At 60.1% G+C, this 55,883-nt stretch carries 57 protein-coding genes (2 of these 57 running past the window's edge); 34 read left to right on the top strand and 23 right to left on the bottom strand.

What is annotated here, in order from left to right; genetic code table 11:
- On the top strand, window positions 1-596 hold the end of the coding sequence (locus tag GF108_RS11960; protein WP_153668100.1) for a sensor histidine kinase. The gene continues 790 nt to the left of window position 1, outside the view; 596 of the gene's 1,386 nt are visible here — the last part of the coding sequence; the start codon falls outside the window, past its left edge; the stop codon is at window positions 594-596.
- Complete coding sequence (locus tag GF108_RS11955; RefSeq protein ID WP_370462143.1) at window positions 593-1,690, top strand: ABC transporter substrate-binding protein; 1,098 nt, start codon at window positions 593-595, stop codon at window positions 1,688-1,690. The genes GF108_RS11960 and GF108_RS11955 overlap by 4 nt, the downstream gene beginning before the upstream one ends.
- On the opposite strand, the gene xseA is transcribed toward GF108_RS11955, so the two are convergent.
- Window positions 1,691-3,277: an exodeoxyribonuclease VII large subunit gene (gene xseA, locus GF108_RS11950; protein ID WP_153668099.1), complete on the bottom strand. Its 1,587-nt coding sequence runs from the start codon at window positions 3,275-3,277 to the stop codon at window positions 1,691-1,693.
- 109 nt (window positions 3,278-3,386) lie between these two features.
- Here xseA and GF108_RS11945 point away from each other — a divergent pair, with 109 nt between their 5' ends.
- Window positions 3,387-3,977 (top strand): DUF2585 domain-containing protein, encoded by a 591-nt coding sequence (locus GF108_RS11945; protein ID WP_153668098.1) that lies wholly within the window; start codon window positions 3,387-3,389, stop codon window positions 3,975-3,977.
- A gap of 8 nt (window positions 3,978-3,985) precedes the next feature.
- Here the strand turns inward: GF108_RS11945 and GF108_RS11940 are convergent, their stop codons facing one another.
- Window positions 3,986-4,942, bottom strand: coding sequence for a LysR substrate-binding domain-containing protein (locus GF108_RS11940; protein ID WP_027230241.1), 957 nt, complete (start codon window positions 4,940-4,942; stop codon window positions 3,986-3,988).
- Between the two features lie 79 nt (window positions 4,943-5,021).
- Here GF108_RS11940 and GF108_RS11935 point away from each other — a divergent pair, with 79 nt between their 5' ends.
- Window positions 5,022-5,429 carry a DUF1127 domain-containing protein gene (locus GF108_RS11935; RefSeq protein ID WP_153668097.1) on the top strand — a complete coding sequence of 136 codons (408 nt, stop codon included), beginning with the start codon at window positions 5,022-5,024 and terminating at the stop codon, window positions 5,427-5,429.
- A 109-nt stretch (window positions 5,430-5,538) separates the two neighbouring features.
- Here the strand turns inward: GF108_RS11935 and GF108_RS11930 are convergent, their stop codons facing one another.
- Window positions 5,539-6,570: a DUF937 domain-containing protein gene (locus GF108_RS11930; RefSeq protein ID WP_153668096.1), complete on the bottom strand. Its 1,032-nt coding sequence runs from the start codon at window positions 6,568-6,570 to the stop codon at window positions 5,539-5,541.
- 120 nt (window positions 6,571-6,690) lie between these two features.
- Window positions 6,691-8,712, bottom strand: coding sequence for a BTAD domain-containing putative transcriptional regulator (locus GF108_RS11925; protein ID WP_370462142.1), 2,022 nt, complete (start codon window positions 8,710-8,712; stop codon window positions 6,691-6,693).
- Between the two features lie 167 nt (window positions 8,713-8,879).
- Between GF108_RS11925 and GF108_RS11920 the strand changes: the two genes are divergently transcribed.
- Window positions 8,880-9,122, top strand: coding sequence for a DUF1127 domain-containing protein (locus GF108_RS11920; RefSeq protein WP_153668095.1), 243 nt, complete (start codon window positions 8,880-8,882; stop codon window positions 9,120-9,122).
- Window positions 9,123-9,709: 587 nt separating this feature from the next.
- On the opposite strand, the gene GF108_RS11915 is transcribed toward GF108_RS11920, so the two are convergent.
- The 5 genes from GF108_RS11915 to GF108_RS11895 all read right to left on the bottom strand — a co-directional run bounded on the left by GF108_RS11915 (window position 9,710) and on the right by GF108_RS11895 (window position 14,151).
- A complete protein-coding gene (locus tag GF108_RS11915) occupies window positions 9,710-10,648 on the bottom strand; it encodes a phosphoribosylaminoimidazolesuccinocarboxamide synthase (protein WP_153668094.1) in 939 nt (312 codons plus the stop codon).
- Between the two features lie 87 nt (window positions 10,649-10,735).
- Window positions 10,736-11,479: an SDR family oxidoreductase gene (locus tag GF108_RS11910; RefSeq protein WP_153668093.1), complete on the bottom strand. Its 744-nt coding sequence runs from the start codon at window positions 11,477-11,479 to the stop codon at window positions 10,736-10,738.
- A gap of 12 nt (window positions 11,480-11,491) precedes the next feature.
- Complete coding sequence (locus GF108_RS11905) at window positions 11,492-12,865, bottom strand: glutamate--cysteine ligase (RefSeq protein ID WP_091949669.1); 1,374 nt, start codon at window positions 12,863-12,865, stop codon at window positions 11,492-11,494.
- A 105-nt stretch (window positions 12,866-12,970) separates the two neighbouring features.
- Window positions 12,971-13,705 carry a 16S rRNA (uracil(1498)-N(3))-methyltransferase gene (locus tag GF108_RS11900; RefSeq protein WP_153668092.1) on the bottom strand — a complete coding sequence of 245 codons (735 nt, stop codon included), beginning with the start codon at window positions 13,703-13,705 and terminating at the stop codon, window positions 12,971-12,973.
- Window positions 13,706-13,716: 11 nt separating this feature from the next.
- Entirely contained in the window at window positions 13,717-14,151 is a 435-nt protein-coding gene (locus tag GF108_RS11895; protein ID WP_153668091.1) for an Lrp/AsnC family transcriptional regulator, read from the bottom strand.
- Window positions 14,152-14,286: 135 nt separating this feature from the next.
- On the opposite strand from GF108_RS11895, the gene GF108_RS11890 reads away from it, so the two are divergent.
- On the top strand, window positions 14,287-15,198 hold the full coding sequence (locus GF108_RS11890; protein ID WP_153668090.1) for a DMT family transporter: 912 nt from the start codon (window positions 14,287-14,289) through the stop codon (window positions 15,196-15,198).
- Here the strand turns inward: GF108_RS11890 and GF108_RS11885 are convergent.
- On the bottom strand, window positions 15,182-15,787 hold the full coding sequence (locus tag GF108_RS11885) for a hypothetical protein (protein WP_153668089.1): 606 nt from the start codon (window positions 15,785-15,787) through the stop codon (window positions 15,182-15,184). The genes GF108_RS11890 and GF108_RS11885 overlap by 17 nt on opposite strands.
- A gap of 66 nt (window positions 15,788-15,853) precedes the next feature.
- Between GF108_RS11885 and GF108_RS11880 the strand changes: the two genes are divergently transcribed.
- Window positions 15,854-16,558, top strand: coding sequence for a type 1 glutamine amidotransferase (locus GF108_RS11880; protein ID WP_153668274.1), 705 nt, complete (start codon window positions 15,854-15,856; stop codon window positions 16,556-16,558).
- 201 nt (window positions 16,559-16,759) lie between these two features.
- Entirely contained in the window at window positions 16,760-16,900 is a 141-nt protein-coding gene (locus GF108_RS22200) for a hypothetical protein (RefSeq protein ID WP_172982618.1), read from the top strand.
- On the opposite strand, the gene GF108_RS11875 is transcribed toward GF108_RS22200, so the two are convergent.
- The gene (locus GF108_RS11875; protein ID WP_153668088.1) at window positions 16,873-17,625 is read right to left on the bottom strand and encodes a metallophosphoesterase; all 753 of its coding nucleotides are present in this window, start codon (window positions 17,623-17,625) and stop codon (window positions 16,873-16,875) included. The genes GF108_RS22200 and GF108_RS11875 overlap by 28 nt on opposite strands.
- Window positions 17,622-18,404 carry an FCD domain-containing protein gene (locus GF108_RS11870; RefSeq protein ID WP_153668087.1) on the bottom strand — a complete coding sequence of 261 codons (783 nt, stop codon included), beginning with the start codon at window positions 18,402-18,404 and terminating at the stop codon, window positions 17,622-17,624. The genes GF108_RS11875 and GF108_RS11870 overlap by 4 nt, the downstream gene beginning before the upstream one ends.
- A 199-nt stretch (window positions 18,405-18,603) precedes the next feature.
- Here GF108_RS11870 and GF108_RS11865 point away from each other — a divergent pair, with 199 nt between their 5' ends.
- A complete protein-coding gene (locus GF108_RS11865) occupies window positions 18,604-19,911 on the top strand; it encodes a DUF3422 family protein (protein WP_153668086.1) in 1,308 nt (435 codons plus the stop codon).
- Here GF108_RS11865 and GF108_RS11860 read toward each other — a convergent pair whose 3' ends face one another.
- Window positions 19,912-20,811, bottom strand: coding sequence for a LysR family transcriptional regulator (locus GF108_RS11860; protein WP_246663917.1), 900 nt, complete (start codon window positions 20,809-20,811; stop codon window positions 19,912-19,914).
- Between the two features lie 184 nt (window positions 20,812-20,995).
- On the opposite strand from GF108_RS11860, the gene GF108_RS11855 reads away from it, so the two are divergent.
- The 3 genes from GF108_RS11855 to glcF are packed head-to-tail and all read left to right on the top strand — an operon-like array spanning window position 20,996 to window position 25,129.
- Window positions 20,996-22,492 carry an FAD-linked oxidase C-terminal domain-containing protein gene (locus tag GF108_RS11855; RefSeq protein ID WP_153668085.1) on the top strand — a complete coding sequence of 499 codons (1,497 nt, stop codon included), beginning with the start codon at window positions 20,996-20,998 and terminating at the stop codon, window positions 22,490-22,492.
- Between the two features lie 2 nt (window positions 22,493-22,494).
- The gene (locus GF108_RS11850; protein WP_370462141.1) at window positions 22,495-23,706 is read left to right on the top strand and encodes an FAD-binding protein; all 1,212 of its coding nucleotides are present in this window, start codon (window positions 22,495-22,497) and stop codon (window positions 23,704-23,706) included.
- Between the two features lies 1 nt (window position 23,707).
- A complete protein-coding gene (gene glcF, locus GF108_RS11845) occupies window positions 23,708-25,129 on the top strand; it encodes a glycolate oxidase subunit GlcF (RefSeq protein ID WP_370462140.1) in 1,422 nt (473 codons plus the stop codon).
- On the opposite strand, the gene GF108_RS11840 is transcribed toward glcF, so the two are convergent.
- Entirely contained in the window at window positions 25,116-25,910 is a 795-nt protein-coding gene (locus GF108_RS11840) for a L,D-transpeptidase (protein WP_153668082.1), read from the bottom strand. The genes glcF and GF108_RS11840 overlap by 14 nt on opposite strands.
- A 177-nt stretch (window positions 25,911-26,087) precedes the next feature.
- Here GF108_RS11840 and GF108_RS11835 point away from each other — a divergent pair, with 177 nt between their 5' ends.
- The 6 genes from GF108_RS11835 (at window position 26,088) to msrA (ending at window position 31,738) form a co-directional block, all read left to right on the top strand.
- Window positions 26,088-26,744, top strand: coding sequence for a DNA-3-methyladenine glycosylase I (locus GF108_RS11835; protein WP_153668081.1), 657 nt, complete (start codon window positions 26,088-26,090; stop codon window positions 26,742-26,744).
- Window positions 26,745-26,866: 122 nt separating this feature from the next.
- Window positions 26,867-28,375 (top strand): histidine--tRNA ligase, encoded by a 1,509-nt coding sequence (gene hisS, locus GF108_RS11830; RefSeq protein WP_153668080.1) that lies wholly within the window; start codon window positions 26,867-26,869, stop codon window positions 28,373-28,375.
- Window positions 28,376-28,595: 220 nt separating this feature from the next.
- Window positions 28,596-29,726, top strand: coding sequence for an ATP phosphoribosyltransferase regulatory subunit (locus tag GF108_RS11825; RefSeq protein WP_153668079.1), 1,131 nt, complete (start codon window positions 28,596-28,598; stop codon window positions 29,724-29,726).
- Window positions 29,723-30,421, top strand: coding sequence for an ATP phosphoribosyltransferase (gene hisG / locus GF108_RS11820; RefSeq protein WP_153668078.1), 699 nt, complete (start codon window positions 29,723-29,725; stop codon window positions 30,419-30,421). Before GF108_RS11825 ends, hisG begins: the two co-directional genes overlap by 4 nt.
- 112 nt (window positions 30,422-30,533) lie before the next feature.
- Window positions 30,534-31,028 carry a peptide-methionine (R)-S-oxide reductase MsrB gene (msrB, locus tag GF108_RS11815; RefSeq protein WP_153668077.1) on the top strand — a complete coding sequence of 165 codons (495 nt, stop codon included), beginning with the start codon at window positions 30,534-30,536 and terminating at the stop codon, window positions 31,026-31,028.
- 20 nt (window positions 31,029-31,048) lie between these two features.
- Window positions 31,049-31,738, top strand: coding sequence for a peptide-methionine (S)-S-oxide reductase MsrA (msrA, locus tag GF108_RS11810; protein WP_153668076.1), 690 nt, complete (start codon window positions 31,049-31,051; stop codon window positions 31,736-31,738).
- 57 nt (window positions 31,739-31,795) lie between these two features.
- Here msrA and GF108_RS11805 read toward each other — a convergent pair whose 3' ends face one another.
- Both GF108_RS11805 and fumC read right to left on the bottom strand, forming a co-directional pair.
- On the bottom strand, window positions 31,796-32,191 hold the full coding sequence (locus GF108_RS11805; RefSeq protein WP_153668075.1) for a DoxX family protein: 396 nt from the start codon (window positions 32,189-32,191) through the stop codon (window positions 31,796-31,798).
- A 106-nt stretch (window positions 32,192-32,297) separates the two neighbouring features.
- The gene (gene fumC, locus GF108_RS11800; RefSeq protein WP_153668074.1) at window positions 32,298-33,686 is read right to left on the bottom strand and encodes a class II fumarate hydratase; all 1,389 of its coding nucleotides are present in this window, start codon (window positions 33,684-33,686) and stop codon (window positions 32,298-32,300) included.
- Between the two features lie 154 nt (window positions 33,687-33,840).
- On the opposite strand from fumC, the gene GF108_RS22710 reads away from it, so the two are divergent.
- The 3 genes from GF108_RS22710 (at window position 33,841) to GF108_RS11785 (ending at window position 35,458) form a co-directional block, all read left to right on the top strand.
- Window positions 33,841-34,617 carry a helix-turn-helix domain-containing protein gene (locus GF108_RS22710; protein WP_172982617.1) on the top strand — a complete coding sequence of 259 codons (777 nt, stop codon included), beginning with the start codon at window positions 33,841-33,843 and terminating at the stop codon, window positions 34,615-34,617.
- Between the two features lie 71 nt (window positions 34,618-34,688).
- Window positions 34,689-35,099 carry an SRPBCC family protein gene (locus GF108_RS11790; protein ID WP_027230214.1) on the top strand — a complete coding sequence of 137 codons (411 nt, stop codon included), beginning with the start codon at window positions 34,689-34,691 and terminating at the stop codon, window positions 35,097-35,099.
- 5 nt (window positions 35,100-35,104) lie between these two features.
- The gene (locus GF108_RS11785; protein ID WP_153668072.1) at window positions 35,105-35,458 is read left to right on the top strand and encodes a VOC family protein; all 354 of its coding nucleotides are present in this window, start codon (window positions 35,105-35,107) and stop codon (window positions 35,456-35,458) included.
- Window positions 35,459-35,466: 8 nt separating this feature from the next.
- Here the strand turns inward: GF108_RS11785 and GF108_RS11780 are convergent, their stop codons facing one another.
- Together GF108_RS11780 and GF108_RS11775 are read right to left on the bottom strand one after the other, a co-directional pair.
- Window positions 35,467-36,144: a glutathione S-transferase family protein gene (locus tag GF108_RS11780; protein ID WP_153668071.1), complete on the bottom strand. Its 678-nt coding sequence runs from the start codon at window positions 36,142-36,144 to the stop codon at window positions 35,467-35,469.
- A gap of 60 nt (window positions 36,145-36,204) precedes the next feature.
- The gene (locus tag GF108_RS11775; RefSeq protein ID WP_027230211.1) at window positions 36,205-36,765 is read right to left on the bottom strand and encodes an NADPH-dependent FMN reductase; all 561 of its coding nucleotides are present in this window, start codon (window positions 36,763-36,765) and stop codon (window positions 36,205-36,207) included.
- 90 nt (window positions 36,766-36,855) lie between these two features.
- On the opposite strand from GF108_RS11775, the gene GF108_RS11770 reads away from it, so the two are divergent.
- Window positions 36,856-37,263: a winged helix-turn-helix transcriptional regulator gene (locus tag GF108_RS11770; RefSeq protein ID WP_370462139.1), complete on the top strand. Its 408-nt coding sequence runs from the start codon at window positions 36,856-36,858 to the stop codon at window positions 37,261-37,263.
- Between the two features lie 199 nt (window positions 37,264-37,462).
- Here GF108_RS11770 and groL read toward each other — a convergent pair whose 3' ends face one another.
- From groL to GF108_RS11750, 4 genes are all read right to left on the bottom strand, one after another.
- Window positions 37,463-39,106: a chaperonin GroEL gene (groL, locus tag GF108_RS11765; RefSeq protein WP_153668069.1), complete on the bottom strand. Its 1,644-nt coding sequence runs from the start codon at window positions 39,104-39,106 to the stop codon at window positions 37,463-37,465.
- Between the two features lie 63 nt (window positions 39,107-39,169).
- Window positions 39,170-39,466: a co-chaperone GroES gene (gene groES, locus GF108_RS11760; RefSeq protein WP_027230208.1), complete on the bottom strand. Its 297-nt coding sequence runs from the start codon at window positions 39,464-39,466 to the stop codon at window positions 39,170-39,172.
- Between the two features lie 296 nt (window positions 39,467-39,762).
- Entirely contained in the window at window positions 39,763-40,074 is a 312-nt protein-coding gene (locus tag GF108_RS11755; protein WP_153668068.1) for a metalloregulator ArsR/SmtB family transcription factor, read from the bottom strand.
- A complete protein-coding gene (locus tag GF108_RS11750; RefSeq protein ID WP_153668067.1) occupies window positions 40,071-41,108 on the bottom strand; it encodes a cation diffusion facilitator family transporter in 1,038 nt (345 codons plus the stop codon). Before GF108_RS11750 ends, GF108_RS11755 begins: the two co-directional genes overlap by 4 nt.
- 222 nt (window positions 41,109-41,330) lie before the next feature.
- Here GF108_RS11750 and GF108_RS11745 point away from each other — a divergent pair, with 222 nt between their 5' ends.
- The 7 genes from GF108_RS11745 (at window position 41,331) to GF108_RS11715 (ending at window position 49,951) form a co-directional block, all read left to right on the top strand.
- Complete coding sequence (locus GF108_RS11745; RefSeq protein WP_153668272.1) at window positions 41,331-42,179, top strand: TIGR01459 family HAD-type hydrolase; 849 nt, start codon at window positions 41,331-41,333, stop codon at window positions 42,177-42,179.
- A gap of 9 nt (window positions 42,180-42,188) precedes the next feature.
- Window positions 42,189-43,169 (top strand): bifunctional riboflavin kinase/FAD synthetase, encoded by a 981-nt coding sequence (locus GF108_RS11740; protein ID WP_153668066.1) that lies wholly within the window; start codon window positions 42,189-42,191, stop codon window positions 43,167-43,169.
- A gap of 48 nt (window positions 43,170-43,217) precedes the next feature.
- Entirely contained in the window at window positions 43,218-43,832 is a 615-nt protein-coding gene (locus tag GF108_RS11735; protein ID WP_153668065.1) for a glutathione S-transferase, read from the top strand.
- A gap of 110 nt (window positions 43,833-43,942) precedes the next feature.
- Window positions 43,943-44,782 (top strand): MipA/OmpV family protein, encoded by an 840-nt coding sequence (locus tag GF108_RS11730; protein WP_113281844.1) that lies wholly within the window; start codon window positions 43,943-43,945, stop codon window positions 44,780-44,782.
- Between the two features lie 272 nt (window positions 44,783-45,054).
- The gene (ileS, locus tag GF108_RS11725) at window positions 45,055-47,973 is read left to right on the top strand and encodes an isoleucine--tRNA ligase (RefSeq protein ID WP_153668064.1); all 2,919 of its coding nucleotides are present in this window, start codon (window positions 45,055-45,057) and stop codon (window positions 47,971-47,973) included.
- Window positions 47,974-48,162: 189 nt separating this feature from the next.
- Window positions 48,163-48,831 carry a hypothetical protein gene (locus tag GF108_RS11720; RefSeq protein WP_153668063.1) on the top strand — a complete coding sequence of 223 codons (669 nt, stop codon included), beginning with the start codon at window positions 48,163-48,165 and terminating at the stop codon, window positions 48,829-48,831.
- Between the two features lie 130 nt (window positions 48,832-48,961).
- Window positions 48,962-49,951, top strand: a complete 990-nt coding sequence (locus GF108_RS11715) for a DUF4105 domain-containing protein (RefSeq protein WP_246663916.1) — start codon at window positions 48,962-48,964, stop codon at window positions 49,949-49,951.
- Window position 49,952: 1 nt separating this feature from the next.
- Here the strand turns inward: GF108_RS11715 and GF108_RS11710 are convergent, their stop codons facing one another.
- A complete protein-coding gene (locus tag GF108_RS11710) occupies window positions 49,953-50,384 on the bottom strand; it encodes a nucleoside deaminase (RefSeq protein WP_153668270.1) in 432 nt (143 codons plus the stop codon).
- 97 nt (window positions 50,385-50,481) lie between these two features.
- Between GF108_RS11710 and GF108_RS11705 the strand changes: the two genes are divergently transcribed.
- The 5 genes in view from GF108_RS11705 to GF108_RS11685 are tightly spaced (at most 49 nt apart) and all read left to right on the top strand, a layout consistent with a single transcriptional unit that may run on beyond the window.
- Entirely contained in the window at window positions 50,482-52,242 is a 1,761-nt protein-coding gene (locus GF108_RS11705) for a pseudouridine synthase (RefSeq protein ID WP_153668062.1), read from the top strand.
- 2 nt (window positions 52,243-52,244) lie between these two features.
- Window positions 52,245-52,802 carry a 16S rRNA (guanine(966)-N(2))-methyltransferase RsmD gene (gene rsmD, locus GF108_RS11700; RefSeq protein WP_370462138.1) on the top strand — a complete coding sequence of 186 codons (558 nt, stop codon included), beginning with the start codon at window positions 52,245-52,247 and terminating at the stop codon, window positions 52,800-52,802.
- Between the two features lie 49 nt (window positions 52,803-52,851).
- Window positions 52,852-54,333: a pitrilysin family protein gene (locus GF108_RS11695; RefSeq protein WP_153668060.1), complete on the top strand. Its 1,482-nt coding sequence runs from the start codon at window positions 52,852-52,854 to the stop codon at window positions 54,331-54,333.
- Window positions 54,330-55,649: a pitrilysin family protein gene (locus tag GF108_RS11690; RefSeq protein ID WP_153668059.1), complete on the top strand. Its 1,320-nt coding sequence runs from the start codon at window positions 54,330-54,332 to the stop codon at window positions 55,647-55,649. The genes GF108_RS11695 and GF108_RS11690 overlap by 4 nt, the downstream gene beginning before the upstream one ends.
- 11 nt (window positions 55,650-55,660) lie before the next feature.
- On the top strand, window positions 55,661-55,883 hold the 5' end (the start) of the coding sequence (locus tag GF108_RS11685) for a patatin-like phospholipase family protein (protein ID WP_153668058.1). Its footprint extends 689 nt past the window's final position; only the first 223 of its 912 coding nucleotides appear in the window; it begins with the start codon at window positions 55,661-55,663; its stop codon lies beyond the right edge, outside the window.

The raw sequence follows: 55,883 nt of genomic DNA, 5'->3' as shown, positions 1-55,883 counted from the left end.
TCCTTGGCGGCCACAAACTCGACAAGGCCGGGCGTCAGCACTACGAACGCGTGCAGGAGCGCGCGGGGGAACTGGCACGCCTTACCAATCAGTTGCTGAGCCACGCCATGGTCATTCACCGGGCGGATTCTGTACAACTTGAGCCGATCAGCCTGGTTGATGTGGCGCGGCGCGCCTATCGCGCCGCCATTCCGATCACCGTCGATCCGGATATCGTCATCTCCTTCGAAGCCCCCGACGAGCGTCCATTCGTCCTTGGCGACGCGGTGAGCCTGCGCGAAGCGATCGTCAATGTCATCGACAACGCCTTGCGGCATGGCGCCAAACACCGCCTGGAAGTGCGCGTTCGCGCAAACGATGACGAGGCTTTCGTCGAGGTCGAGGATGACGGGCCGGGCATTCCCCCGGAAGGCTGGGAAAAGGCGACGCAGCGCTTTGCTACCTCCAAGTCACACGAAGGAAGTTCGGGGCTCGGCTTTGCCATTGCACTTGAAGTTGCCAAGGCCCACGGCGGTACATTGAGCTTCCGCGCGCGCGACGAAAGGGGATTTACGGTGATACTTGCGCTTCCGCTCCTGAAGTGTGGTACATCGTGATCCGGATAATCCTCGCAACCCTCGTCGTCGCCTTCAGCGTCTCGCTTGCGAAAGCTGCGGACGACGACAAGACTGTGTTTCCGGCAAGCGGCGTGGAGACAGGCCGTTTGACGATCTATTCGACCACCGATCTCGTGGCGATGAAACCATTGATCGAGGATTTCCAGAAATCGTCGCCGGGCATCACCATCAACTATATCGAATATCTGACCAATGAGCTGAATTCGCTTGCGAGCGAGGCCTGCCGCAAGGGCGAGCCGCTTGGCGATCTACTCCTGTCTTCCTCCGTGGATCAATTGGTCAAGCTTGCCAATGACGGCTGTGCGACGGCCCACCGGTCACCGGAAACGGCAAGGGTCGCCGAATGGGCGAATTGGCGCGACGAGGTTTTCGGCTTTACCTATGAACCGGCCGTTTTCGTCTACAACAACCGTTTGGTTCCAGCCAATGAAGTACCGCGCACCCACGTCGAACTCGCGGACCTTTTGCGTGAACGACTCGATTACTATCGCGGGCGTGTCGGCACCTATGATATTCGCTTGTCGGGTATCGGCTATCTTCTTGCTTTCAACGATGCGCGTCAGACGACCACCGTTTTTGGCCGGCTGCTCGAGAGCATGGCGCGTGCTGCGGCGGTGGCGCGTTGCTGCACCGGCGAAATCATCGAGGAAGTCGCCAAGGGCAATCTCTATATCGGCTACAACATGCTGGGGCCCTATGCCTATGAGGCGGCCCTGCGCCATCCGCAACTGCGCATCGTCGTGCCGCGCGATTATACGCTGGTTCTAAGCCGTGGCGCGCTCATCCCGAAAGCAGCCAAACAGGCCGAACTCGGCGCACAATTCCTTGATTTCTTGCTTTCCGAACGCGGGCAGGCAATCGCGCGCAGCAACGCCTTCTATTTTACCGAAACCGGTGGGCTGCCGCCCGATGTCGACGGGCCGCAAAATATGAAGGAGTCCGGCATCGCCCAGCCGATCCGCATCGGCCCGGCACTGCTTGCGGTGCAGGATCGCGCCCAGCGCCAGCAATTTATCGACGATTGGTCACGGTCACTGATCGAGCTCAATAGTCCTGACTGGACGCGGGAATAGTCAGAAAAGCGACCCTTGCGAGCCGCTTGGCACTGGCGGCTTCTTGGCCGGGGCAGGGGCAGGGCGTTCTGATTTCGACTTGGCCGGGCGCTCGCTTGCCTCCGTCGCTACGGCCTGAACGTCGCCATCCTGAAACCGTAGTGTGAGGTCATCGCCACCGGCAATGTCCAGTGCCCGCTTTATCGGAGCACCTGAGGGGTCGAGCACAATCGCGAAGCCGCGTTCCAGTACGCTTGCATGCGATAGCGTGCGCATCAGTCGTTCGAGTTCAAAGCTTTTCCGGTTGGCGCGGTCTAGCCGAAGATCGATCGATTGACCAAGCCGCCGGTCCAGTTGCTGCAGATGCTGGCGTCCGCGCTCCGTCCGGCGCCCGGTCGCTTCGATCGAAAGGCGGCCAGTCCGTCGGTGATAGAGCGCCCGAAGATCACGCACGAAGACATCGAGTGCACGCGGCAAACGAACAGCAAGTATGCCGGTCTCGCGCCGCTTTTCGCGCAATCTGTGTTGGAGCAGGCGCGGTGACAATTGCCGGGCCCGCCCGTCGAAATGAGCGCGTTTCCCTTGGGTGTTCGCCTGGAGCGCGCGGGAAAGACGCGCGGCGGTCTCGTCGAAATGCCGTCGCGGCAAAGCCAGCAATTGATCCGCCGACGGCAACGCCCGCGAAAGGGCGCGCTGCGTTTCGCGGCGGCGGTTCAAATAGCGCGACATGCTTGAGGCGAGCCGCGCACCCATCATGGCGATGTGCGCCGCAAGGTCTGCCTTTACCGGCACGGCCATCTCCGCCGCGCCTGTCGGCGTCGGCGCCCGCACATCCGCGGCAAGGTCGATCAACGTCCAGTCGGTTTCGTGCCCGACCGCCGAAATCACCGGAATGCGCGATGCCGCGACCGCACGCACCACGGCTTCATCGTTGAACCCCCAAAGGTCTTCAAGGCTGCCGCCGCCGCGCGCGACGATAAGCACATCAGGGCGGGGCAGGGCGCCGCCGTCCAACCCGTTGAAGCCGTTGATCGCATTGGCAACTTCCATGCCGGAGGTCTCGCCCTGCACGCGGACCGGCCAGACCAGGACGTGCAATGGGAAACGGTCGGTGATCCGGTGGATGATATCGCGAATGACCGCGCCCGTCGGTGAAGTAACGACGCCGATGATGCGCGGCATGAAGGGGAGGGCCCGCTTCGCCGAAGCATCGAAGAGGCCTTCTGCGCCGAGCCTGCGCTTGCGCTCTTCGAGAAGCGCCATCAGCGCGCCGGCACCCGCTGGCTCCATCTGCTCGATGACGATCTGGTATTTGGATGAACCCGGGTAGGTGGTCAACTTGCCGGTGGCGATGACTTCCATGCCCTCTTCCGGCTGGAAGCGAAGGCGGTTCATGGAACTGCGCCAGATCACCGCCTCGATTCGGGCCTTGTCATCCTTCAGCGAAAAATAGGCATGGCCGGACGAATGCGGTCCACGATAGCCGGAAATCTCCCCGCGCACGCGCACATGGCCGAAAGCATCTTCAACGGTGCGCTTGAGCGCGCCGGATATTTCCGAGACGGTATATTCGGCGGCATTGGTGGCAGATTCGGGCACTTCGCTCATGACGTATAACTATCGGGGCCAGAAACAAGGTCAAGTCTCGCCCAACCATCGATTGCGCCATTGTCAGCCGACGCGATATCGCCTTTAACTTGGGAAAAAAGGAATCGTCATGTCAGCAACAGCCTCCCTTACCGCCAAGCGCCTGAAATTGCGCCATTATCTGTTGATCGGAGCGCTGATGATCGCTGCAGCTGCCGCGATCCTTTTGTGGATGGGCCGCAATCCGATCTGTACCTGCGGTACAATAAAGCTGTGGGTGGGCGAGACGAACTCGTCTGACAATTCGCAGCACATCGCCGATTGGTACACACTGTCGCACATCATCCACGGCTTCCTGTTCTACGGTATGCTTTGGCTTGTCGCCCGCAGGACGCCGATTGGGGCGCGGCTCTTGATCGCAATTCTGATCGAAGCGTCCTGGGAGATATTCGAGAACACCGACATGGTGATCAATCGCTATCGCGAGGCCACGATTGCTCTCGGCTACGTCGGCGACAGTGTCCTGAATTCCGTGTCCGACATCCTGTTCATGGTCATCGGCTTCTTTTTTGCGGCCCGCGCGCCCATCTGGCTGACCGTGGTTTTGGCGATCTTCTTCGAGCTTCTGGCTGCCTGGGTGATCCGCGACAACCTTACGCTCAACGTCTTGATGCTGCTTTATCCCCTGGATGCGGTAAAAGCCTGGCAAGGCGCAATGTAAGCGTCTACTTACCAGCCCGGCGCGAGTTCCGTGGCGCGCACCTGGCGCAGTCGCTGGTTCGCAAGGATCGGAGCCGCTGCCTGCGTCAACGTGACCGGCGTCGGCATCGACAGGTTGTCGAGGCTCTCGACGATATGCTGTGCCAGCGCATCTACGATCGCCGAGGGCTTGGTATGCCCGCGCATGATGCCGATGCCGAACTCCGGCAACCGGCCGAAACCATCGGCCTCGGTCAGGACGCGCATGCCTGGACGCAAGGCGCATTCCGGCAGGATGGACACGGCAAGGCCCGCAAGTACGGCTGCCGCCAGCACGGTTGCCGACCAGCTGGTAAAGAGGATGCGGTAGTCGTGGTTCATCCGGTCGAGAACGTCGATGGCGGCAGCACGCCAGATGCAGGTCGGCCGGCCGACTGCGAGCGGCAAAACCAGCTCTTCATGGACATTGTGATGCGCGGACGTTACCCAAAGTAATTGCTCGCTGCGCACCACTTCCGATCGCCGCTGTTCGTCGCACTGGGTGACAAGTGCAATATCGAGCTGACCCTTGCGGATCATCTCGTCGAGATTGACGGTGGGCTCGCACACGACGGACAGTTCGACCCGCGGGTTGGAGCGCGAGAAACGCGCCATGATTTCGGGCAGGAAGCGATCGGCATAGTCGTCAGGCGTGCCAATGCGGATGTGACCCTGCAACTGCGTATCATCAAAAGCGGCGATGGTTTCATTGTTGAGCTGCAGCATGCGCCGCGCATAGGCGAGGAGGCGCTCGCCGTCCTCGGTCAGCCGGTTCGTGCGCCCATCCCGTTCGAACAGCGCCTTTGCGACCCGTTCTTCGAGGCGGCGCATCTGCATCGAGACCGCGGACTGTGTCTTGTTCACCTTGTCGGCGGCTTTGGTGAAGCTGCCAAGGTCGGCGATTGCTGTAAATGTCTGCAACTGGTCAAGATCGAGCGGTGCGTTCATGGTCGTGCTCCCAGGCGGCTCATCCATCATTATTATTGAACGTTTACATTAAAAACATTCGTTTGAATAATCAATTCTTATGGATCATTCTGAGGATGTTCAGGAAGCGCTGGCAACGATAGAGGCCAAGCGTGATGCGTGGGAATGGTTCCTGCGCGGTTCAACTTTCTTGATCAGCGCCACCAAAGGAGTAACGGCGATGACGACGACGACCAGATTGACTGAAGTAACCGGTTCCACCCGCCCGACCGCAGGATTTGCGTCGCAAGTGGCCAACTTTGTCACCCGTATGCTCGTCGCTCGCCGCAATCGTAAAACGATTTTGAGCCTTGGCGAATGGAGTGACGAGATGCTGCACGACATCGGTGTCACCCGAGCTGATCTGCATTCGGCTATTGGTACCTCATTGCTCGATGATCCAAGCGAACGCTTGGGTGCGCTGGCTGACATGCGCACACGCGTGCGCGCCGCCCGCAGCATCGTCTGAGGACCTGACTGGTTAGCAGGCGCCCATTCACGCCGGAATCCCCTCCCGGCGCCTCGCCTGCCTACTGCCCGGCCCACCTTGCATCTGCAACGTGGCCGGGCTTTTTCTTTTAGCGGCTACGATCCATGCCGCGCAGATATTGGTCGAATATCGACTCAAGCCCCTTCTGGTACTGGTCGTTCGCCTGGCGGCCGGTGTCGAACATCTGGCCGAGTATGTCTTTCAGCGGGTTGTCGGACGGCGCCGGCGCATCGGGATCCGGCTGCGCCTGCCGCTGCCTTGCCTGCGGTTGCGGCGGTGGCGTGCCGCGCGGGGCGCCGCCGCCCAGCATCTCCTCGAAAATCTTGCCGAGCGGATTGTCGCCAAAAGGATTTTGCCCCTGTGCGGTATCCTCGCTTCCATCGTCTTGCGGCGCGTGGCTGCGTGGTGTCGGTGCCTGCTGGGCGGCACCCGGGAGGCCACCCTTCATCATCTCTTCGAATATCTGGCCGAGCGGATTGTTTCCAAGCGGATTGGCCGATTGTCCTTGCCCCTGCTGACTGGCCGCACCGCCGCCGAACATGCCTTCCAGGATCTGGCCCCAGGGATTTGCCGAGGCGTCGGGGGCGCTCTGGCGATTGGGAGCCGGCTGACCTCCGCCCATGGCGGCCCCACCCTGCCGCATCATCTGCTCGATTAGATCGCCGATGACATTGCCGCCGCCAAGCCCTGAAGCTGCGAACTGGCCGGTTGATTTATTATAAAGTCCACCCATCATCATCGAAGCGATGACCGGCAGCATCTGCCTGAGCGTTTCCGCGCCAAGTCCTGTCATCTGCGCCGCATGGTCGGCGACAGCGCGCGACAAGTCTTTTGAGCCAAATAGCTGGCCAAGAATATTATTGCCATTGGCGACGCCGGACGAATTGAAGGCGGCCTGCGGATTGTCGAAATAATTAGTGTGCTGGCCGGCGGAAAGTGCCTGAATGAAAGCGCCGAAGCCCATCGGATCGGCGGCATTCCGCTGCAGGCCTTGCGAAAATGCCGGCATCAGCGCTTGGATGGCAGCGACGGTCTGCTGTTGGGACAGGTTGAACTGACGGGATAGCGCCTCGATATTCTGGCCCCCTTGTCCCTTTAGAAACATGTCTACGAGATTCATGGCGGCGATCCTCCTTCGCACTGGGCTGGGGCAGAGCTTAGCGCCGCCAAAGGACAGACTCCAATGCTTTATTCGTGTTCGACCGAGCGACCTTCGTCGTGGAGTAGCGCCTGCTGCGCCCTAGTCGGGCAACCCGCCAATGCGCAGTGCCTCTATATACCTGTCGCGATCATCTGGGCGCCGGAACGGCGGCAGTATCTCGGCGAGGTTTGAAATACGCAGTGTCGGATCGAATGCGCAAAGGCGAGCAACCATTTCCCGCGCTTCGGCAATCCGCCCCGCCTTGGCGAGGCCGGCAGCCGCGACGCGCATTGCACTCGGGTAATTGGGCTGGTGCCGCATCGACTTTCCCGCCCAGGCGGCGGCCTCGTCATAGCGGCCGGCACAAAAATGCGCGAGCCCGACATTGAACTGCCAGGCAAACAGGCGCGGATCGAACGGGCTAAGGCGCATGGCAAGCGAGGCGTGCTCGATCGCCGCTTCCGGCTCGCCCAAGCAAATCTTGACCCAGCTGCTGACGCCAACGGCGGCGGCCAGATTCGGGTTGAGAACGAGCGCCCGCTCGATGCATGCCGCACTGGCGTCAAGATCACCGCTGACATAGCCAAGAACATATCCGCCATAGGAAAGCGCAATCGCGTCATCCCAGCCAAGTTCGACCGCCCGCCGGGCAAGCCCGGTCGCCTCGGCGGTTTCCTCCGCGCGGTCGATCATCCAGCCATTGCTCTTTCGGGTCGCATAGCAGCGCGCCGCCCGCGCATAAGCTACGGCGAACTCCGGGTCGCGCTCGATTGCCTGCATGAAAAGGCGCAGGGCCTCCTCAAGGGACGCCCTGTTTGTGATCGTCCGGTCAAATGCCGCGAGCCCACGCAGGTAGTAGTCATAGGCGTCAAGACTTTCTGTCGGCTTGCGCTTGGAGCGCTCGATTTCGGCCTCCTCGACCTTGGGTGTAATGGCGCCCACGATGCTTGCGGCGACCTGGTCCTGCAGATCGAAAACGTCCGCCAAGGTCCCGTCAAAACGATCGGCCCAAAGGTGAGCGCCCGTCGCTGTATCGATCAACTGCCCGGCAATGCGCAACCGGTCGCCTGTCCGCCGCACGCTGCCTTCAACCACATAGCGCACGCCAAGCTCGCGTCCGACCTGCGTTATGTCGACGGCCTTCCCCTTGTACGTAAAGCTGGAATTGCGTGCGATAACATAGAGATGGCGGAACTGGGCGAGGGCGATCGTGATGTCTTCGACGATGCCGTCGGCAAAATATTCCTGCTCCGGGTCTCCGCTGAGATTCTGGAAGGGCAAGACAGCAACCGACGGGCGGTCGTGAAGCGGAGTCGCAACGACCGGCGCCGGCGGCTTAGGTCCAGTGGCAGCGTTAGCCTCGGGTGGGGTCAGTGGATGTTCGTTGGCGGCCTTGCCCGCGTGCAAGGAACCCGCAAGCGCGGTCGTTTGCGCCTCTGGTTCTGCACCGAGGTGCTTCTTCAACAGGGCCTTGCATAATTCAAACTGGCGTAAAGCCGCGTTTTCGTGGCCGCGCAGCGTATGTATCCGCATCAGTGCTCGATGCGCAGCCTCAGCGGTCGGGTCCGACGCGAGCAGTCTTTCCGCAAGCCCTTCGCAGGCGGTCTCTTCCGGGGAGCCAGGCTGAGACAACGCAAGACTGAGCCGTTCCACCAGCTGTTGCGCCTTCTGCTCGTATTTGTTTCTGTGGGGTCCGAACCATTCGTCCATGCCATCCGGAAGGGCTTGCCCCGCAAGCATCTCCCCGCGGTAAAGTTCCGCGGCAATCGCAAGTTCCGAAGGGCGGTCCGATTGCAATTTGAGGTCGAACATAGAGATGTCCGTTTGGTCGGGATCGACGATCAGGGCGACAGAATCCTGGTCTCCGTCGATATAGGTGGTGGCATGCTCTCCAGGCGGGAAAGACCGCCGGATGTCGACAAGCGCCTGCCGCAAGCTGTTGCGGGCTTGCCCGTCGGCTCGTCCCGGCCAGAAGAGTTCAGATAGCTGGTCGCGGCGATGGCCGCGGCGGCCAGCGAGGACGAGGGCGGCGAATAGAAGCGAAGTCTTGCGCGTTGTGAAGCGGACTTGCCGGTCATCCGGGGAAGTAACTTCGAGGCCGCCCAGCAACCTGATGCGCACAGATCATCTCCAGTTTATTGACCGCATTCGCAGAATAACATTCCGATGACAGGATTTAACAGCGATTTAGCGCGATTGCGCGCCTCTTTCACGCGCCGCCGAACAGCCGCAAAGCGCGCCGGTGACACACTCCCATCTGCAAACATGCAAAAAGGGAGATTGAAAAAATGGCTCACACGGAAACCCACATCGGCCGCGCCCCGACTGAAACGCAGGTATGGGGGACGAAGCTCAACATCGTTGCAACAGCGATTGCTGCTTTCAGGACGCGGAGGCAGGCCATCGTAGCCCGGAGAGTTCTCGCCGAACTGACGCCCGAACAATTAAACGACATGGGTCTGCCGCAGGCCAATCACCCGGCGCTCGATATCAAGGCGGGTCTGATCACCAATCTGATGTCTATGCGATAACTTGGATCTCGAAGTATTTGATGCGAGGGATTATTCTATGATATCCGATCCCGGTATGCTTCGGGTATCGAAGTTATCGGTGATTGCTTTTTTCTTTAAGTATACAAAAATTTATTGAAAACATTTTTAGGAACTTTGCCAATGGCTTATAAATTTCAAGTAATTGACCCTGCCAGCCATCGCACGGCGATGGCGTTTCAGGGATTTTCGTGGACTTGCTTGTTCTTCGGACCATTTCCTGCTTTGTTCATATTGTTGGCTTTATAATCATGTTCGTCGTCAATTTATTTACACTCGGAATTAGCTTGCTTATATTTCCGTTCATTTATAACAAAATGCACTACAATTGGCTTGTAGGACGAGGCTTTCGTCTCGCTGGTGCGATGGGAATGCACAATCAAAATGTAATCAACGTGTCGGTTGGCAACGTTGGCTCAGCGGACCATTCCAGAAACGCCGGCTTCGCGTTGGATCCGGCGCTTCAGACGCCCAACGATCAAAAAGCAATTTCTAACCATTAACGAACTAAACCCCGCATCAGGGACAAACTGATGCGGGGTTCGATAATGGGAAGCCTTTCGATTATATCAAAAGAACCGCGTCAGATTACCGCGAATACGCTCGAGCGGATCGACATCGGCGCTGCCGGGGTCGAAAGTCCTGTTGGTGATCGTTTCGTAAGCGTGGATGTAGACCTTGGTGGTCGCGTCGATCACGTCTTCCGGGATTTCCGGGATATCGTCCTTGTAGGGATCGCAGCGTTCGACCACCCAGTTGCGTACGAAATCCTTGTCGAAGCTTACGGGCCGCTTGCCTGGCGCATAGCTGTCGGCAAACCAGTAGCGGCTGGAATCGGGCGTGTGGATTTCATCGGCGAGCAGAATATTGCCCGCTTCATCCATGCCGAACTCGTATTTGGTGTCGGCGAGGATCAGGCCCCGGCCGGCAGCGATTTCCTGGCCGCGGGCGAACAGCTTGAGCGCGTGGCTGGAGACGGTCTCCCACTGGTCTTGCGTGAGAAGCCCTTCAGAGAGGATCGCCTCGGCTGTCAGAGGCTCGTCGTGCCCGCCGTCGAACGCCTTTGATGTCGGCGTAATGATCGGCGCTGGAAGCTTCTGATTGTCCTGCATGCCGTCTGGCAAAGTGAAGCCGTACATTTCGCGCTTTCCGGCTTTGTAAAGCGTCAGGATCGACGTGCCGGTGGTGCCGGCGAGATAACCGCGCACCACGATTTCGACCGGCAGGATCGTCAGCTTGCGGCAGACGAGCACATTCGGATCCGGATACTCGATTACATGATTGGGGCAGATATCGGCGGTCTGCTCGAACTGGTAGCGCGCAGTCTGCGTCAGCACCTGGCCCTTGAGAGGGATCGCCGCAAGAATGCGGTCAAAGGCGCTGATGCGGTCGGTGGCAATGATGATGCGCCGGCCATCGGCGAGGTCATAATTCTCGCGCACCTTGCCGCGGTAGTAGTTGGGCAATTCGGGAATATAGGCTTCCGCCAACGCTTTGAACTTTGCCATGGTGTCAGAATTCCGCTGAAAAACGATATCGTCCCGCATAACACATATGCGGGAGGTGGCGAGTCAAAATTGTCGGGTAAAGAAGATTTACCGGCCGCCGGTGACGTCGAGAAGCGACCCTGTCACATAGGATGACGCGTCGCTCAAAAGCCAGACGATCGCCTCGCCAACCTCATCCGCAGTGCCGGCGCGGCCGAGCGGCGCCGTCACGCCGAGGCGCTGGGCTCGGTCGGGCTGGCCGCCACTTGCGTGAATTTCTGTCTCGATCAATCCCGGCCGGATGGCGTTGACGCGTATGCCTTCGGGGCCGACCTCCTTGGAAAGTCCGATGGTCAACGTATCCATTGCACCTTTGGAACCGGCGTAATCGACATATTCATTAGGTCCGCCGATGCGGGCCGCGGCGGAGGAAAGCAGCACGATCGATCCGCCATTGCCGCCGCGCGAGCGGGCAAGATGGCGCACCGCCTCGCGTGCGCAGAGATAGGCGCCAAGCACGTTGACGTCGAAGATGCGGCGCATGCGTGCCGTGTCCATGTCCATCAGCTTCGAGGCCGGGGCAACGATTCCGGCATTGACGACCACTCCGTCGAGCGTGCCGAGTTCGCTTGCCTGTTCGAACATCGAAACAACGTCGGCCTCGACCGAGACATCGCCCCGGATGGCCCTGGCTTTGCCGCCAGCATCTGCAATTGCCGCGACGACCTCGTCGGCGGCCGCTTTGTTACCCGCATAGTTGACCGCGACCGACCAGCCCAGTCGCCCGGCAAGAATTGCGGTAGAGCGGCCGATGCCCCGGCTGCCGCCGGTGACGAGAATTGTCTTGGTCATGTCAAAGATCCCTCAGTAGGCATATTCCAGGAATGCGGGTTCGACCGAACTGCCCCAGACCGAGTGATACTGGGAGAGCATCTGTTCGGCCGAGGTCGTTCCGCGCGCAACGACCTCTTCCAACGAGGCGAGATAGTGTGTTTCGTCGAAACCTTCGCTGTTCAAACGGGCGCGATTCTTGAGGCCGAGGCGCGAAATGGCAAGTGCGTCTGTTGCAATCTCACGCACTGCCCGGTTGCGGAGGGTAGCATTAAGCCCCTTTGCCGGAACCTCATCGCGCAGCGCCTGGACTTCCGGATAGGTCCAGTCTTTCGTCATCGCCTCGGCTGCGTTCAATGCCTCCGCATCATAGAGCAGGCCGACCCAGAAGGCGGGAAGGGCGCAAATGCGCCGCCACGGACCACCATCTGCACCGCGCATTTCAAGAAAGCGCTTGAGGCGAACTTCCGGGAAAAGCGTCGAAAGGTGGTTCGCCCAATCCCCCATGTTGGGCGTGCCTTCCGGTATTTCGTGCTTGAGCGCGCCGTTCATGAACTGTCGGAACGTGACATGAGTGCAGTCGTGGTAGCGGCCATGGCGCATGACGAAATACATCGGAACGTCGAGCGCCCATTCGACATAGTCCGCAAAGCCGAAATTTTCATTGAAAATGAACGGCAAGACGCCCGATCGGTTGTTGTCCGTGTCGCGCCAGATATTGGAACGCCAGGAGAGAAGCCCATTGGGCTTTCCTTCGGTGAACGGAGACATGGCGAAGAGGGCTGTCGCGATTGATTGCAGTTTCACGGAAACCTGCATCTTGCGGCGCATATCGGTCTCGGAGGCGAAATCGAGGTTCACCTGGATCGTGCAGGTACGATACATCATATTGAGACCATCCTTGCCGACCTTCGGCATATAGTTGGTCATGATGTTGTAGCGCGACTTAGGCATGCGCGGCGTCTCGGCCAGCGTCCATTTCGGGCTGCCGCCAAGGCCAAGGAAGCGGATGCCGAGCGGTTCGGCGATTTCCCGAACCTGCGCGAGATGCGCATTGGACTCCCGGCATGTCTGGTGGATCGACAGCAGCGGTGCGCCGGAAAGCTCGAACTGCCCGCCGGGCTCGAGCGAAATCGCGCCCTGTCCGGTCGGCTCGACGAGCCCGATGATATTGCCTTCGTCGATGATCGGCTCCCAGCCGAGCTTCGATTGCATGCCTTCAAGAATCGCCCGAATACCGCGCGGGCCATCATAGGGGACCGGGCTGTTGTCTTCGGTGTAGAACGGAAACTTTTCGTGTTCCGTGCCGATGCGCCAGGCAGACTCCGGCTTTGATCCCGCGGCAAGATAGTCAGCCAGTTCTTCGGTGTTCGAGATCGGTGTTTCGTCTGTCGTGTCGCGCGCCATGGACGGTGCTTTCCGCTTGGATGGAGGTGGTTGCGCGTGATTGGCCGTTTTCAGGCAGGAGCGCAAGCGAATTTCTTTTATCGTCTTATCAAGAGAATTTGTATCTCACCAATCGCCGATTGTCGCCTGAATCAGGGCGAGAGCGGCCACCGCTGCGGTATCCGCCCTGAGGATGCGCGGGCCGAGCGGTATCGCGGTGACGAAGGGGAGTTTGTGCAGGGCAAGGCGCTCCTGTTCCGAGAAGCCGCCTTCCGGTCCGACGAGGACTCCAAGCGGTCCGCGGGGAAGGGATTGAAGCAGCGGCAAGGGATTATGCGTCTCGTGCCCTTCGTCGCAAAAGATCAGGCGGCGTCCAGGCTCCCAGCCATCAAGCAACTTGTCTAGCTTCAACGGCTCACGCGTCTTAGGGATGGCCAGCACGCCGCATTGTTCTGCCGCCTCGATGGCGTTCGCCTCGATACGGTCAATACCGATGCGGGCAACCTGCGTATGTTGGGTGATGACCGGTTGCAGGATACCCGCACCCATCTCCACGGCCTTTTGCACGAGATAGTCCAGCCGTCCCTGTTTCAGTGGCGCGAAGCAATAGACAAGATCAGGCGTGGCCGGCTGGTCGCGCGTCCTTTCGAGCGGTTCAAACGCGATTTTTTTCTTCGTTTCGAACCGAAGGGCGACCCGCCATTCGCCGTCCCGCCCGTTAAAGGCTAAAATCTCATCCCCATCCTTCATGCGAAGCACATTGGCAAGGTAGTTGACCGCATCGGGTGTCGCATCGACGCGTGCAGCATGGGCGAGATCACCGGTGACGTAGAGTCTCTGCATCTTGTAGTTGGCGCGCATGCGGAACCTGGTCAGGAAAGAGGTGGCAAGCGACGCTTCACCGGCGACGACTTGACGATCGAGGTGTTGGTTTCAGCTTTTTCCGCGATCCGGTCAAGAATGGAATCAAGCTGCTCCATACTGCGAAACTGCAGCTTGCCGATGAAGCAATCATCCCCGGTGACCTTGTCGCATTCTGTGATTTCGGGCGTTTCCTGGAGCAGGCGCTCGACGATATGCAGCATGCCGGGCAGGGGGCGAATGCGGACGATCGCCGTCAATCCATAGCCGAGCGCCACGGGATCGATGTCAACCGTGAACGAGCGAATGATCTTCTTTTCCTCGAGCCGGCGCAGCCGCTCGGAAACACTAGGCGAAGACAGGCCGACTTTCTGGCTGAGTTCCTTCAGGGAGATGCGTGCATCATCGATAAGGATTTCTAGGATTGTTCGGTCAAGTTCGTCCATGACGATGTACCTGTAAGGTGTTTACCGCGAATAACCTGCATTAAAAAGGAGAAGCTGGTCCTTGGCCTTTCTTCAAACATAGCAAACGTTGCCGCATCCGCCTAGTCTTTGTCTCGCAGCATAAGGAGCAACGACATGGAAAAGGATATCGTCAGAGGCAGCGTCGAAATGACCGCCGCCATGATCATTTCGGGAACGATTGGCTGGTTTGTCTTGATGTCCGGCCAGCCGGTATTTTCCATCGTGTTCTGGCGTTGCGCCATCGGTGCCCTGACGCTGTTCGCCGTTTGCGCGGGTCTTGGCCTGTTGCGGCGAGATATAATTTCTCCCAAGCTCTTCGGACTCGCCGTCATTGGCGGCATGGCGATCGTCGCCAACTGGGTGCTTCTGTTTGCAGCTTATCCGCGCGCCTCCATCGCCATCGCCACGACTGTCTATAATGTCCAGCCTTTCATGCTCGTTGGCCTCGGCGCCTTGATCTTCAAGGAAAAGCTCACCGCCACCAAGCTATTCTGGCTGCTTGTCGCTTTCGCTGGAATGCTCCTGATCGTCCAGGCCAAGCCCGGCGCCGCCTATAGCGGTTCGGACTATATGACCGGGATCGGTCTCGCGCTTGGTGCTGCGTTTCTTTATGCGATCGCGGCTATCGTCGCCAAGCGGCTGAAGGGGACGCCGCCACACCTAATCGCCCTGATTCAAGTGTGCGTCGGCATCGTTATGCTTGCCCCGCTCGCCGATTTCAGCGCCTTGCCGCAAAGCGCCGGGGAGTGGGCGAGTATCGTGACGATCGGCGTCGTTCACACCGGCCTCATGTACATCCTGCTCTATAGCGCGATCCAGAAATTGCCGACTCACATCACCGGGTCACTCTCGTTCATCTATCCGGTCGCTGCGATCCTCGTCGACTACATCGCATTCGGCCATGCGCTGCAGCCAAGTCAATTGGTGGGGTCCGCCGCCATCCTGATCGCCGCTGCCGGAACAAGCCTGGGCTGGAGTTTCGGCCGGCGTGCGCCCGGGGGCGTGAACCTCAGAAGCCGTGCATGAGCGGCCGGTAGCCTGCGCGCAGCGCCCGCACTGTGGAGGGAGGCGTCAGCAGCATGGCGCCGCCATCCGGCTCGGCAGGCTCATAGCCCTGCCATGACCAGCGATACGTATTCCCGTTTCGCATGAGATAGGCGTTGTCGCCGCTAGCGATCATCGCTCCATCCGGAAGATCGCGCACGGGGCCACTGATTGGATGCAGCGCCTTGACGTTCTTAAGATTAAGCCGCTCACCATGCAGGACGCGATCTATCTCCGGTGCCTTCAAGAGGTCCCCATTGCCTTCCGCCCAGGCAGCCTGAAAGGCGAGGGCACGTTGGCGCTGGCAATAGAAACATGGCCGGTGCCCTGCGGAAAGCGCCGTTGCCTCATCGAGAAAGAACAGCTCCGTCCAGCTTTGCCGCGCCATGACGGGACGGCGCACGTTCTTGAACTTGCAGACGCAAATGATCCAGGCGCGATTGGTCCAGCGCCGCTTCAACAACGTCCGCGTTGCGGGATCATGGATGATGCCGCGATTGCCCATCATCGTGCCGCGATAGGGTGCCGCGACAATCTCGCCAAAAGGTGTCACTCGGTTCTGCAGGGTCATTTGACGGCTTTCGACTCGTTCGGGGCCATGCTATCCGACAATCCACGTGGGTTTGGGGCAGGCATCATGCGCGTTCTCGTCGTTCAGAACTATCAGGATACAGGGCTTGGGCAAGTGGGACGGGCGCTGGCCGAAGCGGGGGCTGCTGTCGATATGCGCCAGGCCTATCTCGGCGAGGCTCTACCGGCCGACGCTTCGGGCCACGATGCGCTGGTGGTACTTGGAGGCGATCAGAACGCGCTTGCCGACGCCACGCATCCATACCTCCCGGAACTGGCGCAATTGACGAAGCGCTTCGGTGACGCTGACAAGGCTGTGCTCGGCATTTGCCTTGGCAGCCAGTTGGTCGCGCGCGGCTATGGTGCTGACAATATCCTCGGCCGCACGCCGGAATTCGGCTGGCACGAAGTCACTCGCAACGAGGCGAGCGAAGCCGATCCGGTGCTGGCATCAGTACCTGTGCGTTTTCCGATCTTCCACTGGCACAGCGACACGTTCACGCTCCCGGAAAATGCCATCCGCCTTGCATCGAGCGATGTGACCGCCAACCAGGCATTTCGAATCGGCCGCGCGGTCTACGGCATTCAGTTTCATTTCGAGGCGGATACAACTCTGGTCGAGGAGTGGCGGCGGGTCTTCCACGACCAGATCGCTTCCAATTATCCGGGATGGCTCGACAATTACGACAGCTATGTTGCCCGCGATGGCGCGGCGGCGGATGCCGCCGGGCTGGCGCTGGCCCGCGCCTGGGTCGCTCTGATCCAGCGATAATTAAGACCTCTTCTTCCCTCGCAAGTAGCAGGCGACACACGGATTCGTTGCAACTCTGCAACAGGTAAATCCAGAATCGGATAGTGACTGGCGATTCCTTTGGAACGTGTCTTCGATTCACTAGTTGGTAAGCAAACTTTCCTGTAGTGCCCCCACGGCTAATCGGCATCAAGCCGCGCCCTAACGATGGAAACGCCTAAAATGACCACCAAGAGTGCTGCACTTTTGACTGCCGTAATGCTCTCAGCCATTCTTTTCATGGGCGTAGGTCTTTTCTCGGTGGATGCCGGCGGGCGTGTCGTCTCCAGCGATGGTTACGGCATAAGCACGTCGTCGCGCTGAGTCACCTCCAGCAACAGCTTCCTGTCCTCTTCGATCATCAAGCCGCTGAGCCGGCTACTGGCAAAGGCGCCGGTATCGAGGTTCACGCGGTTTGACCGGATGTCGGCGTCATCGACCGGCGTGTGGCCGTGCACGATGACCTTTGGATGAAGCGTTGGATTGTTGAGGAATTCGCCGCGTATCCAGATAAGGTCATCGGCGTTCTGCAGATCGAGCGCGACGCCGGGGCGGATGCCGGCATGGCAGAAGTAAAAATCGCCGAAGGCAACCGAACGCTTGAGCCCGCGCAGGAATTGCTTATGCGCATCGGGTATGGCGCGAACCAGTTCTTTCCACCCCTCAAGCACCGAGACCGCATCGTCGAAATCGATATCGACACCGTAAGAAAGAGCGGTCTGCCGTCCGCCATTATGAGCGAAAACGCCGAACGCATCGCCGGTTGAAAGAAAGTCCAGCAGTCCGATATCGTGATTGCCGGCAAGTGCCAGCATATTGCGCGACTGCAACGTCTCACGCGCCAGCAGATCAAGCACCTCTCGCGATTGCGGCCCGCGATCGACATAGTCGCCCAGGTGGATGACGAGCCAGTCGTGCGGCGGCTGTTTGGCGTTTTCCCTGGCGATCAGGCGGTGCATCCCCTGCAGCAGATCGAAACGGCCATGGACGTCGCCAATGGCATAGATGCGCAGTCCTGCAGGCCCGCGCGCCTGGTCGAACCCGATCATCCGCGTTCCGACTCGCGCTGGTTGCGGCGCAGGCGCGATACGTTTTGCCAGGCGCTGCTGCGCGCTGCTTCGCTCTGTGCCTGCTCGATGAAGTCTATATGTTGCCCGACTGCCGCGCGCGCCGCCGTTGGATTTGAATTGATGATTGCCGCGAATATCGCCTTGTGCTGATCCAGCAGTTTCTCACGCGCCCCGGGGAAACCGTAGATCACCGTACGATTATAGAAGACATCGTCGGCGAGCAGCCGGTAACAGGAACGCAGCGTGTGCAGCAGGATAATATTGTGCGCGCATTCGCCGATGGCATTGTGCAATTCGACGTCGAGTTCGGCTTCCCGCTTGAAATCATTGGCCTTATAGGCTTCCTCCATCGCGGTCATGATGCGATGTAGCATGAGCCGGTCATCCTCCGTCGCGCGCCGTGCGGCGTATTCGGCAGCGACGCTCTCGATGTCGCGACGGTATTCGAGATAGTCGGCGGCGGCCTTGCGGTGGCTCGATATGAGATCCATCATCGGCTTGGAAAACACCTCGCCGATGACATCGGCGACGAAGGTTCCGCCGCCATGCCGCGTCACAAGCAAGCCCTTAGTCTCCAGGAGTTTCAATGCGTTGCGCAGGATCGGCCGCGAGACGTCAAACTGCACGGAAAGGTCGCGCTCGCCGGGAAGGCGATCCCCGACGCGCAAAACGCCTTCGAGGATAAGCGTTTCGATCTGGCCGACAATATCATCGGCCGTGCGAGAGGATTGGATGCGCGCGAAGATAGGGCTGCTCATGGATAGCGGGTCCGCAAGAAAGATATCGATCCGCAGCCTAGCGGCAAAAATCGAAACTGGTCAAATCAATGATCCAATTGCTGGCAGGGCCGGGTCTTATTTGCCGCAGCCACGACAAAATAGAATCTGTTGAAAGCCGGACCCAATCCGTTCACGATCCTGTGACAGCCGATCAAGCCTAAGACCGGTCAGGGGATACATGGCCAAGAGACTAAAATCAGTCGCGACAGCTGCCGAGCTTGCGTCCGTTGTCGGTGGCGTTCTCGGTTTTCCCGCGCATGCGGAACGCGCCGTCGCGCTCGGCGAAGTGCATGCGCGGCCCTATCCGCTAGTCGATACGCCCCGTCTCCTGATCCAGCTCGCCTTCATGACCGAAGGCGGCTCGACGGTCGATCATGCGGTTCTGGCCGAACTCAGCCGCAGCATCGGCATCGCGCCGCCTGCGCGCGATGCCCGCCACCACGTCATGCCGTGGGGCAATGGCACCTTGCGCTGGGAACGCCATACCGAGTTTTCGACCTATCTCTGGGAAGGCCCGATGCCGCGCAGCGGCGCGGGGGCACAGCATCCTTTCGGCCATGGTTTCAACCCGCCCGGCACCGTCATCGATGGCGTGCGGCTGGAAATCGTCAAGAAGGATGCGAACGCGCTGGCGATGATCAGCGAGTTCGATCCCGCAAGCCTTTGCTACAGCGATGTGGAAGGCGGTCTCGCCTCGATCGTCACGGATTTCCGCCAGGACCGCGACGGCCTGACCCGCATTCTCCTCCTCGACAATGGGCTGTCGCCAGCGCGTGCGGGCGCGCTGTCGCAGCGTGTCATCGAGATCGAGACTTACCGGACGCTGGCGATGCTAGGCCTTCCGCTGGCGCATTCGCTGTCGCCGCGCATCCGCCGGATCGAGGATCGTCTTGCCGGCCTCACCAATGAGATGCGCGATGCAACCTCAGACAGCCACAAATTGCTCGACGAATTGACCTCGCTTGCGGCCGAACTCGAAGCGGACGCGGCTTCGAGCCTCTACCGCTTCGGTGCCAGCCGCGCCTATAACGGCATCGTCCTTGAACGCCTTGCGGCGTTGCAGGAAGAACCAGTCACCGGCTATGAAACCTGGGGCGCTTTCATTCAGCGCCGCATGGCGCCGGCGATGCGCACGTGCCGCTCAGTCAGCGAACGGCAGGAGAGCCTCTCCGAGAAGCTTTCGCGCGCGGCGACATTGCTGCGAACTTCGGTCGACGTGGAGCTCGAACGCCAGAACCGCGATCTCCTGACCTCGATGAACCACCGGGCGCAACTGCAGTTGCGGTTGCAGCGAACGGTCGAGGGCCTGTCCGTCGCGGCGATCTCCTATTATGTCGTCGGCCTGTTCTATTACCTGGCCAAGGGTGCGGAGACCTACATTCCCGACCTGCATTCGACGGTCCTTACCGCCATATTCGTGCCGGTTGCGATCGTCGCCATGTGGTTTGTCGTAAAGTCGATCCGCAAGTCGCATGCCGACGATTGATCAGTGCCTGTCCCATGGCGGCACCGGTCCATAGAGCGCCGCAAGATAGTCGATAAACAGGCGCACTTTCGCCGGCAGGAATTGCCGCGACGGATACACCGCGTAGATGGCGACGTTGCGCGAGGCGGCATAGTCGCCGAGAACGCGCACAAGTTGCCCCGTCGCCAATTCAGGACCGATATCCCAGGTGGAACGCAAGGCAATGCCGAGTCCGCCGAGCACTGCCTCGCGCACCACTTCACTCGAATTTGTCAGGAGCGGCCCTGAGGGGCGCCAGACCACAGCGCCGTAAGGGCCGACCAGACGCCACGGGTCGCCATTGTGCGCCGCAAGGCAGATATGATTTTCGAGATCGGAGAAGGATTTCGGCGTCCCATGCTCGGCCACGTAGCGCGGTGAGGCGACGAGAAAGCGCTCGACCGGTGCAAGCTTGCGCGCAACGAGGCTCGAATCGGAGAGTTCGGCGATACGCACTGCAAGGTCGTAACCTTCGCCGACGATATCGACGAACTCATCGGCAAGGACAAGGTTGACGGCAAGGTCGGGATTGGCACGCATGAAGGGTTCGAGGTGCGGCGCGATATGCATGCGCCCGAACGTCGTCGGCACGGCAACTTTCAGCATCCCGTGCGCCTGTTCGGAACGGCGCGACACGAAGGCCTCGGCCTCCTCGACCCCGGCGAGGATCGCGAGCACGCGCTCGTAATAGCCTTGCCCGGTTTCGGTGAGCGCGATCTGGCGCGTCGTTCGCTGCAGAAGCCGCGTGCCGAGCCGCTCTTCCAGACGCCGCAGCCGCTTGGAGACGACCGCCGGCGAAAGGCCGAGCTCGCGGCCCGCTGCCGACATGCTGCCGGCGGCAACTACGCGGGCAAACACTTCCATATCGTTGAATTCACTCATGCGCGCACTCTCACTGGCGCAAATCAAACGTCAAGTCCCCAGGCCTTGAAATTCATCGTGGACTAGATCGTGGCACTGCCTGTTCTCTCCGATCGAGAAAGGTTCTAAACTATTTACATTCGTGCCGGGCAAGAGGTAAAGATAGTTTACCAGTTGCGCTTGCGGTGCTGGCAAGGGAGAGGCAATGACCGGACTGACAATGCCGAAAAGTGATGAAGCAACGCTTGGCCGCCGGGCCGAGATCGTTGCGGCATTGCGCGCGATCGTTCCCGGCGAGGGCGTTGTCGACGTCACCAACGAAATGCGCGCCTTCGAATCCGACGCATTGACGGCCTATCGGCAATTGCCGCTCGTGGTGGTTCTACCGCAAACCGTTGCCCAGGTTTCCCGCGTCCTCAAATATTGCCACGATAACAATGTGAAGGTCGTGCCGCGCGGCTCTGGAACCTCGCTTTCCGGCGGTGCGCTGCCGCTTGAGGACGCCGTGCTCCTCGTCATGTCGCGCTTCAATCGCATCCTCGAAATCGATTTTCCGAACCGCGTTGCCGTCGTCCAGCCCGGCGTGACGAACCTCGGCATAACCAAGGCGGTCGAGCACGAGGGCTTCTACTATGCCCCTGACCCATCGTCGCAGATTGCCTGCTCGATCGGCGGCAACGTCGCTGAAAACTCCGGCGGCGTGCACTGCCTGAAATACGGGCTGACGGCCAATAATGTCCTTGGCATCGAGATGGTCCTCATCAATGGCGACATCATTCGCCTCGGTGGCAAGCATCTCGATAGCGATGGCTATGATCTGCTTGGGCTGATGACCGGCTCGGAAGGGCTGCTGGGGGTCGTCACCGAAGTGACCGTCCGCATTCTCCAGAAGCCGACAATGGCACGTGCACTGATGGTTGGCTTTCCGACCAGCGAGGAAGCGGGTCAGTGCGTGGCCGATGTCATTGCCGCCGGTATCATCCCGGGCGGCATGGAGATGATGGACAGGCCGGCCATCCATGCCGCCGAGGACTTCGTCCATGCCGGCTATCCGCTCGATGTGGAGGCTCTGCTTATCGTGGAACTTGACGGTCCCGTGGTCGAGGTCGATCACCTCATCGCCATGGTCGAGGCGATTGCGCGCAAGAATGGCGCAACGACCTGCGTCGTCTCGCAGAGCGAAGAAGAACGAATGATATTCTGGGCGGGACGCAAGGCGGCATTTCCCGCCGTAGGCCGTATTTCGCCGGACTACCTTTGCATGGACGGTACCATACCGCGCAAGGAATTGCCGAAGGTGCTGGCCGGCATGCGCGAACTCTCGGAGAAGTATGGATTGCGCGTTGCGAATGTCTTTCACGCCGGCGACGGCAACCTGCATCCGCTGATCCTCTATGACGCCAACATCCCGGAGGAACTGCACAAAGCGGAAAGTTTCGGCGCCGACATATTGCGGCTCTGCGTCAAGGTGGGCGGGGTGCTGACCGGTGAACACGGCGTCGGCGTCGAGAAGCGCGATCTGATGCCGGAAATGTTCAACGACACCGATCTCAACCAGCAGATCCGCGTCAAGTGCGCCTTCGACGACAAGCATCTGCTCAACCCCGGCAAGGTCTTCCCGCAACTGCACCGCTGCGCCGAACTCGGGCGCATGCACGTGCACCAGGGTAAGATGCCGTTTCCCGACATTCCGAGATTCTGAGCGTGAGCATTTTCCAGCCTAAATCCGAAGATGAGATCGTCGAAGCGGTGCAATGGGCCCTTGGCGCCAACGCACCCGTGGAAGTCGTCGGCCAAGGCTCCAAGCGCGGGCTCGGCCGGCCATTGCAGACCGAGCATACGATCGCATTGTCCGACTATGCCGGAGTGACGCTCTACGAGCCGCATGAACTCGTCTTGAGCGCCAAGGCGGGCACGCCAGTTGCCGAACTCGAAGCACTGCTTGCGGCAAGCGGGCAGGCGTTTCAGTTCGAGCCGATGGATTACGGACCGCTTCTGGGACAGCCTGCAGGGCAGGGGACGCTTGGGGGTTTGCTTGCCACCAATCTTTGCGGATCGCGCCGTCTCAAGGCGGGATCGGCGCGCGACCACGTGCTCGGCGTGAGGGTCGTCTCCGGCCGGGGTGAACTGTTCAAATCCGGCGGACGCGTCGTCAAGAACGTGACCGGTTACGACCTGTCGAAAGGCATGGCGAATTCCTGGGGAACGCTCGGCATCGCCACCGAGATCACCTTCAAGGTGCTTCCGGCACCGGAGACCGAATCGACGCTCGTCATACGCGGTCTTGCCGATGACGAGGCGGCGCGCGCCATGGCGATCGCCATGGGGTCGAGCGGCGAGGTGGCATCTGCCGCCCATCTTCCGGGCAATGTTGCGGCAAGGGTTATCGATGGCGCGCTCGGGGGCGAGGCCTCGACCCTGCTGCGGCTGGAAGGATTTGCGCCTTCGGTTGCCGACCGCATGACCATGCTAAAGAACCTCCTGGCCTCGGCAGGCGAGATGGCGGACGTCTCCGGCGACCAGTCCCGCCGGCTCTGGCAGGAAATCCGCGACGTCATCCCTTTCGCCGACGGTACGGAGCAGCCGGTTTGGCGTGTTTCCATGGTGCCGATGGAGGCCTACAAGCTCGTCGCCTCGCTGCGCATGGGGGCGGCAGTCGATGCCTATTACGACTGGCAGGGCGGCCTCGTCTGGCTGCGCATGGAGGGCGAGCCGGAAGCGGACGCCGTAAGGGCGCTCTTGCGCAAATATGGCGGCGGGCATGCGACCTTGGTACGGGGGCCCGCAAGTGTTCGCGCGGCCGTCCCCGTGTTCGAGCCGCAGGCCGCCCCGCTGGCGGCGCTTTCGAAGCGCCTCAAACAGCAATTCGATCCAAGCGGCATTCTGAATCCCGGCCGCATGGTTGCAGGAGTATAACGTGCAGACAAATTTCAGCCCCGAGCAGCTTCTCGATCCGGGTGTCGCCGAGTCTGAAAAGATCCTGCGCAAATGCGTGCATTGCGGCTTCTGCACGGCCACCTGTCCGACCTATGTGACGCTCGGAAACGAACTCGATAGCCCGCGCGGGCGCATCTATCTCATCAAGGATATGCTGGAAAACGGCCGTCCGGCCGACGAGCAGATCGTCAAACATATTGACCGCTGCCTGTCGTGCCTTTCGTGCATGACGACCTGCCCATCGGGGGTCAACTACATGCATCTCGTCGACAACGCGCGCGCCCACATAGAGAAGACTTACAAGCGTCCGCTTATGAACCGGTTGACCCGCGGCGTGCTTGCACTCGTCCTGCCCTATCCCGGGCGGTTTCGCCTGGCGCTCAACCTCGCAAGGTTTGGGCGGCCGTTAGCTGGACTGTTCGGCTCGCTGACGGCAACAAAGCCACTGGCGGCGATGCTCGAACTTGCGCCGAGTTCCGTACCGGCAACATCGCCGTCAGCCGTGCCGGGGGTGCACAAGCCAAAAGGCGAAAGAACCGGCAGGGTAGCGCTTCTCAGCGGCTGTGCGCAGCCTGTCCTTAAGCCGAGTATCAATGAAGCGACGATCCGGCTTCTCAATCGCCTCGGCGTCGAGGTGGTCCTGCCAAAAGGCGAGGGCTGCTGCGGCTCGCTGGTTCACCATATGGGCCGCGAGGAAGAAGCGCTCCAGGATGCGCGCCGCAACGTCGATGTGTGGACGCGCGAACTTGAGAAAGGCGGTCTCGATGCGATCATTATCACCGCCTCGGGTTGCGGCACGACGATCAAGGATTATGACTACATGCTGCGGCTCGACCCGGCCTACAAGGACAAGGCGGCGCGCATCTCGTCGCTTGCAAAGGACGTCACCGAATATCTCGCCACGCTCGACATGCCGGCGTCGAAACAGGCCTCCGGCCTGACTGTCGCCTATCATTCCGCCTGCTCGATGCAGCACGGCCAGAAGATTACGCGCCAGCCCAAAGACCTGCTGAAGGCGGCAGGTTTCATCGTCAAGGACCCGGCCGAGGGCCATTTGTGTTGCGGTTCGGCTGGCACCTACAACATCATGCAGCCGGAAATCGCCCGCACGCTGCGGGATCGCAAGGTCAAGAATATCGAGGCGACTGGCGCCAGCATCATTGCCACCGGCAATATAGGCTGCATCACCCAGATCGCCGGTGGATCAAGATTGCCGATCGTCCACACGGTCGAACTGCTCGACTGGGCCTATGGCGGCCCGAAGCCAGAAAGGGCTTCCCGCGCCGAAAAACATCCTGCAGGCGGCCGAATGAAAAAGGGCAGCGGCTTTCTCGAGAAAGCCGCTGCCCGTTCCCGGCACCGCCCCCGGTGCCGGCCCCCACTAACCCTTATCGGACGATGACTTTCGTGCCGACATTGACCCGTGCATAGAGCTCGGTGACATCTTCGTTGCGCATGCGTATGCAGCCGCTCGACACCGCGTGGCCGATGGTCCACGGCGCGTTGGTGCCATGGATACGGTAGAGCGTGGAACCGAGATAGAGCGCACGGGCGCCAAGCGGATTGGCTATGCCGCCCTCCATGTGCGCCGGAATATAGTGGCCCTTTTCGGCCTCCCGATCGATCATGTCCTGCGGCGGGTACCAATCAGGCCACATGGCTTTGCGCGTTATATTGTTCGTTCCCGACCACGCGAAGCCTTCCTTGCCGACGCCCACGCCGTAGCGTCGCGCCTTGCCGCCGGCTTCAACGAGATAAAGAAAACGCTCGGACGTATCGATAACGATCGTGCCCGGCTGTTCAGCCCCATCATAAGCGACGCTCTGTGGCAGGAACTGCGGATCCATGGCTTGCTTCTTGGGCTGGTCTTCGCCAAGCGGGACGTCCGGGCGCTGGAACGAGACCTCGCGCGCGGCAGGATTGGAAAGGTCGCGATTGCGGCGCGGCCTGGTGACGCGCTCCGGGCGTTCGCTAAAGACGACATAGCCGCGCGGGTTCACCGGCCGCCCGACCTGGTTTACCGCCTCGCCGACTGGCCGCTTGCGCAGTTGCGTCACCCATGGCGCGGAAAGATCGGGGCTCATGACGACAGGAGGCTTGGTCGCATAGCGTTCGCTCGCCATTGCGGACGAGATCGTCGCTGAGAGAACCGCTGAGGCCAAAACCAATAATGCCGACTTCATTGAAATTACTCTGGAACTCTCCTGACAGGATTTGTCAGGTTTCGGATTGAGTTTGCCGATTGGCAGGTAGAAAAAAGTGAATCAGAATCAATAAAACATAAAATGCCGCGAAAACCGTGGGTTATAGTTACCGGCGGGTTTGCGAGCACGGTTAACAATAGGAAAGGGACAGGCGCGATGCAAGACGAAACTCCCCCGAAAACCGGACTTATCACGGATGATGCGGGTGAGACGCGCTGTTTTTGGCCGGGAACGCTGCCTGAATATGTCCACTACCACGACCACGAATGGGGCCGTCCGGTGACAGACGACACCCGGCTCTTCGAAAAGATTTGCCTCGAAGGCTTTCAGTCCGGGCTTTCCTGGCTGACGATCCTGCGCAAGCGCGAGAACTTCCGCAAGGCGTTTGACGGTTTTGACTATCACAAGATTGCAGGCTACGGCGAGAAAGAGGTGGACCGCCTGCTCGCCGATGCCGGCATCATCCGCCATCGCGGCAAGATCAACTCCGCTATCAACAATGCCGGGCGCGCTATCGAGGTCGTCAAGGAAACCGGCTCGCTCGCGGCCTATTTCTGGCAGTTTGAACCGCCGGCGGACGAGCGGCCGAAGGTGGTCGACTACCCGACGTTGATCGCCAATCCGACATCGCCGACGTCGGTCCGTCTTTCCAAGGATTTGAAAAAGCGCGGCTGGAGCTTTGTCGGCCCAACGACCATGTATGCGCATATGCAAGCCATGGGTCTCGTCAACGACCACATCGAGGGCTGCAAGTGCCGCCAGGAGATCGAGAAGCTGCGTTCGAACTTCAAGCGGCCGGCTCTGGCTTCATAGCGCCGAGAACGGCGCCATCAATCCTTGCCCTGAACACCTCTATGCGTTAGAGCAAACCGGCTTGGGCTCAGGACCGTCCTGAACTCGCGAAAAGCTTCATTTCAGGGTATCGGAACAGCATCATGACGACGAAGGCAGACAGGGTAAAAGCGCGGCTGCCGCGCGGTTTTGTGGACCGCGCGCCTGACGATTTGCGCGCTGCCGACAAGATGATGGCCGAGATCCGCAAGGTATACGAGCTTTATGGTTTCGAGCCTGTCGAGACCCCGCTTGTCGAATATACGGATGCGCTCGGAAAGTTCCTGCCCGACCAGGACCGCCCCAATGAGGGCGTGTTCTCGTTCCAGGACGATGATGAACAATGGCTGTCGCTGCGCTACGATCTCACCGCGCCGCTTGCGCGTTTCGTTGCCGAGAATTTTGAAAGCATCCCCAAGCCCTACCGCAGCTACCGCGCCGGCTGGGTGTTTCGCAATGAGAAGCCCGGCCCCGGCCGCTTCCGCCAGTTCATGCAGTTCGATGCCGATACTGTCGGCGCGCCATCGGTCTCGGCCGATGCCGAAATGTGCATGATGATGGCCGATGTCATGGAGGCGCTCGGCGTTCCGCGCGGCGATTACATGATCCGCGTCAATAACCGCAAGGTGCTCGACGGCGTACTCGACGCCATAGGCCTTGCTGGCGATGACAATGCGGGCCGGCGCCTGAACGTGCTGCGCGCCATCGACAAGCTCGACAAGTTCGGGCCGGAAGGCGTGCGTGAATTGCTCGGCAAGGGCCGCCTCGATGAAAGCGGCGATTTCACCAAGGGCGCCGGCCTCGACGAGGCGGCGATCACCAAGGTGCTCGATTTCACCTCTGCGGGCGGCACAACTGGCGGCGAAACCATCGCCAATCTCGAACGCGTCATCAGCGGCAACGACAAGGGCGTCGAGGGCGTCGCCGAACTTGCCACGATCGAGGCGCTGTGCTCGGCGGCCGGCTACGAGGGCCGGGTCAAGATCGACCCCTCCGTCGTTCGTGGCCTCGAATATTATACGGGTCCCGTTTTCGAAGCAGAACTGACCTTCGACGTCACCAATGAAAAGGGCGAGAAAGTCGTCTTCGGTTCGGTCGGAGGCGGTGGCCGTTATGATGGTCTGGTTTCACGCTTCCGCGGCGAGCCCGTGCCGGCGACCGGCATTTCCATTGGCGTTTCTCGCCTGATGACGGCATTGAAGAACCTCGGCAAGCTCGACGTCTCCGACAATATCGGGCCGGTCGTCGTCCTCGTCATGGACCGCGATACAGCAAGCCTCGGTCGTTACCAGAAGATGGTGTCGGACCTTCGGCAGGCCGGCATCCGGGCGGAGATGTATCTCGGCGGATCGGGCATGAAGCCGCAGATGAAATATGCCGACCGCCGCGGTGCGCCCTGCGTCATCATCCAGGGCTCGCAGGAGCGCGACAATGGTGAAGTACAGATCAAGGATCTCATCGAAGGCGCACGGCTGTCGGCCGAGATCGAAGACAATGTGACCTGGCGCGAAAGCCGCCCGGCGCAGATCACCGCGAATGAAGGCGATCTCGTGATCGAGGTCCGCAAGATTCTCGAGGCGCAGGCCGAAGATCGCGCCAAGGGTCTGAAGTAAAGCTGACGCATATGCTGCCATTTGTCATTTCACCCCCCTCTGGGCTGCCGCCCATCTCCCCCACAAGGGGGGAGACCAGCATTCCTGTACGTCTCGACAAAACGCAAGTCGTTGGCGCTGAATGTTACGTTGATGTCGTTTCGATCTCCCCCCTTGGGGGGGAGATGTCCGGCAAGACAGAGGGGGGGGAGTGCCGCCATTCGAGAGGAATGCGCCAAGAATGACCGCATCCCGCGCCCCTGCCTTTTCTGCCGAGCTCGCGGCGCTGATTGCCGGTCGCGATGCCGAGCTTGTGGATATTCCGGTCATCCAGCCCGCTGACCAGTTTCTCGACATGGCGGGCGAAGATCTGCGCCGGCGTATTTTTCTCACCGAGAACGAAAACGGCCAAAGTCTCTGCCTGCGCCCCGAATTCACCATTCCGGTCTGCCGCAACCATATCGAACGGAATGCCGCGACGCCGAAGCGCTACGCTTATCTCGGCGAAGTCTTCCGTCAGCGCCGCGAAGGCGGCAATGAGTTTTTCCAGGCCGGCATCGAGGATCTCGGCGACGCGAACCGCGCCCGTGCAGACGCGCGCTCACTTGCCGATGCGATTGCATCGATCAGGCTGGTCGCGCCCCAGGCCCAACTTGAGACGCTGCTGGGTGACCAGGCCATTTTCGAAGCTGTGCTCGCCTCCCTCGGCCTGCCGCGCGGCTGGCAGAAGAAACTGGCGCGCGCTTTCGGCAATCATGCTCAGTTGAACGGCCTGCTTGCCGATCTCGGCTCGGACCGCCAAAAGGGAACGCTGCCGGATCGGCTGGCCGCACTTGTCGAGAAAGGTGATGAAACAGCGCTTGCCGCCGAACTCGAAAAGGACATGCAGGCCGCCGGCATCTCACCGGCATCCGGGCGTGCGCCGGTGGAAATCGCCCGGCGTCTCATCGAAAAGGCGAGCCTTGCCTCGGTTCGCCTGCCGGTGCGCACCATTGCGGCGCTTGAGGAATTTCTGGCCATCCGCGTGCCTCTCGCTGAAGCCGCCGGCTATCTTCTCAGCTTTGCCCGCGCCAATGAATTCGATCTCGGCCTCGCCCTGGAACAGTTCGAGGCACGCGCCGTATCGGTTAAAGAGGCAGGGATCGGCAACGAAACCATCGTCTACGATGCGGCCTTCGGGCGCCCGATCGATTATTACACCGGGCTTGTCTATGAAACGCACGCGATCGATCGGCCTGACCTTGGCGCAATTGTCGGCGGCGGCCGCTATGACCGGCTGCTGACGATGCTCGGCGCGGTCGGTTCTATTCCCGGTGTCGGCTTTTCCGTTTGGCTGGACCGGCTTGAAGAGATCGCGGGAGATGCACAATGACCGTCACTCTCGCACTCCCCTCGAAAGGCAGACTCAAGGAACAGGCGCTGGAGGTGCTGGAAAATGCCGGCCTCAGCGTCATCCTGCCCAAGGATCAGCGCAGCTATCGGGCGAAGGTCAAGGGCAACAGCGACATCGATATTCTGTTTCTTTCGGCGTCCGAGATCGCACGCGAACTCGGCTATGGCAGCGTCGATCTTGGTGTAACGGGTGAAGACCTGATTCGCGAAACGCTTGCCTCCGCCGACGAACGCGTTCGCGTCGAAGCGCGGCTCGGCTTTGGCCATGCGGACGTCGTCGTTGCCGTCCCGGAGGTTTGGTATGACGTATCGACGATGGCCGACCTCGATGATGTCGCTGCGGAATTCCGCCAGAGGCATGGCCGACGCCTGCGCATCGCCACGAAATATTGGCGGCTGACCCAGCAGTTCTTTTCGCAGATGCACGGCATCCAGGTCTATCGGATCGTGGAGAGCCTCGGCGCCACCGAGGGCGCGCCTGCTTCCGGCGCCGCCGACATCATCGTCGATATTAGCTCGACTGGATCGACCCTACGCGCCAACCATCTGAAAATCCTAGATGACGGGGTTATTCTGAAGTCGGAGGCCTGCCTGGTGTCGTCCCGGCAAACGGCCGAAACCGGCGCCGTTGCAGAGCTTTCGCAGCGTATCGCGGCGGCACGCGCAAAGCACTGATCCATCAACTCTGCGTGATGGACGGGTTGTACTGTAACCTTTCGGTCGACCCTTACGTATTTCCCTGCAGAATACCGGGCATCCTCGGTATCTTTATGCTGGGAGTTTTCTCATGATGACACGTCGAACGCTTTTTGGCGGTGCGATTGCAGGGCTCGGCGCCCTCGTCGCGGCAAGGTTCGCAAATGCGCCCAAGGCTGTGGCGGCAGGCACATTCGAAGTCGAGCACAGCGACGCCGAATGGAAGAAGTTGCTGACGCCCGAGCAATATTACGTCTTGCGCCAGGAAGGCACGGAACGTCCCTTCACAAGCCCGCTCAATCACGAAAAGCGCAAGGGCACCTTCACCTGCGCCGGCTGCGACCTTGCTCTTTTCGACTCCGATACCAAATTCGACAGCGGCACGGGCTGGCCAAGCTTCTGGACAGCGATGAAGGGCGCGGTCAACGAGACCAAGGACAGGTCGTTCGGCATGACGCGTACGGCGGTCGAATGTCACCGCTGCGGCAGCCACCTCGGCCATGTGTTCGATGATGGCCCAAAGCCGACAGGGCTGCGCTATTGCATGAATGGGGTCGCACTCAACTTCAAACCGGTTGCAGCCTAAACGCGCAAAGGGATAAGACCATGAAACCATATCATTTTATGCTTGCTGCGGGCCTTTTACTGTCACCCGGCTGCGCGCTTGCCGGTGAAGACGTCACCATGGTGCCGCCACCGGCTCTCGACCAGACGGCATCGGCGAAGTCCGAATCCATTGTGCTTGCCGGTGGTTGCTTCTGGGGCGTGCAGGGGGTCTACCAGCACTTGAAAGGCGTAACGAGCGCCGTTTCCGGCTATGCCGGCGGCAAGAAGGAAACCGCCAGCTATGAAATCGTGAGCGGCGGCGATACCGGTCATGCCGAGTCGGTGGAGGTCACGTTCGACCCGAAGGTGGTCAGTCTCGGCAAGGTTCTGCAGGTCTATTTCTCCGTCGCGCATGACCCGACGCAATTGAACCGGCAAGGCCCGGATTCAGGCACACAGTACCGCTCGGCGATCTTCACGACCAGCCCCGATCAGGAGAAGATAGCGAAGGCCTATGTCAGCCAGCTCGATAAGGCGAAGGCCTATCCGAAGCCGATCGTTACCAAGATTTCTGCGTTGGAGAAGTTCTACCCGGCCGAAGCCTATCACCAGGACTACGCGACGCTGCACCCTTCTCAGCCTTATATCGCCTATAACGACCTGCCGAAGATCGCGAACCTCGGCAAATACTTCCCCGGCGACTACCGGGAAAAACCGGTGCTCGTCGGCGAGGCGAAGCCGTCGAACTGATCGTCAAACAAGAAAAAGGCCGCTCGAAGCGGCCTTTTTGATCAATGCTGTATTCGATCAGCCGCGTTTCGCGTCGAGCGACAGCGCGCCAGCGCCGCATGCAGCAAGCACGAAGAAGCCACCGGCCACACCGAGGTTCTTCTGGAAGAACATCCACTGCACCATGCCGGCGTCGCCCGTCCAGTTCAGGTGGGCCGCAGCAGTTGCCGCAAGCGTGAAAATGCCAAGCGCCAGAGCGGCGATCCGCGTCTGGAAGCCAACGAGTACGGCAAGGCCGCCTAAAAGTTCAAGCAGGCCGACGAGCACCGCGACGATAGTCGGCGCCGGAAGTCCGAGGCTGCCGAAATATCCGGCGGTGCCACCGATGGCAGTGAGCTTTCCATAGCCAGCCAGGATGAACATGAATGATAGCAGTATGCGACCTATAAGAATGAGTGCGCTGTTGTTCGCCATAGAAAGTCTCCAGGGTTTGTCGTGACAGCCCAATAGCTAGATTCGATTGTCAAACAAAGCCACTATTTTCTCTACAGATTGTTCACAATAGAATGATTTTCCGACGTTACTCCGGAGAAATCATTCGCTCGGGACGCACGAGGCGATCATAGTCCTCGGCCGAGACGCCGCTGGCGAGTGCTTCTTCGCGCAAGGTCGTGCCGTTCCTGTGGGCTGTCTTTGCGATCTTGGCTGCATTGTCATAACCAATGGCAGGGGCAAGCGCCGTAACCAGCATGAGCGAACGATCGAGCAGGTCCTTGATCCGGACCTCATCGGCCTCGATGCCGTCCACGCAATTATCTGCGAAGGATATCATGGCGTCGGAGAGGATGCGGATCGACTGGAGCACGTTGAGCGCCACCACGGGCTTGTAGACGTTGAGCTCAAAATGGCCCTGGCTGGCTGCGATGGTAACCGAGGTATTATTGCCGAACACTTGCGTGGCAACCATGGTCAGGGCTTCGGCCTGGGTCGGGTTGACCTTGCCCGGCATGATCGATGAACCCGGTTCATTTTCGGGAAGCTTCAGTTCGCCGAGGCCGGAACGTGGGCCTGAGCCGAGAAAGCGAATGTCGTTGGCCATCTTGAAGAGATCGGTCGCGAGGGAATTAAGGCTGCCGTGGAAGTTCGTAAGAGCGCCATGGCTCGCCAGTGCTTCGAACTTGTTTGGTGCCGTCTTGAACGGCAGGCCGGTAATGTCCGATACGGCCTCCGCGAAAGCTGTATCAAATCCCACCGGGGCGTTCAGTCCCGTTCCGACTGCGGTACCACCCTGGGCAAGAAGGAAAATATCGGCAAGGCTCTGCTCGATGCGCTTGCGCGCATACTCGAGTGCGGCGCGATAACCGGAGAATTCCTGCCCAAGGGTGACAGGTGTCGCATCCTGCGTGTGGGTGCGTCCGATCTTGATGATGTCGGCGAAGGCCTTTTCCTTCTTGAGTACCGCCTCCGTCAGGTGGGTAAGCGCCGGAAACAGCCGATGCGTGGCTTCAATTGCGGTTGCGATATGAATTGCCGTCGGGAATGTATCGTTCGACGACTGGCTCATATTGACGTGGTCGTTCGGGTGGACCGGCTTCTTCGATCCCATTGTGCCGCCGAGCATTTCGATGGCGCGGTTGGAAATGACCTCGTTGGCATTCATGTTCGACTGCGTGCCCGAGCCGGTTTGCCAAACGACGAGCGGGAAATGATCGTCGAGCTTGCCTTCGATGACTTCCTCGGCGGCAACGGTGATCGCGCGGCCGATGACTTCATCGATCTTTCCGAGGGAGAGATTCGTTTCGGCTGCTGCGCGCTTGACGATACCTAGCGCCCGCACCAGCGGAATGGGCATTCTTTCGCCACCGATCTTGAAATTGTGCAGCGAACGTTCCGTCTGCGCGCCCCAATACCTGTCGGCTGCAACGTCGATTGGGCCAAAAGTATCTGTTTCCGTACGGGTAGAACTCATCGTGTCATTTTCCTGGTGGGAGTTGGCAAGAGCACTACTGCGAAGCTCCCCGAGAGGCAAGGTTTGGCGATGGAATGTTGGTCTGGATTTCGCCCGGCTTTCGGATAAAATCGATTAAGCGCTTATGATCAATCAACATTGGCGATGCGGCGGCGTGAGACAGTCAGGCAACGAATCCATCCCAGCGCATTCAGCCGGGCGCTACCGCGAGTTCTCGCCGACGGCCGAGTTGCGGCCGCATTTCCTCTGCGCGTGGAACCACGAGGGTATCGACGAATTGGCGGCGCCCGTGGCGGTCTTTCCCGATGGTTGTGTCGACATATTGTGGTCGGAAGGCAAACTGACGATTGCGGGTCCCGACACGGCCCCACATATCGTCGATCGTTCCCTGGCCAATATCGTCGGCATCCGCTTTGCTCCAGGAGCTGCGAGCAAATGGCTTGGCATTCCAATGTCCGAACTCGTCAATCAGCGTGTTGACTTGTCCGAGCTTTGGGGCGCGCGCGCCGAGGCCATCGCCGAAAGACTTGTCGAGGCAAAAACCATCGGAGACGCGACGGCAGGGCTGCAGGCTGCCTTGTCGGACATCGCTCCATGCATTGCATCGCCCGACAGGGCCATGGTTGCCGCCTTCGACACGCTCAAGCGCTCGAAAGATATTGTGGCGATTGCCGAACTGACGACAATGCTCAACGTGAGCGAGCGCACCTTGCGCCGGCAGTTCCTGCACAATTTCGGATATGGGCCAAAGACGCTGGAGCGCATCCTGCGTTTCCAGAAATTCCTGAAGCTCGGCCGGCGCGATCCCGGAAGCGGCATCGGTGCTCTGGCGTTCGACGCGAACTATGCCGACCAGGCGCATTTGAGCCGCGAGGCAAAATCCCTGTCAGGCCTTTCGCCCTCGGCGCTCCTGCAGCATCTCGCGGCATAAGTGGCCGTTTTGTTCAAGACAGAAAGTCGTTAGGCGCATAAGCTTGCCGTACGCGATGTGGGAGGACAACCATGGCTACACATGAAGCAAGGACCCTTCAGATTTCAATCGGACGCAATTGGCAGGATGTTTATGACTACGTCAGCGTTGCGGAAAATCTTCCGCAATGGGCCTCCGGCCTGACATCGGCCTTGCAGAAATCCGGTGATGAATGGCTGGCTGATGGGCCGGCGGGCAAACTTCGATTGCGCTTTGCGCCGAAGAACGAAGTCGGGGTTCTCGATCATTGGGTGGTTATGGAGACCGGGGACGAGGTCTATATCCCCATGCGGGTGGTGCCCAACGGCGACGAGAGCGAACTCATATTTACGCTTTTTCGCGTGCCGGGCATGGATGACGAAAAATTCAACGCAGATGCGGCCTGGGTCAAGCGTGATCTTCAGGCGCTCAAGGACCTGCTCGAAGCGCAACTTATAGGATGAGGACGATGGCCAGTTCAGGCAAAGACAAATGTATCGACTATGTCGAATTCAATGTCAGCGATATTGGCGCGGCACGCAGCTTCTATGGCGACGCGTTCGGATGGACATTCACGGACTATGGTCCGAGCTATTGCGAGTTTTCCGACGGCCATCTCAAGGGCGGCTTCACCACCGAAGGCAAGCCGCGTCCCGGCGGCGTGCTGATCATTCTATTCGCCGATGATCTTCAAGGCACGCTCAAACAGGTCGAACAGGCTGGTGGCAAGATCACCAAGCCGGTATTTACCTTTCCCGGAGGCCGGCGCTTTCACTTCGCCGACCCGGACGGATACGAGCTTGCCGTCTGGTCGGATAAATAGCCGACCGTTCAGCGCGCCAGCATCAGCATGTACGCTTCATATTTTTGCAGAAAGGCGTGCAGCAGCTGCGAATATTCCGGCGTGACCGCCTCGCGAACGCTTGGACGCGCTGCGAGGGCTGCGCGCCATGCCCGCACCTTCGGGTAGTCGGTAAAAATGCCGAGTTCCACGATCTCGTCGAATGTATCGAAGTAGCGGAAAATCGGGGCGAAAACCGCATCGACGAGGCTGAAGCTAGCACCCGCAAAGAAGGGACCGTCGCCAAAAACCTCTTCGACGCGGCCGAACTTTTCAGTGATCGCCTTGCGCTTCTCTTCGAAAACCGCAGCATCCTTCGTTGTCTCCAGCGCCCAGAGGTCGGAAAGGATCGATGAACCAAATTCCATCCAGCCGCGATGGCGTGCCCGCGTCAGCGCGTCGGCGGGATGAAGTTTCGGCCCCGGCTGCGATTCGTCGATATATTCGGCAATGACGGAACTCTCGAAGAGGATCGCCTCGCCGCCATCCGCTTGGGGGACGCGCAGCAGCGGCACCTTGCCGAGCGGCGATATCTTCAGGAACCAATCGGGTTTCGCTGCAAGGTCGATATAGATCTTTTCAAAGGGCACGCCCTTTTCAGCGAGCGCGATTGCAGCACGCTGGACATACGGGCACAGCAGATGGCTGATCAGAACGAGTGACGGCATGACGATGATCCTCCGGATTGGCCGGCTGGGCGATCGCGTTGCGACCGCCCAGCTCAGCGATCAGGCCGCGCGAGCGGTCTTCAAGGCGTTGGCCCACCAGACGAGCTGGTCGAGCTGGCTGGTGGCTGCTTCATTGAGATGCGGGTAGTCGCCGAGCTTCTTCTCGCCCTTGACGGCGCTGAGATACTCGGAATAGGCGATGTGAACGCCGGTCTTTACCGAAGCCGATCCCATTTCCACGAAGATGAGGCGCAGATGCTCGATGGCGCGCGCGCCGCCGACGCCGCCATAACCGACAAAGGCGACCGGCTTCTGGATGAAATCGCCAAGGTCGATGGCGTTCTTAAGGACGGCCGTCGGGCCGTGGTTGTATTCGGCGACCGTGAAAACATAGCCATCGAATTCGCGCAGCTTCTTCTTCCAGCGTTCGGCGGTCTCGTTCTGGGCGTCGCTGGTGCGTTCTTCGCCGAAGAAATTCATGGGATAGTCAAGGAGATCGATAATTTCGACCTCGACATCTCCCCGCTGTGCAGCGACGTCGGCAATCCATTTGGCGGGAAATTCGGCGAAACGGCCGATACGGGTGCTGCCGACAATAACGGCGATCTTGGCTTTTGACATAAAAAATTCCTTCGTCTTGGGGGGATGGTAACTAATAGTGCCCGGCGCTATATAAGTGACTGTTCGAAACCCCCGCAAGGAGGCACTTTTGTGAAACCAGATCACTTTCAGGTAACCTCGGCATGCACTGCGGTTAATCACATTCTGGCGCGCGTCGGCGACAAATGGACGGTTCTCGTCGTCAATTATCTCGGCAATAAATCGATGCGCTTCAATGAGTTAAAGCGGACCATCAATGGTATCTCGCAAAAGATGCTGACGAGCACGCTGCGCGGACTCGAGCGCGATGGTTTCGTGACCCGTACCGTTTACCCGACGATCCCGCCACGCGTCGACTACGAACTTACCGATCTCGGCCGCGACCTTCTGGTGCCCGTCCGCGCGCTTGGCGACTGGGCGATCCGCAACGAACAGCGCGTCGCCGAAGCACGCGCGCGGTTCGACGCCGTTCATGAAGGTTCGGAGCAAAAGCAGATCTTCTCCCATGCGGCTGAGTGAAGAAAGTTCGACGCGAATTGCGCCGGCACTCCCTTGATAGAAGGATTCTATCGGCGTCTTGAAACTTGGGTAGAAAGCGGTCTGCCACGAGGGCGGCGGATGGACGAGCCGCGCGAGCGGAAATTGAAGAACATGCAAATCAAAACAAAAAAGGCGGGTCGAAACCCGCCTTTTCCGTATGTCGCTGGATGAGGACTTCTTAGAAGTCCATGCCGCCCATGCCGCCCATGCCGCCGCCCGGCATTGCCGGAGCAGCCGAGTCTTTCTTCGGCGCTTCAGCAATCATGGCTTCGGTGGTGACGAGAAGGCCGGCAACCGAAGCTGCGTCCTGGAGAGCCGTACGAACGACCTTGACCGGATCGACGATACCGAGCGTGATCAGATCGCCATACTCGCCATTGGCCGCGTTGTAGCCGTAGGTGTCCTTCTTGTTCTCAAGGATCTTGCCGACAACGATCGAAGCTTCATCGCCTGCGTTCGTTGCGATCTGGCGGGCAGGAGCCTGCAGAGCACGGCGAACGATGTTGATGCCAGCGTCCTGATCGGCATTGGCGCCCTTGATCGTAAGAGCAGCCGAAGCGCGAAGCAGGGCGACGCCGCCGCCAGGAACGATGCCTTCTTCAACAGCCGCGCGGGTTGCATTGAGGGCGTCGTCGACGCGGTCCTTCTTTTCCTTCACTTCGACTTCCGTCGCACCGCCGACGCGGATGACGGCAACGCCGCCAGCGAGCTTGGCAAGGCGTTCCTGCAGCTTCTCGCGGTCATAGTCGGAAGTGGTCTCTTCGATCTGCTGCTTGATCTGGCCGACGCGAGCGTTGATTTCGCCCTTCTTGCCATTGCCGTCGACGATCGTGGTGTTTTCCTTGGTGATCGACACCTTCTTGGCGCGGCCGAGCATGTCGAGCGTAACGCTTTCGAGCTTGATGCCGAGGTCTTCGGAAATGACCTGACCACCGGTGAGGATCGCGATGTCTTCGAGCATGGCCTTGCGGCGATCGCCGAAGCCAGGAGCCTTGACAGCAGCAATCTTCAGGCCGCCGCGCAGCTTGTTGACGACCAGCGTTGCAAGCGCTTCGCCTTCGACGTCTTCGGAGATGATGACGAGGGGCTTCGAGGTCTGGACGACAGCTTCGAGAACCGGCAGGAGAGCCTGGAGGTTCGAGAGCTTCTTCTCGTGGAGAAGGATGTATGCGTCTTCGAGGTCAGCAACCATCTTTTCCGGGTTGGTGACGAAGTACGGCGAAAGGTAGCCGCGGTCGAACTGCATGCCTTCGACGACTTCGAGTTCGGTCTCGGCGGTCTTGGCTTCCTCGACGGTGATGACACCTTCGTTGCCGACCTTCTGCATCGCCTTGGCGATCATTTCACCGATCTCGGATTCGCCATTGGCAGAGATCGTGCCGACCTGGGCAACTTCTTCCGAGGTCTTGATCTTCTTGGCCTTCTTGACGAGGTCCCTGACGACTTCGGCAACAGCAAGGTCGATGCCGCGCTTCAGGTCCATCGGGTTCATACCGGCTGCAACGGCCTTGCCGCCTTCCTGAACGATGGCCTGGGCGAGAACGGTAGCGGTCGTGGTGCCGTCGCCGGCAATGTCGTTCGTCTTCGAAGCGACTTCACGAACCATCTGCGCGCCCATGTTTTCGAACTTGTCTTCGAGTTCGATTTCCTTGGCAACGGTGACGCCGTCCTTGGTGATGCGCGGAGCGCCGAAGGACTTGTCGATGACAACGTTACGACCCTTCGGGCCGAGCGTTACCTTTACTGCATCGGCAAGGATGTTGACGCCGCGCAGCATGCGCTCGCGCGCATCACGGCTGAATTTTACTTCTTTGGCTGCCATTTTATCTCTCCTGGGATTAAACCCGGTTTGATCTAAATTCGTTGATTGCGGGATGCGCGGCGATTAGCCGAGAATGCCCAGAATGTCGGATTCCTTCATGATCAGCAGGTCTTCGCCGCCGATCTTGACTTCCGTACCCGACCACTTGCCGAACAGGATCAGATCGCCTGCCTTGACATCGAGCGGTACGAGCTTGCCGGCTTCGTCACGAGCGCCGGTGCCTACGGCGATGACTTCGCCTTCCTGCGGCTTTTCCTTGGCAGTATCCGGAATGATGATGCCGCCAGCGGTCTTTGCTTCGGATTCGACGCGGCGTACGACGACGCGGTCATGAAGCGGGCGGAACTTGGTCTTGGCCATGGTTAGAACCCTTGATGTTGGTGTCAAAACGATGACGCGAATGGCAGCGCCATTCGCGGTATTAGCACTCGCTTGGGGTGAGTGCTAACTGCGGCCGGAGATAGTGGGATCGGTTTGAAGAGTCAAGGGAAAGCATCATTTAAAATGGCCTGGAGAGGCGATGCTTGGATGCCGGGCCCATCTACAAACCGCTTTATGGCATATTCATGTGAAATGCGAATGACGTGACGGCAGATTCACACAATGCTTCAAATCAGCGTGCGCGGGATCGGGCGGAAACACGCGCCCAAACCGCGTCAATCCTCGGCGCTTTCTTCGCCCACGTGATGCGTCATGTCGACAAGCATGTCGCTGACGTGCTTGTCGGCCAGTTCGTAGAAGATCTGTTTTGCCTGCCGGTTGCCGCGCACAAGCCGGGCGCCGCGCAAGAGCCGCAGATGATGGCTGACAAGCGATTGCGACAGGTCGAGGCTCGCGGCGATATCGCCGACGGAGCGCGGCGCTTCGAGGCAGAACAGAAGAATGCGCAGCCGCGTCGGATCGCCGAGGAGGCGAAAGGTTTCGGCGAGAACCGTGAGTTCAGGGGGGAGAGGAGGGGCTGAGCTCAATGTTTGTGCCCCTCATGTCCGTGCTCGTGAGCGGCATGATCATGACCGCCGTGATCATGATCCGCATCGTCGTGTTCATGGCCGGAATGGTCGTGCTCGTGCCCTTGCTGGAGATTGTCGCCAAGGCAGCAATCGTCCGTCGCTGTATCCTCCGGCCAGTCGATGGCAATCGTTGCGTGCGATATCTCGAACTTCTTCATGAGTTCGGCTTCAACCTGTTTGACCAGAAGCCGCGGATTGGTATCCGGAGCGGGGCGCACATGCAGCGTTGCCAGCGGCTTGCCCGAGGTGATCATCCAGACGTGGACATGGCGGACGGAGGCAAGTCCCGGAACCGTCTGCTTCAGATACTGCTCAATGGCTTCAGGTGCGGCATTGTCGGGCGCGCCTTCGAGCAGGATATGCAGCGAGTTGCGCAGGAGCGCCCAGGCGCTGCGCAGGATCAGCAGGCAGACGAAGACGGAGAGGATCGGGTCGATTGGCGTCCAGTCTGTATAATAGATGACGATGGCGGCGACGATCGTGCCGACGGAACCGAGGAGATCGCCCAGTACGTGCAGCACCGCGCCCTTGATGTTGACATGCTCGGTATCGCCGCCGCGTGTCAGGATCCAGAAAACGAGCATGTTCACGATGAGGCCGATGGTGGCGACAATCAGCATGGGGCCGGCCAGGACTTCGCCGGGATTGCGGAAGCGATCGATGGCCTCATACGCGATCCAGAAGAGAATGGCGAACAAGGCAACGGCGTTGATCAACCCGGCAATGACCTCGAAGCGCAAATAGCCGAAAGTGCGCTTCTCATCGGCAGCACGCCGGCCGAAACGGAAGGCAAAATAGGCAAGCGCCAGAGCGCCGGCATCGGTCAGCATATGGCCGGCATCGGCAATCAAGGCGAGCGAGCCCGACATGAAGCCGCCTATCACCTCGACGATCATGAACGCGAACGTGATCGCGAATGCAATCAGCGTCTTCATTTCATTGTCCGCAGTGACTTTGGGCGTGTGATCGTGGCCGGCGTGATCGTGTGACATCATTGTACCCTAAGCAAACATATCAATACGTATTCATGTGTTTGATAGGCGAAGGCAATGGTCGTGTCAATCGCAGATAGTGCCCAGCCGAAACCCCGAACGACACAACGTGAGTTTTTTCAAACATAACCGGCGTGACAGGTCAGGCACGATCCGCTAATCGAGACAGTCTCAAGACTCTCGTCGCATAGTATTTTGCCTGAAGGGACCGGCATGACCGACATGATACATTTGCAGCGTCTCGACGCATTGATGGATCGCTACGACGTGCTGCTGTGTGATGTCTGGGGCGTCCTGCACAATGGCGTCGATTCCTTTGCGCCCGCCTCGGCCGCCTTGCAAAGGGCCCGGCAGGCCGGCCTGACGGTGGTTCTCATCACCAATGCACCGCGACCCTTTGCCGGTGTTGCCGAGCAGATCCATACGCTTGGCGTGCCGGAATCGGCCTATGACCGGATCGTCACATCGGGCGATGTCACCCGCGAGTTGATCCGCAACGCGCCGCGCCGCGTATTTCATCTCGGGCCGGAGCGCGACGAAACCCTTTATGACGGCCTCGATGTGGAACTGGTCGAGGAGCGCGAAGCCGACGTCGTCGTCTGCACTGGTTTCTTCGATGACGATACGGAAACGCCGGAAGACTATGCCGACATGCTGGTGCGCTTCCGCTCGCGCAACCTGCCGTTTATCTGCGCCAATCCGGATATCGTCGTCGAGCGCGGCGATCGCCTCATCTGGTGCGCCGGGGCGCTTGCCCGCGATTACGGGCAGCTTGGCGGCCGCACGCTCATCGCAGGAAAGCCGCATCGCCCGATCTACGCAGCAGCGGTTGCCGCGGCGGAAGATGTGCGCGGCACGCCTGTTGAACTTTCGCGGGTTCTTGCCATCGGCGACGGCATGCTGACGGATATCAAGGGCGCCGATCTTTTCGGCATAGATGCCCTCTATATCTCCGGCGGTATTCATGCCGGCGATTATGTGATGGGCGGTGTCCACGACCTTGAGAAGCTTCTGGCGTTCCTCGCAAAGCACGGAAGCAATCCCGTTGCGACGATGCCCGCCCTGGCGTGAGACAAAGATATGCCGATCCTGCGTCTGAACGATCCGTCCCATCTGCCCGATGAACTAAAGGGCGCCATTGTCGCCATCGGCAATTTCGACGGCGTGCACCGTGGGCACCAGGCCGTTCTGGGCCGGGCGCTGGAGACCGCACGCGCCGAGGGCAAGCCATCGCTGGTATTGACCTTCGAGCCGCACCCGCGCAGCGTTTTCGTGCCGGACCAGCCGGTCGACCGGCTGACACCCGCCGCCGAGAAGGCATCGATCCTCGAAGCGCTGGGATTCGATGCGGTGGTCGAATGCAATTTTACCCGCGAATTCTCGCAATTGACGGCGGACGTCTTTGTGGACCGAATTCTCGTTGATGGCCTTGGCGCAACCCGTATCGTCGCCGGCTTCGATTTTCATTTCGGCAAGGGCCGTCAGGGTGGCCCCGCATTCCTGATGGCAGCGGGCGAAGAACGTGGCTTCCACGTCACGCTCGTAGATGCCTTCCGTGACGAGGGGGGGCATGCGATCTCCTCAAGTCGTATTCGCGATCTGTTTGGCGCAGGTGAAGTGGTCGAGGCGGCCGGGCTCCTTGGCTACCGGCACCGCATTCGCGCCACGGTCGTCGGCGGCAAGCAGCTTGGGCGCACAATCGGTTTTCCAACCGCCAACATGGTGCTTCCGCCCGAGACCCATTTGAAGCACGGAATTTATGCGGTGCGCTTCCGCCGCGCCGACGGCACACTTCTTGACGGCGTCGCCAGCTTGGGCCGCAGGCCGACCGTCGATACGGATGGCGAGCCGCTGCTTGAGACCTATGTGTTCGATTTCAGCGACGATCTTTACGGCGAAACCTGCGCCGTCTCTTTCTTCGGCTATCTGCGCGGCGAGGAAAAATTTGACGGTCTCGAGCCGATGATGCAGCAGATCCGGCGCGACGAAGAGGAGGCGCGGGCGCTGCTTCAAGGTGTCAAGCCGCTGTCGCCGCTGGACCAGAGGATCAATTTCGACTGAGGAAGATGGGCGCTTTACCCATGATTTCACAAGAACGGGAGTGGTGAAATGAGACTGATCGGCATGCTGGATTCGCCCTATATGCGGCGGGTCGCAATATCACTGAGAATGCTGAACCTGCCATTTTCCCATGAGTCCCTGTCGGTTTTCCGAACCTTCGAGGCCTTTTCGAAGATCAATCCGGTCGTGAAAGCACCGTCGCTCGTAACGGAAGAAGGCGTCGTCCTGATGGATTCGTGCCTGATCCTCGAATATGCCGAGCGCATTGCAGAACCCGCGCTGGGGCTGACACCTGCGGAAATCACGCATTTTACCCGCTCGCAGCGGATCATCGGCCTCGCGCTCGCCGCCTGCGAAAAGAGCGTCCAGATCGTCTACGAGCACGATCTGCGGCCTTCGGAAAAGCGGCATCAGCCCTGGCTTGATCGCGTGCATGGCCAGCTTGCCGATGCGTATCGTTTGCTCGAAGCCGAAGTGCAGCAGGCGGACCCATGGATCTTCGCAGATCGGCCGCTCCAGGCGGATATTACGAGCGCCGTTGCCTATCGGTTTACCCGTGAGATGCTGCCGGACGTGATCGCGGCCGGCGACTATCCGGCACTTGCTGCCCTCTCGGAGAAATCCGAGGCGTCGGAGGCATTTCTTGCTTATCCATTCAGTTGACGCCAGTGTGGTAAATTGTTTACCACGTTGCTCAATGCAATTTTATCTATCACTCGATTAGTTTTGACGCGTACGCTTGCCACCCCCCAGACAGGCCCCGGAGTTATTTCATGTCTATTCGCCTTGTTAGCGCCCTCGCGAGCGCGATAGTCCTTTCCGTTGCAGCACCAGCTTTTGCCGATGAATATTATTCCGACAACCAGACCCAGAGCTCGCGCGGCGACCATTGGTGGTCCGGCGATTGGTACATCACGCTCGGTGCCAAGGGTTTCGTCGCTCCGGATTATGAAGGCGCGAAAAATTACAAGCTCCGTGCCGCGCCGGTCATTTCGATAGGCCGTCCCGGCAGTTCGCTCAAGTTTTCTTCGCTCAACGACAACCCGTCCCTTGGCTTTATCGACACGGGTGTGTTCCGCGCCGGCATTACCGGCAAGCTCATTACCGGTCGCGATTCCAGCGACTATGATGAACTCAAGGGTCTCAACGATGTCGACTGGGGCGTCGAACTCGGCGGTTTCGCGGAATTCTATCCGACCGAGAATGTTCGTGGCCGCGTCGAGGTCCGTCGCGGTATCGGCGCGCATGACGGTGTCGTGGCCGATTTCGCCATCGACGCCTTCAAGAACCTGACCGACACGGTCCGCGTTTCAGCCGGTCCCCGTGCAACGGTGGCGACCAAGGACTATTTCAGGGAATATTACGGCGTAAACGCCAGCGAATCCGCTGCATCCGGCCTTCGCCAGTATTCACCGGGCGGCGGTTTGAATTCGCTCGGCTTCGGCGGCCAGATCACCTGGCAGACGACCGACAAGATCACCACCAGTGCCTATGCCGAATATAACCGCTTGATGGGCCCGGCGGCCGATTCCAGCATCGTCAAGCAACGCGGCTCGGAGAATCAGGCGACCTTCGGCCTGCAGGCGACCTATCGCTTCGACTTCAAGCTTTAGCATTGCGCGAGGCATCCGCGAAGATAATCGCGCATGCCTCTTTATTCTGCGGGCGGTGATTGCTAAAAGCGCGGTCATGAAAAGCGATCGCCGGTCCTGCGCAAGGTCCATACCTGTTCAGACGATACGAATTACTGGCCCGGCCTTCCCGCGGACCTGAAGCGTGAGCTTCGTGGTGCGGAAGGTCCGGGATAGCGCCGTTGCGCTTCAATGTTTTTCATGAAATCCCTGCCTGCGGCGATCACGCGCGGGCCCTTGTACAAGCTGGAAAAATGACCGACACCGCCACGACACTCGATTATTCGAAGACACTTTATCTGCCGCAAACGGATTTCCCGATGCGCGCGGGCCTGCCCGCCAAGGAACCGGAATTCGTCAAGCGCTGGCAGGATCTCGATCTTTACCGGAAGCTGCGCGAAGACGCGAAGGATCGCCCGCGCTATGTCCTGCACGATGGCCCGCCCTACGCCAACGGCAATATCCATATCGGCCACGCGCTCAACAAGATCCTGAAGGATGTCATCACCCGCTCGTTCCAGATGCGCGGTTTCGATTCCAACTACGTTCCAGGATGGGACTGCCACGGCCTGCCGATCGAATGGAAGATCGAGGAACAGTATCGCGCCAAGGGCAAGAACAAGGACGATGTGCCGATCAACGAATTCCGCCAGGAGTGCCGCGAGTTCGCAACGCACTGGATCAAGGTTCAGTCCGGCGAATTCAAGCGGCTCGGCATCGAAGGCGATTTCGACCATCCCTATACGACGATGGCCTTCCATGCGGAAAGTCGCATCGCCGGCGAGTTGTTGAAGTTCGCCATGTCGGGCCAGCTCTACCGTGGTTCCAAGCCGGTCATGTGGTCGGTGGTCGAGCGCACCGCGCTGGCGGAGGCCGAGGTCGAATACCAGGATATCGAGAGCGATATGATCTGGGCGAAATTCCCGGTCGCAGGCGGTCGCGATGACCTTGCTTCGGCGCATGTCGTCATCTGGACGACGACGCCTTGGACGATCCCCGGCAACCGCGCCGTCGCCTATTCGCCGCGTGTCGCCTACGGTCTTTTCGAGGTCGAAACGGCGGAAAATGATTTTGGCCCGCGTCCCGGCGAAAAGCTGATCTTTGCCGATGCTCTCGCCGAAGAATCGGCCGCGAAAGCAAAACTGACCTTCAAGCGGCTGCGCACGGTTACGGCGGATGAACTTGCCGAGATGACCCTTGCCCATCCGCTCCATGGTTTTGGCGGTGGTTATGATTTCACCGTGCCCTTGTTGCCGGGCGACCACGTCACCGATGATGCTGGTACAGGCTTCGTGCACACGGCGCCGAGCCATGGCCGCGAGGACTTTGATGCCTGGATGGACGCCGGTCGCAATCTCGAAGCGCGTGGCATCTCGGCGGCGATCCCGTTCACCGTCGACGACGCGGGCTACTATACCAAGGACGCGCCGGGTTTCGGTCCGGACCGCGAAGGCGGCGCTGCCCGCGTCATCGACGACAACGGCAAGAAGGGCGACGCCAACAAGGCAGTTATTGAAGAACTCATCGCGCGCAACGCACTGTTCGCGCGGGGTCGGCTCAAGCATAGCTATCCGCACTCCTGGCGCTCGAAGAAGCCGGTGATCTTCCGCAACACGCCGCAATGGTTCGTCTACATGGACAAGGACCTCGGCGACCACACGACCTTGCGCTCGCGCGCGCTTGCGGCAATCGACGAGACGCGCTTCGTTCCGGCAGGCGGTCAGAACCGCCTGCGCGCCATGATCGAGGATCGTCCCGATTGGGTCCTGTCGCGCCAGCGCGCCTGGGGCGTGCCGATCTGCGTCTTTGCCGACGATAATGGCAATGTCCTCAAGGACGACGCGGTCAATGCCCGTATTCTTGCCGCGTTCGAGGAAGAGGGCGCCGATGCCTGGTTTGCCAAAGGCGCGCGCGAGCGGTTCCTGGGCGAAAAGGCCAACGAGCCTTGGACGCAGGTGACCGACATTCTCGATGTCTGGTTCGACTCGGGTTCCACCCATGTCTTCACGCTTGAAGATCGCCCCGATTTGAAGTGGCCTGCCGACGTCTATCTCGAAGGTTCGGATCAGCACCGCGGCTGGTTCCACTCATCGCTGCTCGAAAGCTGCGGCACGCGCGGCCGTGCGCCTTATAATACGCTCGTCACCCATGGCTTCACCATGGACGAGGAAGGCCGCAAGATGTCGAAGTCCCTCGGCAATACGGTCACGCCGCAGGAAGTGATCAAGGATTCGGGCGCCGACATCCTGCGCCTCTGGGTCATGACGACCGACTACTGGGAAGATCAGCGTCTCGGCAAGAACATCATCCAGACCAACATCGATGCCTATCGCAAGTTGCGCAACACGATCCGCTGGATGCTGGGTACCCTGGCTCATGATGAAGGCGACGAGGTTCCCTACACCGATATGCCGGAACTCGAGAAGCTGATGTTGCACCGTCTTGCCGAACTCGATGAGGTCGTGCGTGCCGGCTATGACGGTTTCGAGTTCAAGCGCATCACCCGCGCGCTGATCGATTTCATGAATGTGGAACTGTCGGCCTTCTATTTCGATATCCGCAAGGACGCGCTCTATTGCGACGCGCCCTCGAGCGTCCGCCGCAAGGCAGCGCTGCAGGTCGTGAGGCACCTTTTCGACCGCATCGTCACCTGGCTCGCGCCAATGCTGCCTTTCACCATGGAGGAGGCCTGGCTCGACCTGCACAAGGATGCCGTTTCGGTGCATCTGGAACAGTTCCGCCCGACGCCGGCCGAATGGAGAAATGACGAGCTTGCCGCCAAATGGCGAAAGGTCAAGGATGTGCGCCGCGTCGTCACGGGTGCGCTCGAACTCGAACGCGCCGACAAGCGGATCGGCTCGTCGCTCGAAGCCGCTCCCGTCGTCTATATCGCCGACGCGGAACTGCTGGCGGCTGTCAAGGATATCGACATGGCCGAGATCTGCATCACCAGCGCGATCACGATCAAGGGTGAAGCCGGACCTGCCGATGCGTTTGTCACGGATGACGTCAAGGGCGTCGCGGTTGTCCCTGAGCGCGCGACGGGCACCAAATGCGCGCGGTCGTGGCGTTATACGCATGATGTCGGTGCCGATTCGGCCTATCCCGACGTTTCCGCCCGCGACGCGGCGGCGCTGCACGAATTGGCCCGGCTCGGAAAGCTCGTTGCCTGATGTATAGAATGGCGGGGAGACAAGTTCTCCCCGCTGTTGATTTGTTTGAGATTCCTGTTGGCTTGCTAAATACAACCGGTCTCATATAAAAGGCTGCCATTGAACTGCCTGATTTCTAAGGCAGGGCATTGATCAAGCAAAATTGATTGGCAGATATGCTGCCCGGCTTATCTCTGGAAAGTTGCAAGGATGAATTTGAACGGACGCATAACGGTTCTTGGTGCAATGGTCAGCGCGCTTGCGCTTGGCGGCTGCGTCTCGTCACCCACCTATGGTACGGACAAGTCCGCCGGCACTCAGCTGCTTGATGACGTCGCCAACATGGCCGCATTGGGTCCCAAGAAGAGCAACCAGATTGCCTATAATCCGCGTCCGGAACTCGTTCGCCCGGCGACCGGCAAGCCAATGCAATTGCCCGCACCGCAGGATGCGGTCGAGACTGCCGGAAATCCGGCTTGGCCGGAATCGCCTGAGCAGCGCCGCAAGCGTATCCGCGACACCGCGACGGCCAACCAGAACAACGCCGAGTTCGTGCCGGAAGTCGCCCCCGATCGGGTCACGTCCAAGTCTGCGAGCAACAGGACCGAATACGGTTTCTTCAATGACAAGGTCCCGGCCAACCAGGGCAACAAGACCGATGTCGGCGCAGATTTCCGCGCCCGCAAGATGGCGTCGACCGCCGGATCGCCGACGAACCGTCGCTATCTGAGCGAGCCGCCGCTGGAATATCGTCAGCCCGCGGCAACCGCTGCCGCCGATCAGCTCGGCGAAGACGAGGCCAAGAAAGAGCGCGAGCGCAAGGCCGCGGCGCGCAAGAGCAAGGGCTTCAGCTGGAGCAACCTCATCCCCTGGAACTGATGCGTTCGCACGCGCCCTGTGCCTGAAAACGTTCATACTGCTGCAATAGTTTGCTGAAACGGTGGATGCTTCGATCCGCCGTTTTCGTTTATAAGGGATCCATCGCCTCTCCAGTCGAGGACCGTAACAATTGTTCATCCTGCGATTTCTTGGGTTAGTTCTTCTCATCCTTCTGACATTTCTGGCATTTCTCTGGGGCGGGCTGGCCCTCTGGTATCAGCTGCCCCTTGGTATTGCAGCGACCATCGGCTGCCTGATCCTGTGGGTGGCCATCGCCTTCGCCGTGCTCTGGCTGGAATTCAAGGGCCGTGTCTGGCGCGCGCTCATCGTCCTGATCCCGATCATGATCGGGCTCGGCTACTGGTGGGGTACGATCAAGCCGTCGCTCAGCCGAATCTGGGCGGATGATGTTGCCCAGACGGTGACAGGCACGCTCACCGGCAATTACGTGACGCTTTCAAATGTGCGCAACTTCGAATGGCGCACCACGACCGACTACACGCCGCGCTGGGAGGTGCGCACCTATGCACTGGACGATCTTGCGACCGTCGACGTTTTTCTTTCCTATTGGTCGAACCCGGCGATCGCCCACACTTGGGTGAGCTTCGGTTTCAACAATGGCGAGCACGTGGTGTTCTCGGCCGAAATCCGCAAGGAGCGCCATGAGGAGTTCTCGGAGATCGGCGGCTTCTTCAAGCAGTTCGAGCTCGCGATGATTGCAGCGGACGAGCGTGACATCATCCGCCTGCGCACCAATGTGCGCAAGGAAGACGTCTACCGCTACCAGGTCAACCTCAGTCCGGAAACGCGCCAGGCGCTGTTCCTGTCCTACCTCGACAGCGCCAACCATCTGGCGACGACGGCGAAGTTCTACAATACGATCACCGCCAATTGCACGACGGTGATCTTCAGCATGGCACGGGCGATCGCGCCGGGAATTCCTCTCGACTATCGCATTGTCTTTTCCGGTTATCTGCCGGGTTACCTTTATGACCTTGGCGCGATCGACCATTCCAAGCCGTTGGACCAAGTCATCCGTGAAGCGTCGATCAATCAGCGCGCCATGGCCGCCGATAGCGCGCCGGACTTTTCGGCAAGGATCAGGCTTCCCGCGAACTAGGCTAGAGCCGTTTGGTGCGGAAGAACGCCTTCAGCATGTCTTCGGCCTCCTGTTCCCGGAAACCTGGATAGACTTCGGGAACATGCAGGCAGGTCGGCTGCGCATAGAACCGCGCGCCGTTCTCGACGCCGCCGCCCTTGATGTCCTGCGCCCCATAGTAAAGACGCCTGATGCGGGCGAAGGAAATAGCCGCCGCACACATCGTGCACGGTTCCAGTGTCACATAGAGATCGCAGCCCGTGAGCCGTTCGTTGCTCAAGGCGCGGCAGGCCTCGCGGATGACCAGCATCTCTGCATGCGCAGTTGGATCGTTGAGCTCGCGCGTGCGATTGCCGGCGCTTGCGAGGATCGCGCCATCCTTGACGAGGACCGCGCCGATAGGAACTTCGCCGCGCATCTCGGCGCTTTTCGCTTCGGTGAGTGCCAGGCCCATCGGGTCAGTTTTTTGCGTCACGCCGCCCCGCAATCCAGAATTTGCTCGCAAGCCAACCTCATAGCTGGTAGTGAGCCCTGCTGAAAGGCTTAACTCCATGACAAGTTCAAATGACAATGACAAGGGCGGCAAACGCCCCTTTGCAAAGCGCAGCTTCGACAAGAAGCCCGCGGGTTCGTCCCGTGGCGGGCGCCCCGCGCCGCGCAAATTCGACGATGCCGCCGCTGTAGCGGAAGAGGGCGAGCGTATCGCCAAGCGCTTGGCGCGTGCCGGCATAGCCTCGCGCCGCGAAGCCGAAACGATGATTGCCGCGGGCCGCGTATCCGTCAATGGACGGCGTCTCGACAGCCCCGCGATCAATGTAAAGCGCAGCGACCGCATTGAAGTGGACGGCAAGCCGCTGCCGGAAAAGGAGCGGACGCGCCTCTGGCTCTACCACAAGCCTGCAGGCCTGGTTACGACCAATCGCGATCCGGAAGGTCGCCAGACCGTTTTTGAATCGCTGCCGAAAGATATGCCACGCGTTCTTTCCGTTGGCCGTCTCGATATCAATACAGAAGGGCTGCTCCTGCTGACCAATGATGGCGGTCTGTCGCGGGCGCTCGAATTGCCGTCGACCGGCTGGCTGCGCCGCTACCGCGTGCGCGCCCACGGCTCGATCACGCAGGCAAAGCTCGACGGCTTGAAGGACGGAATTGCTGTCGATGGCGTTTTCTATGGCGCTATCGAAGCAACGCTTGAACGCGAACAGGGCTCGAACGTGTGGATCATGGTCGGGCTGCGCGAAGGCAAGAACCGCGAAGTTAAGAACGTGCTCGGTGCCCTCGGCCTGTCGGTGAACCGGCTTATCCGCATTTCCTATGGCCCGTTCCAGCTTGGCGACCTTCCGGAAGGCGCCGTGCGCGAGATGAACGGCCGCACGCTGCGCGATCAGCTCGGCGAACGGCTGATCGAGGAATCCGGCGCCGATTTCGATGCGCCGATCATCAACGTTTTCTCCAACGATGCGGTGAAGGGTGAATTGGCGCAGCCCGTGAGCGATGCGCGTGAACGCCCGACGCGCGGCTCTTCCGAGTGGATATCGAGTGCGCCTGTCGCCAAACGCCGCCCGCCGCGCAAGACCGCCGACGAAAAGCGCGAGGAATCCTTGTCACGCCTGACGACCGATCGCAGCGAGCGGCCGGCCCGCCCTCCGCGCGACGAAGACCGCAAGCCGCGCCCGCCGCGTGCAGCAGGGCCGAAGCCCGGCCGTGGCGCTAAGGAGGAAGAAATCCCCACGCGTTCCGGCCGTACCGCCAATGTCTGGATGGCGCCCGGCGCGCGCCCACTCGGCAAGCCTAAGGCACGAATGGAAGAGAAGCGCGGCGAAAGCCGCGGCGAGAACCGCAGCGAGAGGCCCCAGCGTTCGAATGACGGCGCGCCGCGGGCACGTAGCGATCGCCCGCGCGAAGAACGGTCGTTCGGCATCCGTCCTGGCGGCGAGGAAAAGCGCCGGCCTTATTCGCCCCGGCCATTTGCCAATGACGATCAGGGCGCGGAGAAGCCGAAGCGCGCATTCGGTGCTGGCCGGACCGAAGGCGAACGTCCGGCGCGGCCGCCCCGTGTAGGCAAGCGCGAACGCGCCGAGTTGAAAGAGCGCGAGCAGCGCGGTGACCAGTCATTCCAGTCGGAGCGGCCCGCCCGCGCGGATCGGCCCTACGGTGCGAGCGGCAAGCCCGCACGCGGCCCCGCAAAGTCCGGCGATCGTCCCTACGGCGGCGGCAAGCCGCGCGGCGATGCACCGGGTGGCGGCGGACGTCGCGGGCCGGGCGGTCCGGGTGGTTCGCGTCCGCCGCGTGGCAACAAACCGCGGGGCTGATCGTGCGCGTTGTCGGCGGCAGATTTCGCGGACGTTCCCTCGCAACGCCGGAATCGAATGCGATCCGGCCGACGACCGACCGTACGCGCGAAAGCCTCTTCAATATTCTGGTGCACAACTATCCCGAAAAGTTCGAGGCGACGCGCGTCCTCGACCTTTTCGCCGGCACCGGCGCTCTCGGCCTCGAAGCCATGTCGCGCGGCGCGCGCTATGGTGTATTCATTGAGGAATCGACCGAGGGCCGGGGACTGATCCGCACCAACGTCGAAGCCTTCGGCCTTCTCGGCAATACCAAGATTTTTCGCCGCGATGCGACCAAACTCGGTGAGGCCGGCACAATCGAGCCGTTCGATCTGGTCTTCGCCGATCCGCCCTATTCGAAAGGCCTTGGCGAACTGGCATTCAAGTCCGCCCTTGATGGCGGCTGGCTGAAAAGCGACACGCTGCTGGTCCTCGAAGAGGAGGCCGACGCCGTGGTCGAACTCGATGCGCGTTTTTCTGTTGTCGAGGAACGTCCGTATGGCGGAACAATCATTCGGCTTGTCACATTGAAGACGTAAACAGCGGGATTGTATCGCAATCCTGAAAAACAGTACTGGACCGATTTCAATGATCCCGACTATACGCCGCACATTTGCGGCATTTGTTTTAACCGGCGCGCTCGCCGGCGCGGGCCTCTATGCCCCTGCCCAGGCTGAAACTGCCGTGCAAACGCCTGCGGCGACCGCTGAAAGCAAGGATGACCTCGTCTCGTCATTCTACCTCGACAACGGGCTCGAAGTCGTGGTTATCCCGGATCGTCGGGCTCCGGTCGTCACCCACATGCTGTGGTACCACGTCGGTTCGGCCGACGAAGAACCCGGAAAATCGGGCATTGCACATTTTTTTGAACACCTGATGTTCAAGGCGACCAAGACCTATCCGGCCGGCGAGTTTTCCCGCAAGGTCGCTGAGATCGGCGGGCAGGAAAATGCCTTTACCTCCTACGACTACACCGCCTTCTACCAGCAGGTGTCGCCTCAGGCCCTTGAAATGGTCATGACCTACGAGGCAGACCGCATGGAGAACCTGATCCTCAATGACGATGTCGTGAAAACCGAGCGCGATGTCGTGCTCGAGGAGCGTCGCTCGCGCACCGACAGCAATCCCGGCGCGCTGCTTGCCGAAGAGGTCAACGCCACGCTTTACCAGAACAGCCCTTATCGCATGCCGGTCATCGGCTGGCTGAATGAGATGGAAAAGCTGAACCTCAAGGATGCGCTGGCCTTCTACGTGAAATATTACACGCCCAACAATGCGACCCTCGTCGTGTCTGGCGACGTCGATCCCGCAACCGTCAAAGCCTTGGCGGAAAAGACCTATGGCAAGGTGCCGCGCCGGGCGGAGCCGGGCAAGCGCGACCGGCCGCAGGAGCCGGAGCAGAATACCAAACGCACGGTTTCACTTGCCGACCCGCGCGTGTCGCAGCCGAGCTTCCAGAAGATGTGGCTCGCACCCTCCTATACGAACGCCAAGCCGGGCGAGGCGGAGGCTCTCGACCTTCTGAGCGAAATCCTTGGTGGGTCTTCGCGCAGCCGGATTTATCAGGCCCTGGTCGTCAAGGACGGTTCGGCGGCGAGCGCCGGCGCCTTCTATCAGGGCGGATCGCTCGACGACGGCAGTTTCGGCGTCTATGGCTCGCCGCGCGGGGATGCTACCCTGAGCGATGTCGAGGCCGGCATCGATGCGCAAATCGCCCGCATCATCAAGGACGGCGTCACCGAGGATGAGGTCGAAAAGGCGCGCAATCGCTTCTTGAAAAGCATGATCTTTGCCCGGGACAGCCAGGCGGGAATGGCGCGCATCTATGGTTCGACGCTTTCCACCGGCCAGACCATCAAGGATATCCAGGAGTGGCCGGATCGCATAAAGGCTGTGAAGGTCGCGGACATCCAGGCCGTGGCCAAGCGCTATCTCGTCGATGGCCGTTCCGTTACCAGCTACCTCATGCCCGAAGACGGCAAGCCCGATGTGCCCGCCGATGGGGAGGCGGCGCCCGGTACCGCCGAACAGGAACAGCCGCAAGCGCCCGCCGAAGGAGTCGTCCAATGATCCGCGCCGTTACCCCAATCACTTCGCGGCTCGCGGCAACGTTCCTGCTGTTCCTTGTTGCCGTCGTCCCGGGCTATGCGGTCGAGATCAAGGAAGTGGTCTCGCCGAAGGGAATACGCGCCTGGCTGGTACAGGATGATTTCGTGCCCCTCGTGTCCATGCGCTTTGCCTTCAAGGGTGGTTCCGCACAGGACCCGAAGGGCAAGGACGGCCTTGCCAACCTCATGACCGGGCTTTTTGACGAGGGCGCAGGCGATCTCGATTCCAATTCGTTCCAGGACAAGCTCGACGATGTCGGCGCCGAGATGAGTTTCAATGCTGATGACGACAGTATCACCGGCTCGATGCGCATGCTGTCGGACAAGCGCGATGAGGCTGTCGAGTTGCTGACGCTGGCCGTCAACAACCCGCGCTTCGACCAGGCCCCGATCGACCGCATTCGCCAGCAGGTTATCGCCGGCATCAAGGCTTCGGAGCGCAATCCGAACACCATTGCCGGGCGCAAATTCGCCGAGGCACTCTACGGCGACCACCCCTACGGCCGTCAATCGGAAGGCACGGAGCAAAGTCTCACGAGCATCAATCACGACGACCTTGCTGCATTTCACAAGCGGAACTTTGCCCGGGATAATCTGATTGTCGGCGTTGTCGGATCGATCAGCCCGGAGGACCTGAAACCGCTTCTCGACAAGGTCTTCGGCGATCTGCCCGAGAAAGCCCAGCTCGAGACGGTCAGCGACGCAAAACTTGCCTTCGGCAAGACCACCCAGGTCGATTATGCACTGCCGCAGACCTCGATTTCGATGGTCTATCCGGGTGTCCGCCGCAAGGATCCAGACTTCTTTGCCGCCTACATCATGAACCATATCCTCGGCGGCGGGACGTTTTCCTCGCGCATCTACAATGAGGTGCGGGAAAAGCGCGGACTTGCCTATTCGGCCGGTTCCAATCTCGCCAACCGCGATCATATGGCGGCTTTGATGATCTCGACCGCAACGCGGGCCGATCGGGCCAGCGAAACGCTGCAAATCCTCAAGGCAGAAGCAGCAAAGATGGCCAAGGACGGGCCGACCGAGGAGGAACTGGCAGAAGCCAAGAAATATCTCGTTGGGTCCTATGCGGTGAACAATCTCGACTCCTCGTCGGCGGTTGCCAGCACGCTGGTCGGCCTTCAGGATGAGAATCTCGGCCGCGACTACATCGACAAGCGTGCCGATCTCATCAATGCTGTGACCTTGGATGAGGTGAAGGCAGCGGCCAGGAAACTGTTGTTGACGGACCCGGCGATCCTGATCGTTGGCCCGCCGCTTTCATAGGAAAAGAACCAATGGCCGCGCGCGAACTTGATCAGGCAAACGGGTCGATAGGCGCAGGTAAAATCCCGCGCGAGCCGACCTTTGCCGTCGCGTTCGGCGGTGGCGGGGCGCGCGGCATCGCTCATATCAACGTCATTGAAGCCCTGGACGAACTTGGCATCAGGCCTGCCGCGATCTCAGGATCGTCCATCGGCGCGATCATGGGCGCGGGCATGGCAGCCGGCATGTCTGGGG

It is taken from the genome of Phyllobacterium sp. SYP-B3895 (genome assembly GCF_009647635.1).
In the GTDB taxonomy this organism is placed as follows: Bacteria; Pseudomonadota; Alphaproteobacteria; order Rhizobiales; family Rhizobiaceae; genus Phyllobacterium; species Phyllobacterium pellucidum.
The sequence above is the reverse complement of the archived record's forward strand: the minus strand, read 5'-3'. Positions and strand labels throughout refer to the sequence as shown.

Bases quoted from the DNA above. Each gene is read 5' to 3' on its own strand.
- GF108_RS11945 (WP_153668098.1), top strand. From the start codon at position 3,387: ATGTCAGCAACAGCCTCCCTTACCGCCAAGCGCCTGAAATTGCGCCAT.
- ileS (WP_153668064.1), top strand. From the start codon at position 45,055: ATGACCGACACCGCCACGACACTCGATTATTCGAAGACACTTTATCTG.
- fumC (WP_153668074.1), bottom strand. From the start codon at position 33,686: ATGAGTTCTACCCGTACGGAAACAGATACTTTTGGCCCAATCGACGTT.
- GF108_RS22200 (WP_172982618.1), top strand. From the start codon at position 16,760: ATGACCACCAAGAGTGCTGCACTTTTGACTGCCGTAATGCTCTCAGCC.
- GF108_RS11890 (WP_153668090.1), top strand. From the start codon at position 14,287: ATGGAAAAGGATATCGTCAGAGGCAGCGTCGAAATGACCGCCGCCATG.
- GF108_RS11915 (WP_153668094.1), bottom strand. From the start codon at position 10,648: ATGGCAAAGTTCAAAGCGTTGGCGGAAGCCTATATTCCCGAATTGCCC.
- GF108_RS11870 (WP_153668087.1), bottom strand. From the start codon at position 18,404: ATGAGCAGCCCTATCTTCGCGCGCATCCAATCCTCTCGCACGGCCGAT.
- groES (WP_027230208.1), bottom strand. From the start codon at position 39,466: ATGGCCAAGACCAAGTTCCGCCCGCTTCATGACCGCGTCGTCGTACGC.
- GF108_RS11805 (WP_153668075.1), bottom strand. From the start codon at position 32,191: ATGGCGAACAACAGCGCACTCATTCTTATAGGTCGCATACTGCTATCA.
- GF108_RS11745 (WP_153668272.1), top strand. From the start codon at position 41,331: ATGATACATTTGCAGCGTCTCGACGCATTGATGGATCGCTACGACGTG.
- GF108_RS11910 (WP_153668093.1), bottom strand. From the start codon at position 11,479: ATGACCAAGACAATTCTCGTCACCGGCGGCAGCCGGGGCATCGGCCGC.
- GF108_RS11780 (WP_153668071.1), bottom strand. From the start codon at position 36,144: ATGCCGTCACTCGTTCTGATCAGCCATCTGCTGTGCCCGTATGTCCAG.
- GF108_RS11935 (WP_153668097.1), top strand. From the start codon at position 5,022: ATGGATCATTCTGAGGATGTTCAGGAAGCGCTGGCAACGATAGAGGCC.
- groL (WP_153668069.1), bottom strand. From the start codon at position 39,106: ATGGCAGCCAAAGAAGTAAAATTCAGCCGTGATGCGCGCGAGCGCATG.
- GF108_RS11835 (WP_153668081.1), top strand. From the start codon at position 26,088: ATGCAAGACGAAACTCCCCCGAAAACCGGACTTATCACGGATGATGCG.
- GF108_RS11740 (WP_153668066.1), top strand. From the start codon at position 42,189: ATGCCGATCCTGCGTCTGAACGATCCGTCCCATCTGCCCGATGAACTA.
- GF108_RS11940 (WP_027230241.1), bottom strand. From the start codon at position 4,942: ATGAACGCACCGCTCGATCTTGACCAGTTGCAGACATTTACAGCAATC.
- GF108_RS11880 (WP_153668274.1), top strand. From the start codon at position 15,854: ATGCGCGTTCTCGTCGTTCAGAACTATCAGGATACAGGGCTTGGGCAA.
- GF108_RS11695 (WP_153668060.1), top strand. From the start codon at position 52,852: ATGATCCCGACTATACGCCGCACATTTGCGGCATTTGTTTTAACCGGC.
- GF108_RS11720 (WP_153668063.1), top strand. From the start codon at position 48,163: ATGAATTTGAACGGACGCATAACGGTTCTTGGTGCAATGGTCAGCGCG.
- GF108_RS11875 (WP_153668088.1), bottom strand. From the start codon at position 17,625: ATGATCGGGTTCGACCAGGCGCGCGGGCCTGCAGGACTGCGCATCTAT.
- GF108_RS11905 (WP_091949669.1), bottom strand. From the start codon at position 12,865: ATGGCGCGCGACACGACAGACGAAACACCGATCTCGAACACCGAAGAA.
- GF108_RS11930 (WP_153668096.1), bottom strand. From the start codon at position 6,570: ATGAATCTCGTAGACATGTTTCTAAAGGGACAAGGGGGCCAGAATATC.
- GF108_RS11690 (WP_153668059.1), top strand. From the start codon at position 54,330: ATGATCCGCGCCGTTACCCCAATCACTTCGCGGCTCGCGGCAACGTTC.
- GF108_RS11920 (WP_153668095.1), top strand. From the start codon at position 8,880: ATGGCTCACACGGAAACCCACATCGGCCGCGCCCCGACTGAAACGCAG.
- GF108_RS11825 (WP_153668079.1), top strand. From the start codon at position 28,596: ATGACCGCATCCCGCGCCCCTGCCTTTTCTGCCGAGCTCGCGGCGCTG.
- hisS (WP_153668080.1), top strand. From the start codon at position 26,867: ATGACGACGAAGGCAGACAGGGTAAAAGCGCGGCTGCCGCGCGGTTTT.
- GF108_RS11895 (WP_153668091.1), bottom strand. From the start codon at position 14,151: ATGGACGAACTTGACCGAACAATCCTAGAAATCCTTATCGATGATGCA.
- hisG (WP_153668078.1), top strand. From the start codon at position 29,723: ATGACCGTCACTCTCGCACTCCCCTCGAAAGGCAGACTCAAGGAACAG.
- GF108_RS11865 (WP_153668086.1), top strand. From the start codon at position 18,604: ATGGCCAAGAGACTAAAATCAGTCGCGACAGCTGCCGAGCTTGCGTCC.
- xseA (WP_153668099.1), bottom strand. From the start codon at position 3,277: ATGAGCGAAGTGCCCGAATCTGCCACCAATGCCGCCGAATATACCGTC.
- GF108_RS11705 (WP_153668062.1), top strand. From the start codon at position 50,482: ATGACAAGTTCAAATGACAATGACAAGGGCGGCAAACGCCCCTTTGCA.
- GF108_RS11785 (WP_153668072.1), top strand. From the start codon at position 35,105: ATGGCCAGTTCAGGCAAAGACAAATGTATCGACTATGTCGAATTCAAT.
- GF108_RS11750 (WP_153668067.1), bottom strand. From the start codon at position 41,108: ATGTCACACGATCACGCCGGCCACGATCACACGCCCAAAGTCACTGCG.
- GF108_RS11735 (WP_153668065.1), top strand. From the start codon at position 43,218: ATGAGACTGATCGGCATGCTGGATTCGCCCTATATGCGGCGGGTCGCA.
- GF108_RS11860 (WP_246663917.1), bottom strand. From the start codon at position 20,811: ATGAGTGAATTCAACGATATGGAAGTGTTTGCCCGCGTAGTTGCCGCC.
- GF108_RS11790 (WP_027230214.1), top strand. From the start codon at position 34,689: ATGGCTACACATGAAGCAAGGACCCTTCAGATTTCAATCGGACGCAAT.
- GF108_RS11855 (WP_153668085.1), top strand. From the start codon at position 20,996: ATGACCGGACTGACAATGCCGAAAAGTGATGAAGCAACGCTTGGCCGC.
- GF108_RS11775 (WP_027230211.1), bottom strand. From the start codon at position 36,765: ATGTCAAAAGCCAAGATCGCCGTTATTGTCGGCAGCACCCGTATCGGC.
- GF108_RS11885 (WP_153668089.1), bottom strand. From the start codon at position 15,787: ATGACCCTGCAGAACCGAGTGACACCTTTTGGCGAGATTGTCGCGGCA.
- GF108_RS11840 (WP_153668082.1), bottom strand. From the start codon at position 25,910: ATGAAGTCGGCATTATTGGTTTTGGCCTCAGCGGTTCTCTCAGCGACG.
- msrA (WP_153668076.1), top strand. From the start codon at position 31,049: ATGAAACCATATCATTTTATGCTTGCTGCGGGCCTTTTACTGTCACCC.
- GF108_RS11730 (WP_113281844.1), top strand. From the start codon at position 43,943: ATGTCTATTCGCCTTGTTAGCGCCCTCGCGAGCGCGATAGTCCTTTCC.
- GF108_RS11900 (WP_153668092.1), bottom strand. From the start codon at position 13,705: ATGCGCGCCAACTACAAGATGCAGAGACTCTACGTCACCGGTGATCTC.
- msrB (WP_153668077.1), top strand. From the start codon at position 30,534: ATGATGACACGTCGAACGCTTTTTGGCGGTGCGATTGCAGGGCTCGGC.
- GF108_RS11710 (WP_153668270.1), bottom strand. From the start codon at position 50,384: ATGGGCCTGGCACTCACCGAAGCGAAAAGCGCCGAGATGCGCGGCGAA.